General features: G+C 33.1%; 49 protein-coding genes and 1 pseudogene (2 of these 50 cut by a window edge). 29 read left to right on the top strand and 21 right to left on the bottom strand.

The genetic code is table 11. From position 1 onward, the window contains the following. Positions 1 to 498: the 5' portion of a LacI family DNA-binding transcriptional regulator gene (locus tag G7A72_RS15910; protein WP_165153378.1), read on the bottom strand. 543 nt of this gene lie to the left of the window's left edge; only the first 498 of its 1,041 coding nucleotides appear in the window; its start codon is at positions 496 to 498; its stop codon lies off the left edge, out of view. Positions 499 to 810: 312 nt separating this feature from the next. On the opposite strand from G7A72_RS15910, the gene G7A72_RS15905 reads away from it, so the two are divergent. Genes G7A72_RS15905 through G7A72_RS15885 form a run of 5 tightly spaced genes read left to right on the top strand, consistent with a single transcriptional unit; the run spans position 811 to position 6,482 of the window. Further along, positions 811 to 1,911: a galactokinase family protein gene (locus tag G7A72_RS15905; RefSeq protein ID WP_165153376.1), complete on the top strand. Its 1,101-nt coding sequence runs from the start codon at positions 811 to 813 to the stop codon at positions 1,909 to 1,911. A gap of 2 nt (positions 1,912 to 1,913) precedes the next feature. Continuing rightward, the gene (locus G7A72_RS15900; protein ID WP_165153374.1) at positions 1,914 to 2,789 is read left to right on the top strand and encodes a sugar phosphate nucleotidyltransferase; all 876 of its coding nucleotides are present in this window, start codon (positions 1,914 to 1,916) and stop codon (positions 2,787 to 2,789) included. Between the two features lie 18 nt (positions 2,790 to 2,807). After that, positions 2,808 to 4,190, top strand: coding sequence for a sugar MFS transporter (locus G7A72_RS15895; RefSeq protein ID WP_241258538.1), 1,383 nt, complete (start codon positions 2,808 to 2,810; stop codon positions 4,188 to 4,190). Positions 4,191 to 4,232: 42 nt separating this feature from the next. After that, positions 4,233 to 6,161 carry a glucosamine-6-phosphate deaminase gene (gene nagB, locus G7A72_RS15890; protein WP_165153372.1) on the top strand — a complete coding sequence of 643 codons (1,929 nt, stop codon included), beginning with the start codon at positions 4,233 to 4,235 and terminating at the stop codon, positions 6,159 to 6,161. A 15-nt stretch (positions 6,162 to 6,176) separates the two neighbouring features. Further along, positions 6,177 to 6,482, top strand: coding sequence for a hypothetical protein (locus tag G7A72_RS15885; RefSeq protein ID WP_165153370.1), 306 nt, complete (start codon positions 6,177 to 6,179; stop codon positions 6,480 to 6,482). A 1,047-nt stretch (positions 6,483 to 7,529) separates the two neighbouring features. Here the strand turns inward: G7A72_RS15885 and G7A72_RS15880 are convergent. The 5 genes from G7A72_RS15880 to G7A72_RS15860 form a co-directional block, all read right to left on the bottom strand. Further along, positions 7,530 to 8,831, bottom strand: a complete 1,302-nt coding sequence (locus G7A72_RS15880) for a TolC family protein (RefSeq protein WP_165153368.1) — start codon at positions 8,829 to 8,831, stop codon at positions 7,530 to 7,532. Further along, entirely contained in the window at positions 8,824 to 11,241 is a 2,418-nt protein-coding gene (locus tag G7A72_RS15875; RefSeq protein ID WP_165153366.1) for an ABC transporter permease, read from the bottom strand. The genes G7A72_RS15880 and G7A72_RS15875 overlap by 8 nt, the downstream gene beginning before the upstream one ends. 2 nt (positions 11,242 to 11,243) lie before the next feature. Then, positions 11,244 to 13,673, bottom strand: a complete 2,430-nt coding sequence (locus G7A72_RS15870; protein WP_165153364.1) for an ABC transporter permease — start codon at positions 13,671 to 13,673, stop codon at positions 11,244 to 11,246. Between the two features lie 120 nt (positions 13,674 to 13,793). Next, a complete protein-coding gene (locus G7A72_RS15865; protein ID WP_165153362.1) occupies positions 13,794 to 14,495 on the bottom strand; it encodes an ABC transporter ATP-binding protein in 702 nt (233 codons plus the stop codon). A gap of 91 nt (positions 14,496 to 14,586) precedes the next feature. After that, a complete protein-coding gene (locus G7A72_RS15860) occupies positions 14,587 to 15,825 on the bottom strand; it encodes an efflux RND transporter periplasmic adaptor subunit (protein WP_165153360.1) in 1,239 nt (412 codons plus the stop codon). 181 nt (positions 15,826 to 16,006) lie between these two features. Here G7A72_RS15860 and G7A72_RS15855 point away from each other — a divergent pair, with 181 nt between their 5' ends. Then, on the top strand, positions 16,007 to 17,350 hold the full coding sequence (locus G7A72_RS15855) for a sigma-54 dependent transcriptional regulator (protein ID WP_165153358.1): 1,344 nt from the start codon (positions 16,007 to 16,009) through the stop codon (positions 17,348 to 17,350). Position 17,351: 1 nt separating this feature from the next. After that, complete coding sequence (locus G7A72_RS15850) at positions 17,352 to 18,686, top strand: PAS domain-containing sensor histidine kinase (protein WP_165153356.1); 1,335 nt, start codon at positions 17,352 to 17,354, stop codon at positions 18,684 to 18,686. A 553-nt stretch (positions 18,687 to 19,239) separates the two neighbouring features. Here the strand turns inward: G7A72_RS15850 and G7A72_RS15845 are convergent. The 3 genes from G7A72_RS15845 to G7A72_RS15835 are packed head-to-tail and all read right to left on the bottom strand — an operon-like array spanning position 19,240 to position 22,221. Then, a complete protein-coding gene (locus tag G7A72_RS15845; protein WP_165153354.1) occupies positions 19,240 to 19,956 on the bottom strand; it encodes a LytTR family DNA-binding domain-containing protein in 717 nt (238 codons plus the stop codon). Between the two features lie 35 nt (positions 19,957 to 19,991). Further along, positions 19,992 to 21,164, bottom strand: a complete 1,173-nt coding sequence (locus tag G7A72_RS15840; RefSeq protein ID WP_165153352.1) for an alpha/beta fold hydrolase — start codon at positions 21,162 to 21,164, stop codon at positions 19,992 to 19,994. 4 nt (positions 21,165 to 21,168) lie between these two features. Further along, a complete protein-coding gene (locus G7A72_RS15835; protein ID WP_165153350.1) occupies positions 21,169 to 22,221 on the bottom strand; it encodes a sensor histidine kinase in 1,053 nt (350 codons plus the stop codon). Positions 22,222 to 22,510: 289 nt separating this feature from the next. Between G7A72_RS15835 and G7A72_RS15830 the strand changes: the two genes are divergently transcribed. The 4 genes from G7A72_RS15830 (at position 22,511) to G7A72_RS15815 (ending at position 28,798) form a co-directional block, all read left to right on the top strand. Further along, positions 22,511 to 23,593, top strand: a complete 1,083-nt coding sequence (locus tag G7A72_RS15830; RefSeq protein WP_165153348.1) for a hypothetical protein — start codon at positions 22,511 to 22,513, stop codon at positions 23,591 to 23,593. A 660-nt stretch (positions 23,594 to 24,253) separates the two neighbouring features. Next, positions 24,254 to 26,419 (top strand): TonB-dependent receptor plug domain-containing protein, encoded by a 2,166-nt coding sequence (locus G7A72_RS15825; protein WP_165153346.1) that lies wholly within the window; start codon positions 24,254 to 24,256, stop codon positions 26,417 to 26,419. A gap of 676 nt (positions 26,420 to 27,095) precedes the next feature. Beyond that, positions 27,096 to 27,659, top strand: a complete 564-nt coding sequence (locus G7A72_RS15820) for a helix-turn-helix domain-containing protein (RefSeq protein WP_241258537.1) — start codon at positions 27,096 to 27,098, stop codon at positions 27,657 to 27,659. After that, entirely contained in the window at positions 27,656 to 28,798 is a 1,143-nt protein-coding gene (locus tag G7A72_RS15815; protein WP_165153344.1) for a site-specific integrase, read from the top strand. Before G7A72_RS15820 ends, G7A72_RS15815 begins: the two co-directional genes overlap by 4 nt. A gap of 153 nt (positions 28,799 to 28,951) precedes the next feature. Here G7A72_RS15815 and G7A72_RS15810 read toward each other — a convergent pair whose 3' ends face one another. From G7A72_RS15810 to istA, 4 genes are all read right to left on the bottom strand, one after another. Continuing rightward, the gene (locus G7A72_RS15810) at positions 28,952 to 31,789 is read right to left on the bottom strand and encodes a type I restriction endonuclease subunit R (RefSeq protein ID WP_165153342.1); all 2,838 of its coding nucleotides are present in this window, start codon (positions 31,787 to 31,789) and stop codon (positions 28,952 to 28,954) included. 40 nt (positions 31,790 to 31,829) lie between these two features. Then, positions 31,830 to 32,963, bottom strand: coding sequence for a Fic family protein (locus G7A72_RS15805; protein ID WP_165153340.1), 1,134 nt, complete (start codon positions 32,961 to 32,963; stop codon positions 31,830 to 31,832). 187 nt (positions 32,964 to 33,150) lie between these two features. Then, positions 33,151 to 33,888 carry an IS21-like element helper ATPase IstB gene (gene istB, locus G7A72_RS15800; protein ID WP_113667236.1) on the bottom strand — a complete coding sequence of 246 codons (738 nt, stop codon included), beginning with the start codon at positions 33,886 to 33,888 and terminating at the stop codon, positions 33,151 to 33,153. 17 nt (positions 33,889 to 33,905) lie between these two features. Further along, positions 33,906 to 35,453 carry an IS21 family transposase gene (gene istA, locus G7A72_RS15795; RefSeq protein WP_165151421.1) on the bottom strand — a complete coding sequence of 516 codons (1,548 nt, stop codon included), beginning with the start codon at positions 35,451 to 35,453 and terminating at the stop codon, positions 33,906 to 33,908. 60 nt (positions 35,454 to 35,513) lie between these two features. Between istA and G7A72_RS15790 the strand changes: the two genes are divergently transcribed. Next, positions 35,514 to 35,753, top strand: coding sequence for a hypothetical protein (locus G7A72_RS15790; RefSeq protein ID WP_165153338.1), 240 nt, complete (start codon positions 35,514 to 35,516; stop codon positions 35,751 to 35,753). Between the two features lie 5 nt (positions 35,754 to 35,758). Continuing rightward, positions 35,759 to 36,484 carry a superoxide dismutase gene (locus G7A72_RS15785; protein WP_165153336.1) on the top strand — a complete coding sequence of 242 codons (726 nt, stop codon included), beginning with the start codon at positions 35,759 to 35,761 and terminating at the stop codon, positions 36,482 to 36,484. A 691-nt stretch (positions 36,485 to 37,175) separates the two neighbouring features. Here the strand turns inward: G7A72_RS15785 and G7A72_RS16650 are convergent. Together G7A72_RS16650 and G7A72_RS16645 are read right to left on the bottom strand one after the other, a co-directional pair. Then, on the bottom strand, positions 37,176 to 37,565 hold the full coding sequence (locus G7A72_RS16650; protein ID WP_241258536.1) for a hypothetical protein: 390 nt from the start codon (positions 37,563 to 37,565) through the stop codon (positions 37,176 to 37,178). 85 nt (positions 37,566 to 37,650) lie between these two features. Beyond that, a pseudogene (locus tag G7A72_RS16645) lies at positions 37,651 to 38,139 on the bottom strand (transposase); the annotation flags it as partial. A 386-nt stretch (positions 38,140 to 38,525) separates the two neighbouring features. On the opposite strand from G7A72_RS16645, the gene G7A72_RS15775 reads away from it, so the two are divergent. From G7A72_RS15775 to G7A72_RS15715, 16 genes are all read left to right on the top strand, one after another. Next, positions 38,526 to 38,942: a hypothetical protein gene (locus G7A72_RS15775; RefSeq protein WP_165153334.1), complete on the top strand. Its 417-nt coding sequence runs from the start codon at positions 38,526 to 38,528 to the stop codon at positions 38,940 to 38,942. A gap of 1,025 nt (positions 38,943 to 39,967) precedes the next feature. Beyond that, on the top strand, positions 39,968 to 40,336 hold the full coding sequence (locus tag G7A72_RS15770) for a hypothetical protein (RefSeq protein WP_165153332.1): 369 nt from the start codon (positions 39,968 to 39,970) through the stop codon (positions 40,334 to 40,336). Between the two features lie 277 nt (positions 40,337 to 40,613). Then, positions 40,614 to 40,847: a heavy-metal-associated domain-containing protein gene (locus G7A72_RS16795; protein ID WP_371807553.1), complete on the top strand. Its 234-nt coding sequence runs from the start codon at positions 40,614 to 40,616 to the stop codon at positions 40,845 to 40,847. 77 nt (positions 40,848 to 40,924) lie between these two features. Then, positions 40,925 to 41,365 (top strand): DUF3347 domain-containing protein, encoded by a 441-nt coding sequence (locus tag G7A72_RS16790; RefSeq protein WP_371807552.1) that lies wholly within the window; start codon positions 40,925 to 40,927, stop codon positions 41,363 to 41,365. A 19-nt stretch (positions 41,366 to 41,384) separates the two neighbouring features. Next, on the top strand, positions 41,385 to 42,272 hold the full coding sequence (locus G7A72_RS15760) for a YncE family protein (protein ID WP_241258534.1): 888 nt from the start codon (positions 41,385 to 41,387) through the stop codon (positions 42,270 to 42,272). Positions 42,273 to 42,304: 32 nt separating this feature from the next. Beyond that, positions 42,305 to 42,436, top strand: a complete 132-nt coding sequence (locus tag G7A72_RS16710; protein WP_256371157.1) for a hypothetical protein — start codon at positions 42,305 to 42,307, stop codon at positions 42,434 to 42,436. 42 nt (positions 42,437 to 42,478) lie between these two features. After that, positions 42,479 to 43,213, top strand: a complete 735-nt coding sequence (locus tag G7A72_RS15755) for a DUF3347 domain-containing protein (protein WP_165153330.1) — start codon at positions 42,479 to 42,481, stop codon at positions 43,211 to 43,213. A gap of 1 nt (position 43,214) precedes the next feature. Continuing rightward, positions 43,215 to 43,685, top strand: a complete 471-nt coding sequence (locus tag G7A72_RS15750; RefSeq protein ID WP_165153328.1) for a heme-binding domain-containing protein — start codon at positions 43,215 to 43,217, stop codon at positions 43,683 to 43,685. Positions 43,686 to 43,690: 5 nt separating this feature from the next. Further along, positions 43,691 to 44,989, top strand: coding sequence for an efflux RND transporter permease subunit (locus tag G7A72_RS15745; protein WP_165153326.1), 1,299 nt, complete (start codon positions 43,691 to 43,693; stop codon positions 44,987 to 44,989). Continuing rightward, the gene (locus G7A72_RS15740) at positions 44,986 to 46,923 is read left to right on the top strand and encodes an efflux RND transporter permease subunit (protein WP_165153324.1); all 1,938 of its coding nucleotides are present in this window, start codon (positions 44,986 to 44,988) and stop codon (positions 46,921 to 46,923) included. The genes G7A72_RS15745 and G7A72_RS15740 overlap by 4 nt, the downstream gene beginning before the upstream one ends. After that, positions 46,910 to 48,163 (top strand): TolC family protein, encoded by a 1,254-nt coding sequence (locus G7A72_RS15735; RefSeq protein WP_165153322.1) that lies wholly within the window; start codon positions 46,910 to 46,912, stop codon positions 48,161 to 48,163. Before G7A72_RS15740 ends, G7A72_RS15735 begins: the two co-directional genes overlap by 14 nt. Positions 48,164 to 48,165: 2 nt before the next feature. Next, a complete protein-coding gene (locus G7A72_RS15730) occupies positions 48,166 to 49,413 on the top strand; it encodes an efflux RND transporter periplasmic adaptor subunit (RefSeq protein ID WP_165153320.1) in 1,248 nt (415 codons plus the stop codon). Between the two features lie 2 nt (positions 49,414 to 49,415). Then, positions 49,416 to 50,630 (top strand): efflux RND transporter periplasmic adaptor subunit, encoded by a 1,215-nt coding sequence (locus G7A72_RS15725; RefSeq protein WP_165153318.1) that lies wholly within the window; start codon positions 49,416 to 49,418, stop codon positions 50,628 to 50,630. 61 nt (positions 50,631 to 50,691) lie between these two features. Continuing rightward, entirely contained in the window at positions 50,692 to 50,910 is a 219-nt protein-coding gene (locus tag G7A72_RS16640; protein ID WP_241258533.1) for a hypothetical protein, read from the top strand. Positions 50,911 to 50,921: 11 nt separating this feature from the next. After that, on the top strand, positions 50,922 to 51,401 hold the full coding sequence (locus G7A72_RS16635) for a hypothetical protein (protein ID WP_241258532.1): 480 nt from the start codon (positions 50,922 to 50,924) through the stop codon (positions 51,399 to 51,401). 257 nt (positions 51,402 to 51,658) lie between these two features. Continuing rightward, a complete protein-coding gene (locus G7A72_RS15715; protein WP_165153812.1) occupies positions 51,659 to 51,964 on the top strand; it encodes an ATP-binding protein in 306 nt (101 codons plus the stop codon). A gap of 607 nt (positions 51,965 to 52,571) precedes the next feature. On the opposite strand, the gene G7A72_RS15710 is transcribed toward G7A72_RS15715, so the two are convergent. From G7A72_RS15710 to G7A72_RS15685, 6 genes are all read right to left on the bottom strand, one after another. After that, positions 52,572 to 52,817 (bottom strand): DUF6755 family protein, encoded by a 246-nt coding sequence (locus tag G7A72_RS15710; RefSeq protein WP_165153316.1) that lies wholly within the window; start codon positions 52,815 to 52,817, stop codon positions 52,572 to 52,574. Positions 52,818 to 52,845: 28 nt separating this feature from the next. Continuing rightward, positions 52,846 to 53,358, bottom strand: coding sequence for a Rieske (2Fe-2S) protein (locus G7A72_RS15705; RefSeq protein WP_165153314.1), 513 nt, complete (start codon positions 53,356 to 53,358; stop codon positions 52,846 to 52,848). Positions 53,359 to 53,368: 10 nt separating this feature from the next. Beyond that, positions 53,369 to 53,938, bottom strand: coding sequence for a 4Fe-4S dicluster domain-containing protein (locus G7A72_RS15700; protein WP_165153312.1), 570 nt, complete (start codon positions 53,936 to 53,938; stop codon positions 53,369 to 53,371). A 17-nt stretch (positions 53,939 to 53,955) separates the two neighbouring features. Next, the gene (locus tag G7A72_RS15695) at positions 53,956 to 56,172 is read right to left on the bottom strand and encodes a molybdopterin oxidoreductase family protein (protein WP_165153310.1); all 2,217 of its coding nucleotides are present in this window, start codon (positions 56,170 to 56,172) and stop codon (positions 53,956 to 53,958) included. Between the two features lie 78 nt (positions 56,173 to 56,250). Continuing rightward, the gene (locus G7A72_RS15690) at positions 56,251 to 57,300 is read right to left on the bottom strand and encodes an MFS transporter (RefSeq protein ID WP_165153308.1); all 1,050 of its coding nucleotides are present in this window, start codon (positions 57,298 to 57,300) and stop codon (positions 56,251 to 56,253) included. A 118-nt stretch (positions 57,301 to 57,418) separates the two neighbouring features. Next, positions 57,419 to 57,671 carry the final stretch of a magnesium transporter MgtE N-terminal domain-containing protein gene (locus G7A72_RS15685; protein ID WP_165153306.1) on the bottom strand. The gene runs 1,340 nt beyond the window's last position, so 253 of the gene's 1,593 nt are visible here — the last part of the coding sequence; its start codon lies off the right edge, out of view; its stop codon occupies positions 57,419 to 57,421.

The raw sequence follows: 57,671 nt of genomic DNA, 5'->3' as shown, positions 1-57,671 counted from the left end.
AAAACTTTTCACATAACTGGATTCGACTTGGTTATTGAACGTATTCACAATGATGTTTAACGAATTGTATTCTTCGATAACATCTACAGTTTCTTTATGGAATAAAGGCGCTAACAAAACTGCATCAGGAGATAACCCTAAAACTGTTTCATTAGTTTTTAAAAAAGATTTCTTTTTTTCTGGATTAAAATAGAAAGTTTCAATTGCCAAATTGTACGCTTTGAATTCTTTGATCGCATCATCAATGCCATTCAGGCAAGGAAGCCAATATGGATCAATTTCAGGATCAGGAAGTACAACACAAATACGATAAATCTTATTGTTTTTCAAATTTCTGGCAATAAGGTTTGGCTCGTAGTCAATTACTTTTAAAACTTCGTTAATTTTGTCCAAAGCCGCTGGAGAGACTTTACCTCTTTTGTGCAAAACTCTGTCAACAGTTCCTTTCGAAACACCGGCTAATTTAGCAATATCTTTTATTGTGTATTTTTTATCCATAATGAGCAAATATATAAAAACTTTGGTTTTATAATTTTTTGTAAGACTTAATTAACAAAGGAGTGACTAATTATTCGTTTGACATTTTTTCATTGTGATTAATAATCTTTTTATGAACCTTCATTTTATTCAATTTAAAGATGTGCTCGAAAACATATATCAAGTGTGTTCGAGCACATTTATTGTTTTTTTCTTGTTTTATTAGAATTTAATGAATAGTTTCGTAAAGTCAAAAGCAAATAAACAGTTAGAAACTACAAATAAAATTAGTTGTAAATTATATCATTACAGCGTTTTAAAACCTTTGAAAAAGTGAAAAAAATTATATCATTAGCTCCTGGAAGAACCTGTCTCTTTGGAGATCATCAAGACTATTTAGGTTTACCCGTCATAGCATGTGCAATCAATCGAAATATAAAATTAACTGCAGTTCAAAATGACACTTCAGTTTTCAGAATAAAAATGGAGGATATTAATGAAATTAGGGTCATCGATATTCACGCTACTTTTTCGGAATTAACGCCTCGCGATTATTTTGCCTCTTCCCTACGAGTTTTGAGAAGACAGGGTTGCATTCCAACTGTAGGATACGATATTAATATAAAAGGAGATATCCCTATCAATTCCGGAACCTCAAGCTCATCCGCTTTACTATTGGCTTGGATTAACTTTTTGATTACTGCTTTTGGAGTTGATGCTGAAGTTACACCAGAATTTATTGCAAAAATGGGGTATGCTTCTGAAGTTTTAGAGCACGGAGAACCAGGCGGAATGATGGATCATTACAGCATCGGAGTGGGCAATATTGTATACATCAATACTAAAGATCCCTTTTCATATACCATCATTGGAACGGAACTAAAAGGCTTAATAACAGGTGTTTCTGGAGTACCCAAAGAAACAATTGGTTTGATTGGAGAATTAAAAGGAAATGCCTTAATAGCTATTGCTATAATTAAACAAAATTTTGAATATTTTGATTTAAATACATCTAAAATAGAAGAATTGGATAAATATCACAATTACTTACCAGATCGATTAGTTCCTTATTTTGAAGCTGCCATCAAGAATTACCATTATACAAAAGAGGCTTTAAAAGAATTTGAAAAACCAGCTCCAGACTTAAAAAAGATAGGTGCTTTAATGAATCAACATCACGCTGTTTTAAGAGATTTATTAAAAATAACAGTCCCTAAAATTGACGCAATGATCAATGCCGCATTGAAAGCTGGAGCTTACGGGGCAAAGATAGTAGGTTCAGGTGGCGGAGGAAGTATTGTAGCACTGGCTGAACCGGGAAATGAAGCTCCTGTAGTGGCAGCAATGCTGGCAGCAGGTGCAATAGAAGCCTACACAGTAACCGTTGATCCTGGCGTGAGAATACTAGAAAACAGTAAAATTTTAAAGAATTAAGTATGCATGACAATCTAATTATTTTAGCCGGTGGCGCTTCTTCCAGAATGAAAAAACAAGTTTCATTAGATAATTTGAGCGAAGAAGAAATCGCGCAAGCGAATGAAAGAAGTAAAGGATTAATTGGCGTTGGACCAAACGGAAGACCATTGTTGGATTACCTTTTGTTAAATGCTAAAAAAGCAGGGTATAAAAACATCTATATTATTATTGGGGAACAAGGAGACTTATTCAAAGAGTTTTACGGAAGTGAAAACCGCAACAATGATTTTCATGGGTTAACAATTTCCTTTGCAACGCAATACATTCATGAAGGAAGAATAAAGCCATTTGGTACAGCTGATGCTTTATTTCAAGCAGTGGAGCAATATCCTGAATTGAATTCTCAAGAGTATACGGTTTGCAATAGCGATAATTTATATTCTACCGAAGTCTTATATGCACTTAGGGAAACTACTAGTCCAAATGCATTTATCAGTTATAATCGGGATTCAATGGAATTTCCATTGGAACGCATTTCTCGCTTTGCAATTGCTAAGCTCAGTGAAAAAAATCAGTTATTAGATATTCTTGAAAAACCAACTGCAGAGGTTTTAGAAAGCTATAAAGACACCGAAGGAAAATTGAGAGTGAGCATGAACGCTTTTAAATTCAACGGAGCGCTTATATATCCGTATTTAAAAAACTGTCCAGTTCATCCAGAAAGAGATGAAAAAGAATTGCCAACAGTACTTTTGAATGCACTAAAAGAGCATCCAGATACCACATTAGGAATTCCGTTCTCTGAACATGTTCCAGATTTAACAGCAAAAGAAGACATCGCAGAGGTAAAAGCCTATTTAAAAAAACACTATCCAGTACTCAACTGGGAATTGTAAAACCGATAAACAATTAATATGTCACAAAGTAAAAGCACTATAAATAATAAGCCCGGGAATACATTAATTCCGATGGTAATTTTAACCTCATTATTTTTCATTTTAGGATTCGTAACTTGGTTGAATGGTCCCCTAATTCCGTTTTTTGAATTAGCGTGTGAATTGTCTCAATCTCAGGCTTATTTTGTGGCTTTTGCCTTTTACATTGCGTATTTTGTAATGGCTATTCCTTCCTCTTGGGTCATAGAAAAAGTAGGTTATAAAAACGGCGTTTCGGTAGGATTAGTGGTAATTGCTTTTGGAGCATTTATGTTTTACCCTGCAGCCGAAGCACGCACTTTCCTCCTATTCCTGTTAGCTTTATTTGTTATGGGGACTGGTTTGGCAATTTTGCAAACGGCAGCAAATCCGTATGTAGTTGTTATTGGTCCCAGAGAAAGTGCTGCAGCACGAATTAGTGTATTAGGGATTGCCAATAAATTAGCAGGATTTATTGCACCGCTGGTGTTGACAGCTTTGGTGCTGTCAAACATGCAAGAGTACACGGCCGATAAAATTGCCGTACTGGATTTCGCCACTAAATCTGCCGTATTAGATTCCCTTGCGCTACAATTACAAACTCCTTATTTATATATGGGAGCTATTATTCTTGTCTTGGCCACTTTAGTCAAACTATCTCCGTTACCGGAAATTGATCTGGATGAAGATGGAAAAGTATTAAATCAAAGCGTTTTTAAACAGATTGTAAATGCTTTTAAATATCCTCAATTAGTTTTAGGTGTAATCACCTTGATGTTATACTTGGCTGCCGAGGTTTTAGCGGGAGATTCAATTGGTGGTTTCGGAAAACAATTAGGCGTTTATGGTGAAAATGGTAATTTTTATTTAAAACTAACTTCATTTACCATGACTGCAATGGTAATAGGATATATTTTAGGGATTACGTTAATCCCAAAATATGTTTCGCAGGTGACGGCACTAAAAGCTTCCGGGATTCTGGGATTAATTTTAGTGTTAATAATTGTTACGATTTCCCCTACTATAATGATTCAATTACCTGGCATACCAGCTTTGCCTCTGGTTATTATTTTAGTCGCACTATTAGGACTTGCCAATGCACTTTGTTGGCCTGCAATATGGCCGATGGCACTTCAGGATTTGGGCGGATATACTAAAATAGCCAGTGCAATATTGATTATGGGTATCATTGGAGGTGCAATTTTTCCATTGCTTTATGGTTATTTGGCAGAAACTATCAACTTGGCAAATGAAGTCAATGGTGTTGCAGAAACAGCAAAAAGTGGGAATCAAATTGCGTATTTAATGTTATTGCCAACTTACATAATGATTATATTTTATGCTTTTAAAGGGCACAAATACCGAAGCTGGTCCAGAAGATAATACCTATTAAGTGAGAAATAATTTTTTTAAAAATAACTGACAATGTTAAAAAGTAGTATAGATAAGGCGACAGGTTTCGAAAAAAGATTCGAAAATATTGACACCGTAGTTTTTGAAAATTCAACTGTGGCATCTAAGGCGGTAGCGCAACAAATAGCAACGCTTATCAAGTCAAAACAAGAGAATCAGGAATTCTGCATATTAGGTTTGGCAACAGGGTCTTCGCCAAAAGGATTGTATACTGAATTAGTTCGCCTGCACAAAGAAGAAGGACTGAGTTTCAAAAATGTAATTACATTCAACTTAGACGAATATTACCCAATGGAACCAGATTCTATAAACAGTTACGTTCGATTTATGAAAGAATTACTATTGGATCAAGTGGATATCCTACCCGAAAATTATCATATTCCGGACGGAACGTTATCCAAAGAAGAAATTGCTGATTATTGTACTAATTATGAAGCCAAAATAGAAGCTTTGGGTGGCATTGATTTACAGATTTTAGGAATTGGCGGAAACGGTCATATTGGGTTCAATGAATCCGGTTCTTTACAGAATTCAAAAACAAGATTGGTGGCATTAGATCACATTACCAGAGTGGCGGCAAGTGGTGATTTTTCTGGATTGAGCAATACACCCAGAACAGCAATCACGCTTGGAGTTAAAAAAATAATGGAAGCCAAACAAGTGATCCTAATGGCTTGGGGCGAAGGAAAATCGAAAATTATTAAAGCTTCTGTAGAAGGAACGGTAACCAATCAAATTCCTGCATCCTTTTTGCAAGAGCATAATGATGCCGTTTTTATTTTAGATAAAGAAGCTTCTTCAAAACTAACACGAATTAATACGCCTTGGTTAGTGGAGAAAATTGTTTGGACGGATCGATTAACCAGAAAAGCAGTATTAGGGTTGGCACTTGATTTAAAGAAACCTATTTTGATGCTAACGGATGCAGATTATATTGAGAACGGAATGAGTGATTTACTGGCTGATTCAGGTCCAGCGTACGACATCAACATCAAAATATTCAATAAATTACAAAATACAATTACCGGATGGCCGGGAGGAAAACCAAATGCGGAGGATTGCAATAGACCCGAAAGAGCGGAACCAGCAAGAAAAAAAGTGCTGATTTTTAGTCCGCATCCGGATGATGATATTATCAGTATGGGAGGAACTTTTATGCGATTGCAACAACAAGGGCATGAAGTGCATGTGGCCTACCAAACTTCGGGAAATATTGCTGTTGCTGATGATGAGGCACTACGATTTGCCAGATTTGTTTGTGACTACAATGAAAAATTTGGAATAAAAAGTAGTGAAGCAGAGGATATTTATAAAAAATCGATAGCATTTCTTAAAAATAAAAAAGCGAGTGAAATAGACATTCCTGAAGTGCGCTATTTGAAAGGGTTGATTCGAAAAGGAGAAGCGCGATCCACTAGTAATTTCGTTGGTTTGTCAGATGAGCAAATTCACTTTATGGAACTGCCTTTCTATGAAACAGGAACGATTGAGAAAAAACCTTTGGGAGAAATAGACATACAGCTGACAATCAATCTTATCGACAAAATACAACCGCATCAAATATATGCCGCAGGTGATTTAGCTGATCCGCATGGAACGCATAAAGTATGTTTGGATGCCATTTTTGAAGCCGTAAGACGATTGAAAACAATAGATTTCATGAAAGATTGCTGGGTTTGGTTGTATAGAGGCGCTTGGCAGGAATGGGGAATCGACGAAATTGAAATGGCTGTACCCATGAGTCCAGATCAGGTATTAGATAAAAGGCACGGGATTTTCAAGCACCAATCTCAAAAAGACGGCGTAGTATTCCAAGGGTCTGATGCAAGAGAATTTTGGCAAAGAGCGGAGGATAGAAATGGTGAAACAGCAGAGCTATATGTACAATTAGGATTGTCAAATTATGCTGCAATGGAGGCTTTTGTCAGATGGAAATATTAAATAAAAAATTTAAAAATGAATTTTTCTTTTGAAAAACCAAATCATACTTTCATCAGATATGAAACCATCGAAAATATTGAAATCTATAATCAATTTCTCAATTGGTTAAAAGGTGAATTTGATCTGTATCTAATGGAAGAATCGGATAGTTTGAAAGTGTATTTTCCCAATGGATTATTTTCGGTTACACTTTTTTCAGATAATGAAAAAGATTTAGTTATTGAAATCAAAATCATAGGCAAAACTGTGAAAACAGCTAATCAAATGGTTCTTAGAATTGACACTCTTTATAATCATCTGCACAAGGTTTTTTATAAATAACTTAAAGTGATGAATTTAAAAGTACTAAATAATTATTTTGGGCTAACTATTCATAATAAATTAAATTATTCTATTGTTTACAATAAATTCATGTTTTTGTTTGCTCTATTAAATATTTAAATAGACCTAACAAAAAGCATAAAATCTAAAAAAAACTGATTTGAAAATCTTCCAGTCAAAAACGTAATAATATCAAATCAAGGATTTTCATTTTAATTTTTTTTTTTTTTAAAATTTACATCGTTTGAAACTATTCATAAAAATAATCAATAAAGTCCTTAATCTTTTCAAGATTACTCTCTAAAAAAAGCCATCAATATTTGATGGTTTTTTCACTTTCAATACTATCATCATATTACTGTAATAAACTCAAAAGCAGCGTTTCTTTTTTAAGTTTGACAACCCTTTTTTCTTTCATCTTCCAGCAAGACTATATTTTGAATTTCTATTTCTTAGTTTCCCCTTTGTTTACGTAATATTTACTTAGTTACTTTCTTAGTCGTTTACCATAGAGTTTCCTGATTGTGTTGTCTGATATTTTTGGCTCCTTTCTTTCAGATTTTCTTTTATGGTAATTCTATCCAGTCCTGATCTAACAATGGTAGAATATGGGTTATAAAATTTTTAGATTGGTTTGTTAATTTTATAAAAGATAAAATTTCCACACTAGATTTTGGTGTTTTGAAATAAATAAAATGTTGATTACTTGATAATTTACCTCCACATTCACCTCTTTTAATTAAAATCCTAAAAAAGCTCAATGTACATAAAGTTTTGACATGCTAACTGAATATAATTAGTTACTGTAGATACAGTGTTAAAAGTAAAAATTAATATTTTCGTTAGCTTTATAAAATTGATTATAGCTGACCCAAAAGCTTCCAATCATCGAAAAAATGGTTCGAAAATTGTCTCGGAAGGGTCGCAAGAATAACTGATAGCATTGAGATCCATACGGAACTGTTTACGAACCATTTCATGCAGGATTTGAAGAAGTTATCGTTACTATTTTAGATTATAAATTCTTTTAAATATTATTCTTTATTTTTACAACTGATTCTTTTTTAACAAATTTATTTTCAAGTCAATGTATTGTAATTGAAGATTATTTTTCAACACTTCAAAATCAGCTGAAAGTGACTGATTTTTCACTGAGGAATATAAAATAGCTTCCACTTTACCGTTTATAAATTTAGCTTCCGTAGTAGCTAAGGAAGCTTTGGCAAACTTTTGCTTCTCCATCAATTTATGCTGAAGTTGCGAATAATTCCTTTTATTTTGTTCTTCCAATACAACTTGTTTGTCTAACAGTTGTTTTTCCTGTTCTACGACTAGTTTAGCCTTATCACCTACTATTTTTGATGCACTGATTTTTTTATTATTCCTAAAACCATTGAAAATTGGAACGCTCAATTGCATACCAACTTGTTGGCTTTTATTATCTTCTAATTGATTGAAAAAAGAATCTGTGTTGGCATTTGCTTGTTTTATATTTTTATAATAAAAAGTAGAATATCCATAATACGCTGACAGTATCGGATAATTGACGGCTCTTTCTAAACGGATCAACTGCAAACTGTTTTGATAATTGAGCTCGGCAAGTTTAATTTTAGGATTATACAGCTCATTATCAAAATCTTTATCAGCCTCATTTAAATAAGGTTCTAATACTATTTCATCTGTCACCACATCCACAATATTCATCAACTGGAATAATTGTATTTTTTTAATAGCATACAAGTGTTCGGTTTCCAGATTTCGGTTTTCTTCCTCCGAAAAGCTTAATTGCATATCATACAAATCACTTTGGGGTTTATTCCCAATGGTAACTTCTTTAGTTACCCTGTCCAGATTGAATGAAGCTTGCTTGAGTTGTTCTTTTTGAATTTTCAATAATTCCTGTGCGTAAAGTACTTGATAATAGCTTTCCAAAATCTGCAATTTATATTCATTTTCTACTACTTCTTTTTCGGCCTTAGCTTGCTCAATATTGATTTTTTCTTTTTGAGCATTAGCAAAAGCACTGAAATCTATCATATTTGTTCTTGCATTCAGGTATAAATTATCATTTTGAATATTGGAACTTACTCTTCCATTAGTCGAAGGATCAATGGTGGATCCAAAATTATAGCCTTGTTCACCATATAAATTAATAGTGGGTAACATTCGATTCAAAACTGAGTTTTGGGACTTTTCTGTTTTTTTTATTTCAAGTTGTCTGATTTTTATTTCGATATTATTTTGTAAAGCTGTTTCCATGCATTTAGTAAGCGTCCAAGAATTTTCCTGAGCACTTCCTAAAGCAAAAATTAAAAAAAAGACTACCGTAAAAATTGAATTCTTATTCATATTTTAAATATTTTAAAACATCTGTTTTTGTTGCTTGAAAGGCTTTTGAAAGTACTATCACAAGCGTTAGAAGTAACAAAATGATGAACCCAAACACAAATGGAAATACCGTCATGTCAATCCTAAAGGCAAAATTCTCAAGCCACATATTCAATAAATAATAGGTGGGAAACAAAGCAATTAAAAACCCAATGACACAATACAAAACATACTGTTTAGAGAGTTCTTTCAATAATAAATTGGTTTCTGCTCCAAGCGTTTTTCTGATTGCAATTTCTTTCATGCGTCTTTGTATCGAATAGGAAGCCAAAGCGAACAGCCCGAAAAGCGCAATACCAATTACCACTATATTTAACAATGAAAAAAGATTCTTTTGTTTGACATACGATTCATACGTTCTTGCATATTGTTTATCGACAAAATCATATTTAAAAGGATACTCAGTATCCATTTTTGTCCATAATTTTTCGATATCGGTAATTGTATTTTCAATATTATCCGATTTTAGTTTTACGAAAACCTTATTGATATTTTGAGCAATATCTACCGTTTTAAGATGATAGAAATACATCCCTGACACCTCTACTTCAGGACTTAATAAATTAAAATCTTTTACAACTCCTATGATTTTTAATTTTCGTTCTTTGATAATTAGTTCTTTTCCTATAGGCTCTTTCATGTTCATCAACTTTTGTGCTGTTTCATTAATCACCACAGAAGTAATAGTATCCGAAGCATGTTTCTGATCAAGAGACCTTCCTTTAACTACTTCTATTTTCATCATTTCGAATATACCAAAATCAACTGCAATTGTTCGTGCTTTAAAAAGTTCATCATTGTACAATACACCTCCTAATGAATCATCTGAACCATCAAATGAAATCAATCCTGTAGAAGCTTGTTCTACACCTTTTATTTTAGCCAGCTCTTGTTTTATTGTACTGTATTTGTTGTAGATATTTTGCCCTACGTTTTCCACTTCATAATCGGAATCCGGAAAATTCAAATTAATTTCAATCACTTGATCTCCTTTAAAACCTAAATCTTTATTGGTTAGATAATCGATTTGCTGATACACAATATAAGAACCAACAATAAAGAAAGTAGCCACTGTAAACTGGAAAATCAACATTCCGTTACGCAACCAGATTCCGTTTTTACTTCTTCCAAAATTGCCTTTGAGAACTTTTAAAGTTTCGAAATTAGCAACGTAAACGGCTGGAAGTATTCCTGCTACCAAAACTGTAATACAGAAAATCAGAATTAATTGCAGATAAAACTGACTACCAATTATTCGTAAACTCTTATTTAAAAAATCATTATAATACGGCAAAGTCAACTCAACAATGACTAATGCTAATAAAATCGAAAATAAACTTATTAGAGCAGTTTCAAAAATAAATTGGAAAACAATAGTACTTTTTGAAGCCCCCACAACTTTACGAACACCGACTTCTTTAGCACGTTTAACCGCATTCGCTGTAGCCAAATTGATATAATTTACAATCGAAAGAATGAGAATTAAAACAGATAACCCAACCATAATCAACAAAAACTGATAATTTCCTCTCCCTTCTGGATATCCATCTGTAATAGAATGTAATCTCGCTTTTGAAAGTGGCTCTATAACTACATTAAAATGACCCATTTTCTTAGCCATTTCTTCTAAAGTAAAACCTTCTTCCTTGGCAATTCTCCGAACAAAATCTTGGTTGTAAGTTTTCTCTAAACTCTTTCGAGTATTCTCAATTTTTGATGGATCTTTAATTTTAAGAAGTAACTTGAATATAAAAGGTCCTGTCGTATTTTCACTTTTGAACTGCGGCATTTTATTCATTATAACATCTGGAGCAATTGAAGAGTTCCCTGGAATATGATACAAAGCGCGCACTATAAACATTTGATCCAAACATGTTATTTGTTTACCAATCGGATTTTGGTTACCAAAAACTCGTTTAGCAATCACATCTGAAATAGCAACACTTGAATCATCTTTTAATACCGAAACCACATCTCCCTTAATAATTTCAAATGGAAAAAGAGAAAAGAAATCAGGCTCAACATTAATAATTTTATCAACTATTTCTTTCTTCCCTTTGTAGATAATTTTATCCTTTTGATACCAGCTGTCAGAATAAACTACCTTTTCTACATTAGTATCTTTATCTAAAATAGGTTTTAGGAATAAAGCACAATCTGAAAAAACTGGCATTCCTGTTAACTGTACTAAAACCTGATACACATTGTCTTTTTCGGGATTCCAAGCATCATAACTTTGTTCTTCATTCCAATACAGTAATGCGAAAATTAATCCTGAAATTCCAATGGCCAATCCAAAAATGTTTAGAAATGAAAACAGTTTATTTTGCTTTAAATGATATAGAAATATATTTATCCAGTTTTTTAGCATGGCTATTCGTATTTTAAATATTTCAAAACATCTACTCTTGTGGCTTGATAAGCTCTTGAAAGCACTACCAGTAAGGTTAATGATAATAAGACCATAAATCCGATTAGAAATGGATAGATAGAAATATCAATTCTATAGGCAAAGTTCTCTAACCATTTATTTAGTAAATAATATGCTGGAAAGACCGCAATCAAAAATCCTATAACACAATAAATAATGTACTGTTTGGATAATTCTTTGAGTAAAACATTAGTTTCTGCGCCGAGTGTTTTTCTAACGGTAATTTCTTTCATGCGTCTTTCGATAGAAAACGATGCTAGGCAGAATAAACCAAAAAGTGCAATTAGGATTACCACAATATTGAGTATTGTGAACAGGTTTTTTTGCTTCACATAGCTGCTATACGATCTTTTGTAATCTTTATCTACAAAATCGTATGCAAACGGATAATCCGGATCTACTTTTTTTAGCCAAAAATTTTCCAGATCAGCTAGTGTTTGATCCATAGTTTTTACCTCTGCATCGATGTAAATGTTGTTTAGCGAACCAATCAGCCAAGGAATCGTTTTGAAATGAAAAAATGTCATAGGCGGTATAGCTTCACTCGGATTACTCATGTTAAAATCTTTGACCACCCCAACAATAGTAATTTCTTTGCCATCCCATTTAACTTTTTTGCCAATTGGGTTTTTCTCTTTTAATAATTTCATTGCCGTTTCATTAATCAACATCGTACTCATGGTGTCTTGAGCAAGTTTTGGATTAAAGTACCTTCCATTTGCTATTTTAATTTGCATCATTTCGAGCATTCCAAAATCAATTGGAATATTATTTCCGTCAACACTTAAATCTTTATAATAGTAGGTTGTTGTTAGAGGAGCATTTGTTCCAAAAACAAAACCTCCAGCAGTTACTTTTTTTACCCCTTTTATGTACAATAATTCATTTTTAATTCGATTATATCGGTCAAATCTATAGTTATCATTGATTTCTTTTTTTTCTCCATAAACATTTCGATAGGAAATATTTAAAATTTGATTGGCCTTGAAACCTAAATCCTTTTTATTCATATGGTCTATTTGCTGATCAACAATATAGGATCCGATAATGAAAAAAGTTGCAACAGCAAATTGAAAAATCAACATTCCGTTACGCAACCATACGCCACTTTTACTTCTTCCAAAATTGCCTTTCAATACCTTTAATGTTTCAAAATTAGAAACGTAAACTGCTGGTAGAACCCCTGCCATACAAACAATAAGAAGGAAAATTGCAAATAACTGCACATAAAATTGACTTCCTTGAATCGTGATTGTTTTTCCTAAAAATTCATTGTAATAAGGTAGTGAAAGCTCAATGATAACAAGAGAAAGTAAAATGGAAACTATCACTAAAATAGTGGTTTCAAAAATAAATTGCTGAATTACATTAGCTTTTGAAGCTCCAACTATCTTACGAACACCAACCTCTTTAGCTCTTTTTATGGCAGTTGCAGTTGCGGAATTTACATAATTTACTATCGAAAGAACTAAGATTAAAGTAGATAATCCCACCATAATGAGTAAAAACTGAAAATTGCCTTTTTCTTCTATCAGACCAGTCGTTATGGTGTGTAAACGTATATCAGATAAGGGCTCTAAATGCGGTTTTACTTCTCCATATTTTTCGATAAACTGAGCAGGAGTTATTCCTTTATCCTTTGCGTAACGAGAAGTCATATTATCGTAATAAAGTTTTTTCAGATTTTTGATAATTCCTGTTGTAGGACTGTTTTTTCTAACTTTAATAAATAGTACAACTTGAAAATTACCCCATTGTTCTATAGATTTTCTAATATGTTCATCCATGAAATTAACTACAGCAGAAGGATTATAAGAGGATTTGTGATCTAATTTATAAACACCCCTTACAACTAATTTTTTTGATTGAAAAATAATTTCTTTTCCTAAAGCAGTCTCTTTTCCAAAAAGCTTAAAAGCTAAATCTTGAGATAAACTAATACTATTTTCATCTGGTAATGCCGTTTTTGGATTGCCGTTTACAAATTCATAAGGGAAAAATTCAAAGAAATTCTTTTGAGCAATTACTACTTTATCCGATTGAATTTTCTTGTTTTTAAAGCGAATGATTTCGTTATTATACAACCCGCTTAAATTACAAAATGATTCTATTTCTGGACTTCTCTCTTTTATAGCCTGCCCAATCGGAGCGGAACTAGCAGCCCAAAAAGTTTCTACATCCATTTGATTGACCACCAAATAAATGTTGTCTTTATTTGGATTCCAAGCATCATAACTATGTTCGTCATTCCAATATAAAATGGCGAATATCACTCCTGCAATTCCAATGCTCAAACCTAAAACGTTGAGAAACGAAAACAGTTTGTTTTGCCTTAAATGATAAAGGAATATTTTAAGCCAGTTGAGTATCATAACTTTTTTGATTGATTTAATTTTGATTTGATTGATGAAAAATTCAAGATGTTTACAAAAGTATTTTGCATAGCATCTCAAAAATGATTGTGGCAATTGATATGAGGATGGTCATCATTTTTATACTTTAAAAACATCAACATTTCTTTGATTTGTTTTTTCTGAAATGACAACTCCATCTTTCATAAGAATGGTTTTTTGGGAAAAAGAAGCATCATAATCAGAGTGAGTCACCATAAGGATTGTGGCACCGTTGGCATGTAAATCAGTTAAAAGTTCCATTACTTCATTTCCGTTTTTACTGTCTAGATTTCCTGTTGGCTCATCGGCAAGAATGATTTTTGGGTCGTTAATCAAGGCTCTTGCCACAGCCACACGCTGTTGCTGTCCTCCGGAAAGTTGCTGCGGATAATGTTTCAATCGGTGGGAAATCCCTAGTTTATCAGCGATTGCTTCTACTTTTTTCTTTCTGTCAGAGGATGGAACTTTATTGTAAATCAGCGGTAATTCAATATTATCATAAACCGACAATTCGTCTATCAAGTTGAAATTCTGAAAAATAAAGCCAATATTTTCTTTTCTAGCTTTCGATTTTTCTTTCTCTTTCAGCCCAATCATTTCCTGGTTCAGTAATTGATAACTTCCGCTCGAAGCGCTATCAAGTAATCCGATAATATTCAATAAAGTGGACTTCCCGCTTCCCGATGGTCCCATAATCGAAACAAAATCACCTTGATTAATGGTTAATGAAATTTCGCTTAATGCCATGGTCTCCACTTCTTCGGTTCTAAATACTCTTGAAAGATTTTTAATTTGAATCATACTATTATTCGTTTTTTGATTGATGATATTTGTTTATTTCTCTTTATTCTTTATTCTTTACTCTTGCTTCTTTCCTCTAAGCTCTTTTTCTTTATTCTAAATTCAAAATCTCGACTTCTTTGTAATCTTTATAGGAAGACGTGATCACTTTTTCACCCGCTTTTAAACCGCTGAGAACTTCATAATACAAAGGGTTTTCTCGCCCCAATTTGATTGCTTTTCGCTCTGCTTTGTTGCCATTGACAACAAAAATCCATTTTCCGCTAGTTTCTTCGTTAAAGCTTCCTTTAGAAAGTACTACCGTCTTGGTTTTTTCTGACAGATTTAATTTCACTCCAAAACTCAATCCTTGTTTTAAATCTAATTTTTCAGAGGAAACAAAATCCAATTCTACTTGAAACCTACCATTTTTAATTTCAGGAATCACTTTGGTTATTTGAACTTCGATGGATTTGTTTTCAAAATCTACTGTTCCTTTTTGTTGCTCTGCAACTTTATCCAAATAAAATTCATCGATGTCGGCCATCAATTTATAGCCTTTCCTGTCATCAATAGAACCAATACTTGTATTTTGCACATAGGTTTTCCCGAGTATAGGTTCAAAGGAAGAAAGTCTTCCAGAAATGGGTGCTGTGATTAGGAAATTCTTTTTATTCATTCTCAAAATATCCAAACTTTTATTCATAAAACCAATAGATTGATTCAATTGTCCTATCTGGACTTGATTTGCTAATTTTTCTTTTTTGACACTTTTTTTGATGATGTTCATTCGCTCTTTTTGAAAACGATAATTTTCTTGGGTCTTTTCCCATTCATTTTTTGAAAGTATTTCTTTGTCAAAAAGTTTGTGGTTCAATTCAAATAGGTTTTTGGCATCAAGATAATCGTGTTCTATTCCGATCAAGTCTTTTTCTAAATTCAATTCCTGATTTCTTAAATCGAGTTTGGCTTTGTTCAAATTATTGATTTGTTCGATAATCGCTGTTTCCTGCTGCATGTACGCCAATTCTGCATTAGGATTATACAAGCGCACTAACGGCTGTCCTTTAACGACCATATCGCCGTTTTCAACAAATATTTCCTGAACGGCTCCACCTTCAATGATATTAACTAACATTGAATTTAAAGGAACGGCTTTTGCCTGAAAAGACATAAAATCTTCGAAAAAATTATTTTCTACGGTCTTAATCGTAATTTCAACTTTTTTTACGTTCAAACTTCTTTTTTTAGTCACAGAAGTAAAGACAAAATACCCGAGGAGTAAGATAATTGGCAAAACGATTAAAAGATACTTATTTTTGTTAGTTTTACGTACGATTTTGGTGTCCATTGTTTATTATTTGTATAGTCTATTAGGATAATCGTACCATAAAATTAAAAACTGTAATAATCTTATTATTAGGTTTTTAATTTCAATAAAATTTACACAATGTCCATAATTGAACACTATTTGTCCAAAACCGAACAATAATTCCATTTTCTGAATAAAAAAATACAGATATTCCGTTAGAATGAAAAAGACCAACGCCTCCATATTAGTCATAGACGACCAAGAAGATATTCTTTTTGCTTCAAAAATGCTACTTAAAAAGCATTTTGAAAATATTTATACGCTCACTAACCCTAAAAATGTGGTTGAATTATTAGCAAAAAACACAATAGATGTGGTTTTACTCGACATGAACTACAGAATTGGGTTTGAGGATGGTAAAGAAGGGTTGTATTTACTAAGAGAAATAAAAACGCTTTCGCCAAAGACTGTAGTCATTTTGATGACCGCTTTTGGTAAAGTAGAAACGGCTGTTGAAGGATTAAAAGCTGGTGCTTTTGATTATATTTTGAAGCCTTGGGAAAATGAAAAATTACTTAGCGTTGTAAAACAAGCTGTCGATAAAAGCCGGAAAGAGCAAAAGAAATCAAATAATATCGAGATTGTAGACGAATTTTTTGTTGGTAATTCAGAGGTTATAAAAAAAGCTTATTCTCTGGCCGATAAAGTGGCTAAAACCGATGCCAATGTTTTAATCCTTGGCGAGAATGGTACGGGTAAGTATGTTTTGTCACATCATATTTATTGCCAATCGGAGCGGAAAAATAATCCTTTTATTCATGTTGATTTGGGTTCTTTGAATTCCAATATTTTTGAAAGCGAATTATTCGGCTATGCCAAAGGCGCTTTTACAGATGCTAAAATCGATACTCCAGGACGTTTTGAGATGGCTCAAAACGGGACTATTTTTTTGGATGAAATAGGAAACGTCCCATTGCATTTACAATCTAAACTCTTGCAGATAATTCAAACCAAAATGGTAACCCGATTAGGAGAATCGAGAGCGAGACCATTGAATGTACGCATTATTACAGCCACCAACCTGAATTTGAAGAAAGAAGTTGTAGATAAAAACTTCAGGGAAGATTTGTATTATCGCATTAATACCATGGAAATCGTGTTGCCTCCATTGCGAGAACGAGACGAAGATAAAATCCCTTTGGCACACTATCTCTTGCAAAAAATGGTGGTTAAATACGGACGGGATGAAATTAATTTTGACGAAAAAGCATTGGAACAAATCGAAAAACATGCTTGGAACGGAAACATCCGGGAAATGGAAAACAGAATAGAACGCGCCGTGATTCTATGCGAGAACAATCATATTACTGTTTCCGATTTGGATTTGGGACAAATAACCACTTACGAAGAAAACCAAGACGATATTCAACTTTCGGCTGTCGAAAAAACAGCCATCGAGAAAATATTGTTCAAGAACAACAACAATATCAGTAAAACCGCTGAGGAATTGGGATTGTCCAGAGGCGCATTATACCGACGTTTAGAAAAATATAACATCAACTAATATGTTTAAATTCTTGAAAATCTACCAACTCCTTTTTCTTAGATTAATTTTTATTCTTTCCGTTGCTGGAATTTCCATATTTATTTTTCAAAAAGGATTACTTTTTTCAGCACTTTTTGGGCTTCTTGTACTTTTTCTTCTCTTAGTCGAAATGTATTTCTATATTAAAAAAGCCTTTTTGATTTATGATAGAACGATCACCTCTATTTTACAAAATGATTTTACATCGGATTTTTCCAAACATAAATCGTATCAAAATTATTCTAGTTTGTTCAAGCTGTATGAAAGGCTAAAAAATAAAGAAAACGAGCAGGTTTCAAAAGATATAGTGTATCGTTCTATTCTAAATACTATTGAAACGGGAATTATTATTCTGCAAAAGGAAGAAAATGAATGGAATATTTTTTTGATGAATGACTATTTTTCTAAACATTTTGATGTACCTAAAGTCTCCAAATGGAAGTATCTAAAAAATCATTTGTCTTCCTTATGTGAAATTATTGAACAGCAGGATTTTCAAGAAATTAAAACGTCATTAGAAATACGTGTTAATAAACAAGACACGCAAACTTTTGTGATGCAGACTTCGAGGAGTGAAATTTTCAACCAAGATTATTTCATCGTTTTACTGGATTCAATTCAGAGTGTAATAGAGAAGAAAGAGAAAGAGGCATGGGTCAATCTAATGAAGGTGATTTCTCATGAGCTTTTGAATTCGATTACTCCTATTCGGTCACTTTCACAGAATTTACAGGAATTGGTACAGCAGGAAACTATTTCGGCAGAAGATTTAGATGATATGAAAAGCAGTGTTAGCACAATGTTGAGACGAAGCGACCATTTGCAACAATTTGTAGAAAGTTATCGCAAACTAGCTATGCTACCATCTCCAAAAAAAGAAAAAATAGAATTATCAAAATGGATTGAAAACAGTTTTCAAATCATGTTACCCATTTGTAAGCAGGAGCAAATAGAAGTTCACAACACGATTGCTTTCGACAGTAGGCTAGATATTGACCCACAACAAATGGAGCAAGTATTGATTAATCTTTTGACGAATTGCATTTATGCTTTGTCAAATGCAGAAAAAAAACAGATTATTATATCGGCAGAAGTCAAAGAAAAGAGAATTTTTATCATGATTACCGATACCGGAAAAGGCATCGAAAAAGAAATAGAAAGCAAAATATTCTTGCCCTTTTTCACCACTCGCAAAGAAGGTGCCGGAATTGGCTTGACTTTGTCCAAAAGCATTGTAGAGGCTCACGGTGGTTATTTGGCATATAAAAATGATGATGGAAAAACCGCTTTTGTGATTTGTCTGGTTGATAATTAATTCTTAATTAAGAATTAATTATCAACCAGACAAAAAATAAGTAGAGGTAAAAAACTATTATTGTTATTGGATTATGCCTTAGAACCTTACGCAGTTCGAACCTGCCATTGTTAGTAATCAATGGTGTTGAGAGATTTTATAAAATATCTGTCAATTTTTCGAACCAAAAAAAAACCTTCAAAATCAAATGACTTTGGAGGTTTGTAAATTATGGTATTCCTTGCGAACCTGTTTACGAACCATTTTATACAAGACTTGAAAAAGCTTTCTTCAAAAAATAATTAAAAATAGAAAAAGTCTCATTGGTTGGAGTCATGTTCCCGGTACAAAATAAATGTTTCGCACAAATGCTAATGTTTTATTTTTTGCAAAACTAAAGGGACTCTAAAAAGTCACTCTATGACTTGTTTTATTAGTGGGAATCCTTTAAGAAGTTTTCGATTTCAAATTAGATTGGTTTGAAAAAGCACAAAGTCGGTGACATTTACTTGGCGCAGATAATTATAAATTCCAATTTTTTTTGTTGAAAAGGACAGTACCATTTTTTTAAGCTCTAACTCCTTATATTACTTAAAATCATACTATTTAAATAATTCAGCCAGTTCTCCTTATAACTATTTCCAATCGGAATTTCTAAATGGTTTATTTCAATTTCATTTTTAGAATACGCATTCAGTTTCTTTGTATGAATAATAAAAGAACGATGAACGCGAACAAAATCAGTATTCAGCAATTTCTCAAAAACCGAAATATTTTGTTTAATATGATGCAGTTTTTCATTTTCAAGATGAATCGTAATGTAATCTTTCAGGCTTTCGATGTATAAAATTTCATCAAAAACAATTTTAATGTTTTTATTACCGCTCGCGACAAAAATATGATTGTCAGTTATTGGAGTAAATTCTTTTTTTGAACTTTGTAATTGCCTGAATTTTTCAATCGAAACAAAAAAGCGATCAAAAGTAATGGGCTTCAAAAGATAATCAATCACATTGAGTTCGTATCCTTCAATGGCGTATTCTCTGTAAGCGGTGGTGAAAATTACTTTTGGCGGATTTTTTAGTTTTTTCAAAAAATCATTTCCTTTAAGTAAGGGCATTTCTATGTCTAAAAAAATCAAATCGACATCGTATGTTTCCAGATAAGTATAGGCCTGCAAAGCATTCTCAAAAGAATCGACTAACTCAAAACTTTCGAAATTAGCTAAATGAGAAGCAATTAATTCTCTCGCTAATGGTTCGTCATCGACAATAATGCATTTGTGTTTCATTCAAGGAAGAATAAATGGTTACGAAATCTAGAAATCTAATTTACCAGTTTTGGATTGTCTTTTGTTATTCTTGCTAAAACTTCTTTTCCATTTTCATTTTCAGGATTTAGCTCGATCGATTTTTTATACATTTTTATAGCTTCTTCCTTCTGATTTATTTTCAGTAAAGCCTCGCCATAACTATCATAAGCATTTGCACTTCCTGAATTTATTGTCAAATTCAATCTAAAAACTTCAGCTGCTTTTTGATAATCATTTTTGGCTAATAATTGATAACCCCAAGTGTTTAAATCTTCTTCCGAATTATTGAATGCCAAATCTGCTGCCTTTTCTTCGTTATTGGCAGTAATCACATATTGTAAAGCACGCTCTTGAATATCAGCTTTTTGTTTAGAAGTATTCGCATATATTTTTGCAATGGTTGTGATTACCAAAGACGGATTTCCCATCCAAATTCCGTGGCCGCAATCATTTGCAGTAATTCCAGTTACATTCGAATTATTGGCAGTATATTTTTTGTGGCATTCTTTCCAGCGCTCGATTTCTTCAGGCGTTTTTAAGAAAGGAATTCCGTTAACAAAATCTACAATTGGAATATTTTGAGGAATTGTAACATTCCTCATTATTTTTACAGTTTCAGCAATAGTCGCCGACATAAAGTAAGTTCCTCTATTATTTATTTTCCATTGCGGAATAAGTTTTTCCTGTTTTAATAATTCTTTTTCGATAACTCCATCTTCAAAATAATTGTGATTCACATCGATTAGAACAACACCTTTCACTAATTTAGGATGTCTTGACGCATAAAGTTTCGAAAGATAACCGCCGTAAGAATGAGAAACCAAGATGATTTCTTTGTCGTAGCCCAACTTTTTCAATCCAATTTCTAAATCTTCGATACTGCTTATTATGCCGTGTTTCGATTCGTCCTTTTGCAATGTATCGATAGTACTTTTACCAAAACCGGCACGGTCGTAAGTAATAAGAGTTGCATTGGTAATTTCAGAAGTTTTGTCTAAAATCGAATTCCAAACCGATCCGTCATTTCCTCCACCTGAATCAAAAAGTATTGGAACGCCTTTTCCTTTTACAATCTTAAAATGTAGTTTGTGATTTCCAACATCGACCAAAGTATCTATGGTTTTTGATTGTGCATTTGCGGCAATAAAAAACCATAATAAAGAGATATTCAATAAAAGTTTTTTCATAGAATTAAAGCGTAAGAGAGAGTATAACGGTATATTTAGTTAGTGTTTCTTCAATTTCCAATTGATGTTTTTTGGGATACAATAAATCAAGTTGTTTTTGAACATTTATTAATCCAATTTTTGATTTTTCTGAAATTTTCGAAAACTCATTTTTAGGTTTTGTGTTTTCAATACTAAAAATGATTTGTTGTTTTTTGCTTTCAAAATGCAGCCGAATTACTGCTTTTTCCGTTTCATTAACTACACCGTGTTTAAAAGCATTTTCGATAAACGTCAGTGCAATTAAAGGAGAAATTTTGTTGTTTTCCTGAATGTCTTTGGTAAACAAAATATCCAATCTGTTTTCGCTGTAGCGGAGTTTTTCCAGCGCAATATAATTTTCAATTAAAGCAATTTCCTTTTCAATCGAAACATAATCTTCGTTGCAGCGATATAAAACGAAATCCAGAATTTCAGATAATTTGGCAATAACTTCGGGCGCTTTATTATCTTTTTTTAAGGTTAAAGTGTATAAATTATTTAAGGTGTTAAATAAAAAATGAGGATTTAATTGATTCTTCAAAACCTTTAGTTCCATTGATTTTTTCTCTTCTTCCAATTTTAAAAGACGCTGCTGTTTGCGGTTAAAACTTATAAAACCTAAAATAATTACCGGATAAGTAATAAAAGAAAACTCTCTTATAATCAGTCTGCCCGAAGTCAGTCTTTCCGGAATTGTCATTTTATGACCAAGCCAGTCAGCAAAAAAATCAGGAAACTTTGATTCCAGATAATAAAATTTTAAAATCATTAAAAAAGCAAAAACAAAATAAATCCATCCAATTGAAGCCGCAATAAAAAGTAAATATCTTTTCTTATTTAAGGTTTCCGGAATGATGAAATAAATCAGACCGTAGCCAGCCGCCGCCTGCGCGATAACTTTAAAGAAATAAACGAAAAGGAAAGTATACGATTCTTCGTTATCAGATTTATTAGAAAAATAAAAAAGTAAAAAGAAAACCCAGTAGAAAAAATGAAGTGCGATTCTTTTTAAATCAAGCTTTTTGAGAAAATTCATAGCATATTTTTAATTGCGGGCAAGATAATAAAATATAGAAGCAAGAATTATTAATTGCCATAGATAGTGGTTTTTTGCTTTTAAAAACTGTATTTCAGCATACGAATCTGCTTTTTCTATGTTTTTCGTTATTTGAATGCTAAAACTGCCTTTTTATCTGCTTAAGCAAATAGGAATTCATTATGAAATTACATTCGCCAAAAAATATTTATGATCAAATTTATTCTTTTGCTAGTGGTATTTCTTTGTAATGCGCTAAAATAAAAACCTTTAAATTTTAAAAAACCGAATGAAAAGTAGAATTAAAAATGCCATTAAAATTCTAATTTTAATGAGCGCAGTAAATGTATTTTCGCAAGAAAGTAAACAGGAAATTAAATACGATACGACGTCAAAATTAATCAAACCCACTTTGTTTGCTAATTTGGGCGAGACTTGTCAAACTCCAGACGGAATGGCATTAGATAAAAGTGAAAATTTATTTCTATCGATTACCAATCCGATTACATTTGATAAATACGGAAGTAAAATTATAACTTTTGATAAAAACGACAAACCTATAATTTGGTTTGATAAATTGCCATTGCACCCCATTACTAAAAAAGTGCATCCGATGGGAATTGAATTTGGGCCAGACGGAAATTTATATGTGATGGACAACCAAATGTTTGCAGGTAAAGAGAATTTTTCAAGATTAATTAGGATTAATGTCAAAGCTGGAAAACCTATAGATGCTGAAGTTGTGGTGGAAGGTTTTAATTTTGGTGAAGCGGTAAGATGGTCAAAAAATCGAGTTTATATTACCGATGCATTGTTCGAAAATAGAAGAGAAAGCGGAATTTATAGTTTTTCGTTAGATGAAGTGAACAGAAAAAACATTGTTTTGAATTCATCAAACAAAGAAAAATTTCTGGTTGCCAGTTTTACACTCAAATCAACAGTTACAAAAAGAACGATAGGAATTGACGGAATGGCTTTTGATAAAAAAGGCGATTTGTACGCTGGAAATTTTGGAGATGGCGTTATTACTAAAATTGAATTTTTTAAAGATGGAAAAGTAAAATCTAAAAAAGTTGTTTTTGATTCGGAACAGCTAAAATGTTGTGATGGATTTTATTATGATAAGAAACGAAATTCTATTTTTATTGCCAATTATGACAACAACAGCGTACATCAATTGAATTTAAATACCAATATGATTTCTCTACTTTGGGAAAATGGAGACGAAAATGGAGCAGACGGACAATTGGACAATCCATGTGAAACAATTATTTATAAAGGAAAATTATTAGTCGTGAATTATGATACTTTTGAAGGAGAAAAGAATTCTAAAATAGATACTTTTCATACAATTTCAAGTTTTGAATTGTAAGATTGTGAGTGCGAATGTCTCATGTTTTGAACCTTAGAAAGTTCGAATCATAAAACCTTTTAAAATATGGAAGTTGAAGTACTCTAGGTAAATTTGAAAGTGTTTTTCGAACCAAAAAAACCTCCAAAATCAAATGACTTTGGAGGTTTGTAATTTTTGGTGGTCCATACGGGACTGTTTACGAACCATTTTTTGCAGGATTTGAAGAAACTTTTACTGAAATAAGTTAATGATAAATTTTATATCTAAGTTTGTTGAGTGAAAATATTCTTAACAATATTATCTTTTATTGTCCTGTTTCTTTCAACAGTACCATGCAATGCATTTGCTAAACATTCGGAATGTGTAGTTGAGAAAGACTGCGGAAATGATTCTCTTGACTGTGTTATGGATTGTAATGGAAAATGCTCTCCTTTTTATTCTTGCGGTAGCTGCGTAGGATTTACCATAAGTTTGAACTCTATATTTTGTACTGAGAAAATAGATTTTATTCCAGATGAAGTATCAAAAACACTATCGTACCATCAAATTGTTGATTCTTATTTCCTTTGTAAAATTTGGCAGCCCCCTAAAGTTTCTTAATAATTGTAAAATCATTTTTTACTTGCATAATTATTAGTATGCAAGCTTTTTGTATTTATTAATATTAAGAAATCACAAATGTTTAAGTATATTTTATTGATTGTGGCAATAGCATTTATTGGCACTGTACAAGCACAGAATAAAATCAAAATTCATCTTAAGGATGCAGCAACAAATGAACTAATAAAAGGTGCATCAGCAAAGATTGAAGAAACTAATTCAGTTTTCATTTCTGATACTGATGGAAACATTCTTATTGAGAATCTTCAGAATGGAGATTATACATTGTCCATATCTATGGAAGGTTACACTCCAAAAAAGACATTTTTTAAAGCACCTAATTCTATCTTTATAGAGATCACATTGGAAAGCGAAGCTGAAGAAATGGAGGAGATCATTGTTACTTCAACCAGAGGAACAAGAACAATTAGCAATACTCCAACCAGGGTTGAATTTATTGCGGGGGAAGAACTTGAAGAAAAAGCAAATATGAAACCAGGCGATATTCGTATGATGCTTAACGAAAGTACAGGAATTCAAACCCAGCAAACCTCAGCAACTTCTGGCAACTCTTCTATCAGGATTCAGGGACTGGATGGACGATACACTCAAATCTTAAAGGATGGTTTACCAATCTATTCAGGCGCTTCAAGCGGATTGGGATTACTTCAGACTCCCCCACTAGATTTAAAACAAGTTGAAATAATTAAAGGTTCTGCCTCTACACTATATGGAGGCGGAGCTATTGCTGGCTTAGTCAATCTTGTTTCTAAAACACCAACTGAGGAAAGAGAATTACGATTTTTAATTAATGGAACCTCTGCTCTCGGCTTCGATATAAATGGCTTTTATTCGCAGCAGTTTAAAAAAATTGGATTGACTGTTTTTGCTTCTCATAATAGAAATGCGCCATATGATCCCGCAAATATAGGTCTTACTGCTATTCCAAAGTTTGAACGTTTTAATTTTAATCCAAAACTGTTTGTCAATTTTAATGAAAAGACTAAACTTAATTTTGGCATCAATACTGTTTTTGAAAATCGCATCGGCGGAAACATTGATTATATCAAAGATGAAAGTAAATATCAAGGCAGTTATTTCGAAAGAAATAAAACACAGAGAATAAGCACACAATTTGCGCTAACACATAAATTCAATGAGAAAGAATCGGTAACTATCAAAAACAGTTTCAATAATTTCAGTCGTGTCATAACAATTCCGGATTACATTTTTGACGGTTTACAAAACAGTACTTTTTCTGAAATCACCTATTCAAAAAACGGTGATCTTGCAGAATGGATTGCTGGTGGAAATTTATATACTGAAAACTTTAATGAAAAAAGTCAAACTGCTTTTCCGCTAAGGAATTATTACCAGATTACGTACGGTGCGTTTATTCAGAATATAGTGAAAGTTAAAAACTGGTTAGATATTGAAACCGGCCTTCGAGGCGACTATGTAGTGGATTATGGATTTTCTTTTTTACCGAAACTTTCAGCTTTATTCAAAGTAAATTCTAAACTTACTTCTCGAATTGGTGGTGGATTAGGCTATAAAACGCCGACTATTTTTACGGAAGAAAGTGAGCGCATCCAATATCGAAATGTAATGCCAATCAATAGTGATTTCAATAAACTTGAAAAAAGTTACGGTGTTAACTTTGACATAAACTATAAAACTAAAATTACCCAAGATGTTTCATTATCATTAAATCAATTATTCTTTTACACAAATGTTGATAATCCGCTGATATTAAATCCTCTCCCTAATGACGTCTATCAGTTTGTAAACATTAATGGCTATTTAGACACAAAAGGAACCGAAACTAATGTAAAATTAGGATATAAAGATTTTAAATTATTTCTGGGTTATACTTACACGGATGCTTCTATTGATAATAAAGGACTAAAATCCGAAAATCCTTTGACAGCAAAACACAGATTGAATAATGTCTTGATGTATGAAGTCGAAGAAAAATGGAAAGCTGGTTTAGAGGCTTATTATTATAGTTCTCAAAAACTAAGTGATGAGACAATTGGAAAAGATTACTGGATATTTGGCTTTATGGTTGAAAAACTTTGGGAGAACATTTCAGTTTATGCCAATTTTGAAAATTTTACAGATACTAGACAAACAAAATTCGGAAGCATATACACAGGAACTATTTCAAATCCTGTTTTCAAAGATATATATGCTCCATTGGATGGATTTGTTGTTAATGCCGGAATTAAAATTAGAATTTAAATTCTTCGCAAGCATACCCTAAAGGTGTTCGAATCATAAATCTTAGTAAAAGTGATCGATTGCAGTCAGTACATAAAAATGAACGCAATTTTTAAACCCAAAAAAAACCTTCAAAATCAAATGACTTTGGAGGTTTGTAAAAATTGGTGGGCGATGAGGGGTTCGAACCATTGTGCCTATCAAATTGAAAATTTCTTAAATAGCCATTAAAAAAATATTACAAATGAATACAAAATTTTATACTTTTGCAATAACCACTGGATTAATGTGTTCTTAAAAATTTAGTACCTCAAAGTCAACAAAAACATATTTTATATGAAATTTGATAAAGTTTTGTTTGTTGTTATTGACTCGTTATTTTGTTCAGATTTGTACCTTATTTGTACCTCAAGATCTGTAAACCCCAGTAAAAACGGGGCTGCTAATTTCTGTATCGGAAAATAGGTCTCACAAAACATCACAAAATAAAACAAAGAATCCCAGTTAAAATGTCATAAAACGGCATTTTAACTGGGATTCTTCTTTCTGTTTATTTAGCTTTATTTGCAGATAGTTTGTTCCTTTTTGTACCATTATTGTACCACGAAAATAATTTTCCTTGTTGGATTTTTTTTTGGCGAAATTATGACACACAGAGAGACACATAGACACAATGGGACACAAAATTAGTCACATTATGAGTTCTAACATTGAGGTTATCAGAATTTGTGAGCACTGCAAAAAACAGTTCACAGCCAGAACAACGCGCACACGGTATTGTTCGCACATTTGCAACAGCCGTGGTTATAAATCACTGGTACGCAAAGGAAAAGTAGAAAAAAGCAATAATGAGATCGTTCAGCTTTTAAACACAGATTTGGAAAAAATAAAGCCTCTTGAGTTTTTAAAAATTACTCAGGCAACCCTTCTTTTTGGAATCAGCAGAAGTACGCTTTACAGGTTAGTTAACAATGGACAACTGGACATTGCAAAGTTTGGCAAACGAACTGTTATCCGCAGATGCGATCTTGAAGCTTTTTTTGCAATTTGTATACAGGATGTAACCTTGAAAACTGGACAGCAATTTCCTGGTTTTGACAATTGCTATACTATAACGGAAATTCAACAGAAGTATAATATTTCTTCAGGAGCGCTCTATCTATTGATTCAACGGCAGGGTATAGTAAAATATTCCGTTGGAAAATTCACCTGTGTATCCAAACAGGATATTGATATAATTTTTAATGCTGCGGGAAGATGAAAAATATAAATGTTACGCTAAGAAAAAGGACGCTGCCAAGTGGTAAGATTACACTATATCTTGATTTTTTCCCTCCGATATACAATCGTAAGACTCATAAACTTTACCGTAGGGAGTATTTAAGTTTATACCTCGTTCCTAAACCAAAAAGTGCTATTGAAAAAGCTTTGAATTCCGAGAACTTGTACAAAGCCGAGATCATTCGTGGCAACAGGTTTAATGAAGTAAATAAGGAGCAGATCTATACTCCATTTGAGCTTGAGCGCATTCATCTCAAGGAGGTTGGTGAAAAATCATTTCTGCAGTATCTCAAGCTTGTTGCAGAGCATAAAACGGGTAATAACGGTGATATCTGGACTTATGCCATTATCCACTTTGAAAATTTTATTAAGAATGAGGATATACTGATACAGGATATCGATGTGACTGTTATAGAAGATTTTAGGGAGTATCTCTTAAAAGCAAAATGTATCAGGAAAAAGGGTAAGTTTTTAGCTCAGAATACAGCTTTAACTTATTTCAATAAGATCAAAGCTACTCTTCGAAAAGCATACAAAAAAGGATTGCTGCAGAGCGATGTCAATGCTGCAATTGAAAGTATAAAGGAACAAGAGTCTCAAAGGAATTTTCTAACCATGGAAGAAGCTGTAAGGCTATTTAAAACCCCTTGTAAAAAGGAAATTGTCAAACGTGTCAGTCTTTTTTCTCTGCTCACAGGCATGCGCTATTCCGATATATCAAAACTTACATGGGAAGAAGTACAATACAGTAAAAGTGAAGGATATTACATAAGATTTAAGCAGCAAAAAACTGATAGACCAGTGACCCTCCCTATATCCCAGGAAGCATTCGAGTTTTTAGGCGAAAAAGTGGATCAATATAAGAGAGTCTTTTATGATTTAAAAAAATGGGATGTTGACCGGTTGCTGCCTATATGGGTTAACGACGCATCAATTGAGAAACATATTACATTTCACTGCTTTCGTCATACGTATGCAACATTGCAGATGGCAGCAGGTACCGACATTTTTACAGTTTCGAAAATGCTGGGGCACAAAAATATAAAGACCACTCAGATATATACAAAAATCATCGACGAGAAAAAAAGAGAAACAACTAATAAAATTTCATTTAAATAAGATTTTTTTAATACTGGTTCAGAAAGGATAAATGAATTCTTAGCTTTTACTTTAAAGTGGCTTTGAAAGCCACTTTAAAGTCGAAGGCAAGTGGTTTATATTGCAGATTTTTTATAAAAACGGACAAAATGTTTTACAAAATCAAATTAAATATTAATCATTAAAAAACGTGTCGATAAAAGTTAGAAATTTATTTAGAATAGTATCTCCAACTTTTGATCTTTGTAATATAGAGGGTTGATTTTCTAATACTTCCACTACTTCTTGTTTGGTGGGGATTCTTTGGGTGAATAAATAATCTTCTGTTAGTTTTTTTAGCTTGTCCGCATTTATCTTTTCATCTTGTACAAATTGATTGAAGGCTTTTTGCTGTTCTTCGATCATAAATGCTGCATAACCTTCCTCTATTGAAGCATCTTCAAGTAATGGCAAGTTTTCTTCAATGAAACGTTCTATCAATTCGCGTTTGCTGCGCAGTTTGACATCTCCTGCAACGATATCTAGTATTTCTTTTTGTCTGCGTTCTTTTTCCTCTGGGTTTGTTGCTTTTAACTTGGCTAATAATCCTAAAATATAGGTTACTGTAATATCATCACGATGTATCAATTCTAGTTCAAAATCGACTTCGTTAAGTATGGAGGTTTTTTCTTTTTTACCTTTATCAGATAACTCCAAGTATTTCGATTTATAGTTATCAAATTCTTGTTCTCCTAAAACAATATCGTCAAAAGTAAAATCTACAAATGATGAAATTATGTTTTTTAACCGGATAATTTCACGAAACGCTTTTACAAATTCTAGCTCTTCGTCTTCGGTATATAAATCATCAACTGATTCAAAAGTTGGAGTAATTGCTGTTAAATTATCGTACGCTTCATTAATTTCTTTAACGTAGGTTTCGTATGGTTTTAAGATGATAATTTCTTTAGCCTTTTTATCTGAAAATAAGGCAATGGCATCATCAGTGGCTTTTTTAAGATTCCTAAATACGACAATATTTCCTTGTGATTTTTTATCACCAAGAATTCTATTAGTTCTGGAATATGCCTGAATTAAACCATGGTACTTTAAATTCTTATCTACAAATAGGGTATTCAATGATTTACTATCAAATCCTGTTAGGAACATATTAACCACAAATAAAATATCTACCTGTTTGGTACGTACTCGTTGTGCTATGTCTTTGTAATAATTGTAAAAGGATTGACTGTCTTTTGTAGTCCAATTGGTTTTAAAGGTTTTGTTGTAATTTTCTATATAACTTTCTAGCTTATCTCTTTTATGATAGGCATTATAAACCTCTTCCTTTTCTGCTACCTCATTAAAATCTTTACTATCATAATCGTCTGTATCGCTAATCATTTCATCATTGGCACCGAAACTAAAAATTGTAGCCATCTTTAAATCATGTTTACCCTCTTCTTTTAATTTAAGGAATAGATCATAATATTTAATCAGCATGTCTACGCTACTCACGCAAAACATAGCCGTAAACGTTTTGTTTTGCGTTTTAATGGGATGTTGCTGAATGATATAATTGGTAATCTTTTCAATGCGGTCTTTGCTTTGTAATAATTCTTGGGTATCAATTGCTTCTACTTCAATGTCAATTTCATTTTGCGAATTCTCACGCTCTTTATACTTCCCTACATACTCCACAGAGAAACGCAATACATTGTCATCTTTTATCGCATCGGTAATAACGTAACTATGCAATTGCTCACCAAATAAGCTTGCCGTGGTTTGGTTTTGCTTGTTTTTAGACGAGGCATTTTCTGCAAAAATAGGTGTACCGGTAAACCCAAACATTTGATAATTTTCAAAATATTGGGTAATCTTTTTATGCGTGTCTCCAAATTGAGAGCGGTGGCATTCATCAAAAATAAAAACAATTTTTTTGTCTTTTAGATTGTCCATTGTTTTAAGATGGTGTTCTCTCGTAATAGCATTGTACAATTTCTGAATTGTCGTGACAATTAATTTGCTATTGCTGTCTTTGAACTGTCGTACTAAATTGGCCGTGTTATTGGTTGGGTCAATACAATCAGGTTTGAAGGCATTGAATTCTTTAGCCGTTTGGTAATCTAAATCTTGTCTGTCTACACAAAAAACTACTTTATCTACCTTGGGTAATTGTGATAAAATTTGACTGGCTTTGAACGAAGTTAATGTTTTACCTGAGCCTGTAGTGTGCCATATATAACCATTGTGATTACTGTTTTTTACCTTGTCAATAATACGTTCTACGGCATTAAATTGATACGGACGCAATACCATCAACATTTTATCAGAATCATGCAATACGGTGTATTTCGTGATCATTTTAGACAAATGACATTTCTCTAAAAAGGTATTGGCAAAATCCTCTAATTTAGAAATACGTTTGTTGTTTTCGTCTGTCCAATAAAATGTTTGTTTGTAATCGGGTTTTTTGTTTCCGAAATTGCTGAAGTATTTAGTATTTACGCCGGTACTAATTACAAATAATTGCACATAATTAAACAGTCCAGTATTGGCTGAGAAAGAGTGTTTTTGATAACGATTGATTTGATTGTAGGCTTCTTTTAATTCTAAGCCTGTCTTTTTCAATTCGATTTGTACTAGGGGCAAACCATTAATTAAAATGGTTACGTCATAACGGTTTTTATACGTTCCTTCAACCGTGATTTGATTGGTAACTTGGTACTCATTCCTGCACCAAGAATCCATATTTAAGAATTCCACATAAACCAATTCGTTATTATCATTTTTGAAAGCAAACTTATCCCGAAGTAATAAAGCTTTTTCAAAAACATTGTTAGACTTGGTTAGGTGGTTAAGTATTTGCTTAAAATCCGAATCAGAAAACACTTTATTGTTGTGTTTTTCTAATTGCTTTTTAAGATTGACTAGTAAATCATTTTCATCTTTAATAGTTACTTTATCGTATCCATTTGAAGCTAATTGGTTGACTAGATTTTGCTCTAAAATTAATTCGGATTGTGATGTCATGTTATATTAATAGTTCGAGATTCTTTACAAATCTCGAAGTTTATTTAATTTTATATTTGGTTAATAATACTAAGAATTTTTCAGAACGCACAAAGTTTTGTTTCACTTTATTGACTTGAATTATATCTAAAAAGTCAAGATTTACGAGACCTAACAAATCAGTTCGTGCTGTAAAATTTGATATTAAAAATCTATTCTCTACTTCTTTTACAGTAAAAATACTTTCTGGTTCATCGTATAGTATTTTTAATAATTGCGCTTGACGTTCATTAACATTCGGAATTCTAACAAAACTTGCAATTTGTAAATTTTCTTTTTGTTTCAGTTGAATATATTCTTTTAATGCTTCGAACGATTTGTCCATCACCTTTAAATGATAGGTCATAAAGTAAGTCAAATCATTAGCATCTGCTTCGGTATATAAATAGGCTTTCTCGTACTGATTTTTAGTATCCTGAATAATCTTTGAAATAGATAAATACTCTGTAAGCCAATATCCTTTTTTTAATAAATACCAGTAAAACAAGGCACGCGCCGTTCTACCATTTCCATCTGTAAAAGGGTGAATGTAACCAATCATAAAATGAATAGTAGTTGCTTTAAGGATAGGGTGCATAAAAGTTTCTTTACTATCAGCATTAAAAAAGTCACATAAGTCTTTAATTAATATTTCCAGTTCTTTATGGCTAGGAGGTGTATGCACGACTTCGCCATCAATATGATTGACAACTTGTACATCATCAGATATTCTAAATGCGCCTTCCTCTTTTTTATCGTCTAATGTATCACAAGCAATTAGTCCGTGAACGTATAACAATTTTTCAGGGGTTAAATCGTCATTGCGATTTTGTGTGATGTGTTTGATTGTAACATAATTATTTACAATCATTTGTTCTGACTTGGTCTTTGGTTTTACTTCTTTACGAAGCATTTCTTTAGCTTTTTTACGGGTAGTATTGGCTCCTTCTATCTGGCTACTAGAGATAGCTTCTTCCATAATAGCACTTACCAAATATCTAGTTTTATCAGCATCTGGAACAACATTATTTGCTCCCATATAACCACCAATATTCATATCAAAATAGTGAAGTATTTTTTGAATATAATCAGTAGTCACATAATTAAATTGATAACTACCAAAAGAGATATTTTTGTAATTTACCGCTCTTGCCATTTTTACGGCAGACCAAAGTTGTATAGGTGCAAATTCCAGTGATATTGACCACCCAATTCCAATTTAAAGTGAGCACCTGATTCCAATTCAAAATGACCACCTAATTCCGGAGCAAAATGACCACCCCATTTTTCATTAAAAACTACTCTTTTTCATCTGTTAATTAGTATTCAAATATACTTAAATATTAGCCTTTGTTTATCCCTCTTTTTTTTCTCATGGATTCTCCATGTAATTCGAGTCGATGAGATTGATGAATCAGTCTATCCAAAATGGCATCAGCTATGGTTTTTTCTCCAATGATGTCATACCAGCCTTGCACTGGGATTTGTGAGGTTACAATAATAGAACCGTTATTATGCCTGTCTTCAATGATCTCTAAAAGGGTAATTCGGTTACTGCTATCCAAAGCTTGGAGTCCAAAATCGTCTAATATAATAACATCTTGCCGTTCTATTTTGGCCAATTCTCTCAGGTAAGAACCATCTGCTTTGGCCATTTTTAATTTAGCAAACAGCTTCGAAGTATTAAAATAACTTACTTTAAAACCTTGGATACAGGCTTGATAACCCAATGCTGTGCCTAAATAACTTTTGCCTACACCAGTGCTTCCCGTTATTAAAATGTTTTCATTTTTTTCGACAAATTCACATTCTGCCAGACGCAGTATGGTATTTCGATCCAGATTACGGGTTTGGTCAAAATTGATACTTTCAATATTTGATTTGTAATGGAATCGGGCGTTGGTGATACTGCGGGCAATACGCCGATTGTGCCTTTCATCCCATTCGGCATCAATAAGCATCGATACAAACTGATCGAGCGTGTAATGGTCTGTTTTTCCGCTTTCAATGGCTGTTTTAAAAGCATTGTGCATGCCGTAAAGCTTCATTTGTTTCATTTTTGTTACTGTGGATTCATTCATGATTACTGTGTTTTAATTTAATTATAATACTGTTTTCCTCTTATGTTAGCGTGAATTGGAAGTTCCTGCTCAGGTTCTTGTTCAAATTCGATATGATCTAAGTTGTTTTCTAAAATATTTTGAATGGTCTTAAAATTGTAAATTTTAAAATCAAGTGCCCGCTTACAGGCATTTATTAATCGCTCTTTCCCTACCTTTTTCTCGAAGTTTAATATTCCCAAACAACTTTTATAAGCCTGTTCAGGATGGTTTCTACTTTCAATTATTTGCATAATATATTCTGCTACTGACTCGTCAATACTACTGGCCCAATCAATGAAGCGGGCAGCACTCCACTGAGCTACAAATTGATGCGTGCTAGCCATATGTTCCGGGATTGTGGTATAGATATAAGGTTTGTAATTCCTTGGATGGATGGCTATTCGATTGTATTTGTGATAGATCTCTACCGTTGATTTGGTATACAATAGTTTCGCTTTTTTCTTGACATATTGATACGGAACGCTATAGTAATTTTTGTCCTGACTTAATTGAACATGCCCATTTTGCATTACTGTTGCAAAGGATTGGTATTTGATTTCAAAACGTTCTTGTGGTAATGGACTTAGTTTTTGTTGCTCATCTTCTAAAAATAATTCTATCCGAGAGTACGGACGTCCTGTGAGTTTTCGACTGTTATGAGCATCCAATAAATCCCATATTTGCTGGTTTAATTCTTCCAGAGAAAAGAATTTAGTTTCTTTTAGATTTACATAAATCCTTCGATACAAGATCTTAACAGCTCCTTCAACCAATGATTTGTCTCGGGGTTTATAAGCCCTAGCAGGCAAGATTGTAGTTTGGTAATGTTCGGCTAAATCAGCTAAGGTTTCATTAATTGTGGGTTCAAAACGACTGCTTTTTATTACTGCAGATTTTAAATTATCGGGAACAATTGCCGCAGGAGTACCTTCAAAAAAACGCATAGCATTTTCTACCGAAGTAACAAAATCTTCTTTTTGTTGGCTCATGGAAGCTTCGGCATAGGTGTATTGACTGGCTCCTAATATGGCTACAAAAAATTGTACTTCTTTAATTTCTCCCGTGTCTTTATCAATGATGGAGAGTGTTTTTCCAGCATAATCCACATACATTTTATCACCCGCTTTGTGATTCATGTGCATCACTGGATTGACTCGTTTGCTCCATGTTTTATAATGATGTCCAAATTGCGAGCTTCGGTAACCATTAGGATTTAGGGCAATATATTGCTCCCACATGTGCTGTATGGTAACGCCAACTTTTTTTAGTTCGCGTTCCATTTTAGGAAAAAAATCATAAAGAATCTGCAGTTTGGGACTGATTGATTCCACGGTAGTGTGTGAAAACAAAAGTTCTAACTCAGCATCTGTTTTTTCGTTAATTACTTCAAAACTTAATCCTAGCACTTCAAATAAAGAAATATACTTCTTTACTGTATTTCTAGAAAGAGATAAGTACTTACTTATGAATAACTTACTTTTCCCGTTACAGTAGAATTTAATTGCTTTTCTAATTTTACTCATGTCTGTTATTTTGTTTGCCATAATCCGTATTTTTTTAACGAATGTATGGTGCTAACAACATGAAAAAGTTAGTAGTTTTTAATGTCCAATTTTAGCCCAAAATCAGGTGGTCAATTTGGACTGGAAAATGGTGGTCAGTTTGCTCCGAAACTGGTGGTCAATTTGAACTGGAATAGGGTGGTCAATTTGACTGGTTTTTCCAATCTGAATACTCAATTTAAAGAAATAGCATCAAACTTAAATCAACAAGATTTAAAAACATTAACAAAAAACAGAAATAGTATCAAGCAAAATCCGTGTAACTTTACAATCAAAAATTAACAAAAATGAACAGAAAAGATTTTTTAAAAAGTGGATTAATTTTAGGCGGAACAACTTTGTTACCAATAAATTCTGTTTTTAGTCAAAGCTTAATCGAGAATAAAACTGACTTATTAGTTGACAAAGACGGAAATTTTTTCCAACAACCTTTGCTTTATACTGAAAGTTTTTTAGAACCGTTTATGGATGCAGAAACTTTGCATTTGCATTATACTTTTCATCACGGCGGAGCGGTAAAAGGTGCAAACAAAGATTTGCAAATGATAAAAAAATCGTTAGACGAAAACAATCTTGAAACGGTTGATTACTGGACAAAAAAGTTATCTTATCATCTTTCATCTCATATTTTACATTCAATATTTTGGACAAACTTAACCAATAAAGCAAATTTACCAAAAGGCGATTTATTGAAAAGAATTGAAAAAGATTTCGGGAGTTATGACAAACTAAAAATATATTTAGCCAAAACTTCAAAAGACGTTGACGGAAATGGTTGGGGAATTTTGGGTTATCAACCTTACACAGATAAATTGACAATTCTGCAATGTGAAAATCACGAAAAACTAACACAATGGGGCGTAATTCCATTGCTTGTAATTGACGTTTGGGAACACGCATATTATCTAAAATTCCGAAACAAAAGAACTGATTTTGTGGATAATTTATTTAGTATAATAAATTGGGATAACGCATCCGAAAGATTAGAAAACGCATTGAAAATGATGAAATAGAAAGCAGAAAAGTAAAACCGCCCAAAACGCCAGCCACCAACACACGCTACAAGCAAGCTGGGCATTTGGCTTAATTTGAAGATGGTTTTGTATCTGAAAATTAGTGATTAACCGAAAGTTTAGGCTTTCTTAATCCCAGCCTGTGTGTAGCGCGGGGACGTCAGGCTGTGAAAAAACCTATTTTACTTTCAAAAACTTCAGATAATTCTACTCAAGAATTCAAATATAAGGCATTTAACGGGTCGTTATTTTTAGGCTGCAATTTTAGTTTGATAGAAATAGTGTTCTAAATTCGGCTTTAAATAACTCGTTTTTAGCAAAAACAAGACTTTTGCCTTGTAGGGTGAGTTCCATTTTTTGAGTTTGGCAATCAAATCGGGAACGCCTAGGATATTGATACTGCGTTTGATGTTATACACCAGCATAATCAGGCTGTGTTCTCCGTTTACTTTTTCTAATCCCTTTAGTTGGTATGGTTATAGCCCCATTGTCGTTTGATGGTGCCAAAAATATGTTCGTTGATTTACTCAATTTTTTATTGTTTTTTTTATTTGTTTTCGTGATTTCCGCTACGCTTCAATTCCTGTCGTTTACGGTAGAGCTGTTGGTTCTCATGGTAGCGCTTGTTGTTTTCTTCTACGGCATCGGCATATTGGCTTCCGTCGATTTCTCTGCCTGCAACTCTATTAGTTCATAAATGTTTTACGGGACATTCTTTGCATTTTGGGGTTTGGTATTTTTTAAAATTATAACTATCTCTTTCTGTAGTTTTCTTATGCCAACTGCCCGTAGTTTTTAGCATTTCGCCTTGTAGGCAGGTATAGGTATCGTTGTCTTGATTGTATTGAAATTGGGCTACCAAATAATCCTTGGTCGTATCGTTTTCGTTACTTTTTCCTTGTTCAGGCTGTGCTACAATGGTAATTATGTTGGCTTGTTTGCAGATTTCTATTTGTTTGCCATTATGGTAGCCTTTATCGACCAATGCAGTATAGGCTTCGATACCCAGATTCTCTTTGGCTTCTATGGCAATAGCTGACAAGGCGCTGCAATCGTTCTTGTTGATGGTATGTGTGGCCACAACAAGATTATATTTAGCATCGACTGCGGCTTGAACATTAAACGAAATCTCAACTACTTGTCCTTGAACTAGTAATGCTCTGGCATCACTGTCGGTAGTGCTTATTTACTTCGTCCGTTCGCTCCTTCGAGCTCGGGTGAGGCTGGCCACTTTCTTTTAATTTTTCTTCCAGTTGCTCATAACGCAATTTGTTTCCTTTCAATCGGTCTAACTTTTGTTGGATATTTTGGATTATAGCTGGGTTATCTTTGGTATCATTTTCTTCCAGAGCGTTTAGGCATTCTTGGGTTTTAGTTTCAATATAAGCTAAGTGCTTGTCGATTTTCTTTTGATTGAAATTGGCTTTCTTGCTATTGTGGGCTCGGCTTTTGGTACCATCGATAGCAATGGTTTCGCATCCTATCAAATCAGCATCTTTCAAGAAGGAAACAAAGAGTTTGAATAGTTTTTTCAGGGCAATGGGATTGTCTTTTCTAAAATCTGAGATGCTGTGGTAATTAGGACGAATGTCTTCTAAAAGCCATTGCATTTCCATGTTTCTGAAACATTCCTTTTCCAGATCTCGACCACTTCTGGCTCCGTTGAGTTAACCGTATAAGTAGATCTTTAGAAAAACTTTACTATTGAAACTCGGGCGACCTTCGGTCTTGAGCGTTTTTACAGCAAAATCGAGTTTAGAGAGGTCAATATATTCGACAAAGGCATCTATAAATCGCACCTGATTATCGGGACTTATAGTGTCTTCTAAACTTCAAAAACCCATTTGTTGACGTGAAATACCTGTGATATGTTATCATTCTTAAAAATACGAAAAATCTTCTTTTTATACAAGTATTTTGTTATATTTGATGATAATACAACAGAGGTTTTTTACAGACTGACGTTAGCAGACATTTAGTTGAAAAAAGAAAAAGTACATCAATTTATTTAAAATAATAAGAATTAAAACTTACATTTAATATGCAAAGAGCAACAATAATTTTAATAGTTTTATTAATATTTAATAACTGTTTTTCTCAAACCTTCAAAAATCATGAGATAAAAAGATTGAAGACTTTTGAAATAAATACGGAATCAATTGAACTAAATAATTCAGTGAACTACTTAGATTTAAATACTATTTTAGAAAAGGAACAAAAAAGAAAAATTAATAAAACATTAGCAATAGTCTTAACTTCACTTTCTGCATTAACAATGACATATGGAGCAAAAATAATTACAAGTTCTAAGGATGATAAAGAAGGTCTTGGGGGGGCTATTGGAATTATGATTATGACGGCTGGTGTTGTCGAATTAGGAGTTTCAATTCCTCTTTTCAAATCATCGAACAAGAGAAAAAAAGAAAGGGATAATTTAATTGAGTTATATAAAAAATAGAATAATTAAAACGAAAGCTGTCCAAAAGCTCGGAAATTGGATGAAATAAACATTCTTAATAAACAACCGATCTGCCAACACTTGCTCACAAGAGATTTGGGCAATTGGATTAATGGAAAGTTGGTTAAGTATTTGGGTTGTTTGGCAAATCCGAAAATAGGGCATAATTTAGTCCCAAACCTCTTGTAGCAAGGGAAAGTTAAGCGAGATAACGTCGCAGAAAAAGAAGAACAAATTGAAAAGTAACACAAAAATGTATAAATAACTTTAATACGATAAAAATGAAAATAACATTCTCTGTTTTAGCTTTTGTAAGTTTATTAATTTGCCTTTTTTCTTGTGAAAAAGATGATTCAATAAATAATGATTTTTACCAAACTAATTTTAGAGTTGGTTTATGGATTAACTCTTAAAAAAATGATACTTTAGAATTTGTTAATAGCACGAAACTTATAAGAAAAGGAAGTGTTTATAAATATGAAGAATACTTATACCGAATTGAGGGTGATAATCTTTTAATTAGTGATATAAATTCTAAAGTCGAAACACAACATCCGATTTTGAAAACTACTGGAGACAATGTTACTTTACAAAATATGTATCCAGCTGCTGGTTTGACTAATATTTCAGGAGCTTTTATTAAAAATAATAAAAATTAAGGACATAAAATAACCTGAATTGATTAGAAATTAAAAGAAATATAGTTGTTGATTATGAAACCAGTTAATTGATAATGCACCCCAACTGAAGAACTGAGAATTCATCGCTTCATTTAACCAACGGAAAGAATTTGATAAAATTATCGATGGATTTGAAGAGCCATATATCTCCCATGTGCTAACATAAAAAGTTAGTGAATTCAAATTTATAATTTTGGATTATGATAAGTCCTTATCTATTTGCTTCCGTAATAATACTTTTGATGAAAATGTAAAACAAAATAGTAATGATATTTTTTTTACAAGACCTTAGCGAGAATAAAGATTATTTATATAACTTTGGTACATATTAGATCTTAGATACAAATGAAAAAGTTTCACATTTTATTAATCGTTGTACTTGGCTTCTTGTTGATGCCAACGGTAACCTTTGCGTGTGAAAATAATTCAGAAAAACAATCTTGTAAAAAAGAAATATCTTCTAAAACAGATAAAAAAGATTGTTGCGAAGGCGATAGTCATTCGAAGAATAGAAATAATAAAGGGTGCGGAGGAAAATGCAGCCATTCTAAGTGTGGTTGCGCTTCTTCTTGCAACTCATTCGTTTCTATTAATGAACTGAAATTTAATAAAGATATTTTTAATTTCTTTTCAGAAAAACAAAATTTTTACAATTACGAAACCTCCATTTCTTCTGGTTTCAATTCTTTATGGCTCATACCTAAAATAGGCTAAATTTCAAATTTGATAGCCATAATTGCATCAAATTGAAAGCAATTATTGCTTTACAACCATTTATTTTACAGCTAAAACCATTATTTAAATCATAGGCAATATTATGTCTTGATTCCAAAATATTGTTTGCAGCTAATTCAACTAAAAATATTTATATAATGAAATCAATAAAAATATTATTGATGGCAATCACTCTATCGCTATCAGTCGTAGTCGCTAACGTGCAAATTATAAACGCTAAAACCGAAACCGTAAAAATCAATGGTAATTGTGGTATGTGCAAAAAACTATTGAAACGGCTGCAAACATTGGTAAAGTTGCCAAAGTAAATTGGGACACGAACACCAAAACCGCTACACTTACCTACGATACAAAGAAAACCAATCAGGATGAAATCTTAAAACGTATTGCACTTGCAGGTTATGATAGTGAAAAATTTCTTGCCCCAGATGATGTATATAACAATCTTCATGGCTGTTGTCAATATGATAGAGAGCAAAAGTTCCGGTAAGAGAGGAAACTAAAATTGTTGCTATTAATGAAAATCATGCGAATCACAATAATCAGCCAGAAACGACTACAACTGCAGTGCAAAATGAGAACCAATTAAAATCTGTTTTTGACAATTATTTTGTAGTAAAAAATGCAATGATTTATTCTGCTGGTAATGCTACTTCAATTGCTTCAAAGGAATTATTTACAGCAATCAAGAATGTTAAAATGGACAAACCAGAAATGGATGTTCATATGGTTTGGATGAAAGTAGTAAATAAAATCAAAGAAGATGCTGAACATATTGCAGATACCAAAGATAAAAAGAACCAACGCAATCACTTTACGACATTATCAAAAGATATTTACACATTAATAAATGTTGCAAAGTATGAAGTGCCAGTTTACTTTCAATTCTGCCCAATGCATAATGGTGGAAAAGGTGCTAATTGGGTAAGTAAAGAAAATACAGTTAAAAATCCTTATTACGGTTCACAAATGTTGAGTTGTGGTAAAACAGTAGAGACAATAAAATAATTGAATTAAAACTTAAAAAATGAAGTATATATTTTATACCGCATCAATACTTAGAGTTATGCTTTTATCATCTTTTAATAAAGACGACAATATGGATATGACAAATCCAGCATCAAACGTAAATTATCCAGCAGCTTATGTTGTCACTGGCGAAGACGCAACAATTTCAGTAATCAAATTATCAACTAATGAAGTTACTGGAACTATTCCATTGATGGGAACCGGTAAAGATATGATAATGTGGCCACACCATATTTCTTCACATTCAAATCATCTTGCAATTGGAGTTCCGGGAATGGATTTAAGTGTTGGACATGCAGTGACAGGAACCATGTCGGGTAAACTTGTTGTTATTGATGCAACAACTGGTTCAATTGTCAAAAACATTGGTTTAACTGTAATGAACCACAATACTATTTATTCTCCAAATGGCACAGAAATTTGGGTGCCTCAAATGGATATGAAGGGAAAAGTATTGGTTTATGACGCTACAACTTATGCACTGAAAAGTACAATTACTGCAGGTATGATGCCAGCAGAATTAACTTTCTTTTCGGACGGGACTAAAGCCTATGTTGCTCATGGCGATGATGATAACGTTTCAGTAATTAATGTAGCATCAAAATCAGTAGTTGCAACGGTTACAGTTGGTAACAATCCTGTTGGTGCTTGGACTGCTAGCGATGATACAATGTATGTCGATAACGAGGATGGACAGTCTATTTCTGTAATTAGCGTAGCTACTAATGCAGTTGATCAAACCATTCCTTTAGGTTTTATGCCAGGTATTGCTTCGCACAACGGAATTAAAAGTGAATTATGGGTTTCAGGCCCCAATGGCCGGAAAGGTACATTACTGGACTTGGGATATTACAATTATGATGTGGATGCACGGCGGCGCTTTTAATACTGGTACTGGCTCACGCAATTTCTTTCACAATGGACGGAAACACTGCCTATGTAACCAACCAAATAGCCACTGCCGTTTCTATTACAAATGTTACCAATCATACCGTTACTAAAACAATTAATGTTGATAAAAAACCAAATGGTGTTGTAATAAAAATGTAAACTATAATATATCTAAAAATAACAATTTAAAAAAATAATAAAATGAAAAATCTAATCCTTTCAGCCATAGCAATGGCATTTATACTAGTTTCTTGTAACCAAAAAAATAAAGAAGCTGTAACAACTGATTCAGAAAAAACAGAAAGTACTTCACAATTGTATGCGTGTTCTATGCACCCCGAAGTAACAGGAAAAAAAGGAGAGAAATGTTCAAAATGTGGAATGGAATTAACCGAACCATTTGTACAAAATGGAGCATCTCATGATCATACTGATGGTAGTCATAGTCACGATGATGTAACAACAGTTGAAGTTAACAATGATGCTATATCAGGTACCCAAACAGCATTTTCTACCAATGAAATAATTTCTGACTATTTAAAACTAAAAAACGCACTCACAAAAGACGATACAAAAGGAGCAGCCAATGCGGGTAAAGCATTATATGCAACTCTCAATAAAATCAGTACCAATGCAATAGATCCAAAATTGAAAACAGAATATATTGATATTGCTGATGATGCCAAAGAACACTCAGAACACATTGGCGATAATGGTGGGAAAATTGACCACCAAAGAGAACATTTTGCGATGTTGAGTAAAGATGTGAATGATTTGATAAAAATATTTGGAGCAAAACAAAAACTATATCAAGAATTTTGTCCTATGTATAATGAAGGAAAAGGAGCTACTTGGATAAGTGAAAGCAAAGAAATAAAAAATCCTTACTACGGTTCAAAAATGCTGACCTGTGGTTCGATGAAAAAACAATTCTAAAATGAAAAAAATCATCAAGAAAATACTCTTAATTGGGTTTGTTCTTTTTTTGTTGATGCAGTTATATCAACCTGCTCGTAATGAAAGTTATGAGCAGGAATTAACTACAAATTTTACAAGAAGGTATGATGTTCCTAAAAATGTTGAAACTGTTTTACGGACATTTTGTTACGATTGTCACAGTAATAATACCAATTATCCGTTATATTCTTTCATTCAGCCAGTACGATTTTTTATGGAAGAACGCATTAAAGATGGTAAAAAGAATTTGAACTTTAATGAGTTTGGAAAGTACTCCAAGCGAAAACAGGAAAACAAATTAGAAGCTATCATCAAACAAATAGAATCTGATGAAATGCCCTTAGCGTCCTACAGGGTACTTCATAAAAATGCAATAATAACACCTGCTCAAAAAGAGGAAGTAATCAATTGGATAAATAAAACAAAAGATAGTCTTTCATTAGAAAACTAAACATTATGGTAGAAAAATTAATATCATTTTCACTAAAAAATAGATTTGTTGTTCTTCTCGTCTCAGCTTGCTTATTCGCTTGGGGTATTTATAGCGTACAACAAAACCCCATAGATGCCATTCCGGATTTGTCCGAGAATCAAGTTATTGTATTTACAGAATGGATGGGAAGAAGTCCACAGGTTATAGAAGCACAAGTAACCTATCCTTTGGTTTCAAACCTGCAAGGAATACCAAAAGTTAAAAATATTCGCGGTGCATCTATGTTTGGGATGAGTTTCGTATATATCATCTTTGAAGATAATGTAGATGTGTATTGGGCAAGAACTCGTGTGTTGGAACGATTGAATTATGCCCAAAGATTATTACCTCAAAATGTAGTACCCACATTAGGACCAGATGGTACTGGAGTTGGCCATGTTTTTTGGTATCATTTAAAGGCTAACGGTATGGACTTGGGAGAACAAAGAGCTTTACAAGATTGGTACGTGAAATTTGCATTACAAACTGTTCCCGGCGTGGCTGAAGTAGCATCATTTGGGGGTTTTGAAAAACAGTACCAATTAGTGTTAGATCCCTTAAAAATGCAATACTACAATGTGAGTATGATGGAAGTGATGAATGCAGTCAAAGCAAATAATAATGATGTTGGTGGTCGAAAATTTGAGATGAGTAATATGTCTTACATAGTAAGAGGTTTAGGGTACATAAAAAACATAAAAGATGTAGAAGACATTGCTGTTAAAAATTATAATTCCGTTCCAGTAAAAGTAAAAGATATTGGTTCGATACAAATGGGTGGAGATTTACGCTTGGGAATTTTTGACGAAAATGGAACAGGTGAAGTTGTAGGAGGAATTGTAGTCATGCGTTATGGTGAAAATGCAGATAAAGTTATAAAAGCAGTAAAGGAAAAAATGAAAGAAGTTGAAAAAGGATTGCCTGAAGGCGTTACTTTTAAAACGTCTTATGACCGAAGTGAATTGATAGAAAATGCAATCGCATCTGTTAAAGGTACTTTAATAGAAGAAATGATTGTTGTTTCAATTGTTATACTACTTTTTCTTTTTCATTGGAGAAGTGCTTTAATTATCTTAATACAACTACCTATATCTGTGGCTATTGGCTTTATTTTACTTGAAGCATTTGGTATATCATCTAATATCATGTCATTAACGGGTATTGCATTAGCTATAGGTGTTGTCGTCGATGACGGAATTGTAATGGTGGAAAATGCTTATAGGACAATTTCGGAGAAACAGGAAGAAATGGAGAGCAATCAAAATAATTCGGAAATAAAATGAAACATAAAATAAAAAATATATTCAAAAAAGAACGCGACCCCATATCTTCTGAAGAAAAGTTACAGCTTATAGAAAAGTCTTCAAAATTAGTTGGTCCAGGTGTCTTTTATTCAACACTCATTGTGATAGCTTCTTTTTTACCTGTGTTTCTTCTCACGGGTATGGAAGGTAAATTATTCAGCCCATTGGCTTGGACAAAATCGTTTATACTTATAGTAGATGCTTTTTTAGCCATTACCCTTACTCCTGTTCTAATTAGTTTTCTTCTTAAAGGCAAACTTCGTCCAGAAAATAAAAATCCAATTAACAAAAAACTGGAAAGCATCTATACTCCTATTTTAATTTTTTGTTTAAAATGGAGGAAAACAGTATTAGGTATTAATATAATTGCGCTCCTGATTGGCGTTTTAATGTTTACTCGTTTAGGAACAGAATTTATGCCTCCTTTAGATGAAGGTTCTGTTCTTTTTATGCCTGTAACATTACCCGATGTATCCAATTCTGAGGTGAAAAGAATTCTACAAGTGCAAGACAAATTGATAAAATCGATACCCGAAGTCGCTCATGTTTTAGGAAAAGCCGGACGCGCTACTACAGCAACCGACAACAGTCCAATAAGCATGATTGAAACGATTGTTTTACTAAAACCCCAACACGAATGGAGAGAAGACAAAACGAAAGCCGATATTGTTAATGAAATAAACAATAAACTTCAAATTCCAGGAGTTACAAATGGTTTTACTCAGCCCATCATTAATAGGATTAACATGCTTTCTACTGGTATTAGAACCGATGTAGGAATAAAGATTTACGGAGCAAGTTTAGACACTATCAATGTTTTATCTCAAAAAATAAAAAAAGCCCTTGAAGGTACTTCTGGCGTAAAAGATTTATATGCGGAACCGATTACTGGCGGAAAGTACATCGATATTGAGACAAAAAGAGAGGCCATAGGCAGATACGGACTTACAATAGATGATATAAACAATGTGGTGGAAGCTTCTATTGGTGGAATGAAACTAACCACAACCATTGAGGGAAGACAACGATTTTCTGTAAATGCAAGATATGCTCAAGAATACAGAAATAGTATTGAGGCGTTAAAAAAACTTCAAGTGCAAACAATGGAGTTTGGTCCTATTCCTTTAGAAGCCGTTGCTGATGTAAAAATAAGCGATGGCCCTCCAATGATAAATAGCGAAAATGCGATGCTACGAGGCAGTGTACTGTTTAATGTCCGAGAGCGTGATCTAGGAAGTACGGTAAAAGAAGCGCAGGAAAAACTGAATGCAATGATCACTAAAATGCCAAAAGGCTATTATGTGGAGTGGAGCGGACAGTGGGAAAACCAAATCAGAGCCAATAAAACATTGCGCCTGATTTTACCTATAGTTGTTATCATTATTTTCCTTATTCTATACTTCACCTATCATTCTATGAAAGAAGCATTGATTACAATGATAACCGTACCGTTTGCTTTGATTGGAGGGATTTTTATGGTCTATTTTTATGGAATAAATTTATCTGTAGCCGTTGCAGTTGGTTTTATAGCTCTATTTGGTATGGCAATCGAAACCGCTATGTTAATGACTATTTATTTGAATGAAGCAATGAATAAGATGGTAGAAAAACACGGGAACAGTGCAGCAACAATAACAGAAGCAATTTTGAAACAGTACATTATTGACGGTTCAGCCAAAAGGTTGAGACCAAAATTGATGACCGTTTCCGTTTCGTTATTTGGTTTAATCCCTATCCTTTGGGCAACAGGAACGGGTGCAGATGTGATGCTGCCAATTACGGTTCCGCTCATTGGGGGTACAATTACCTCTACAATTTATGTATTATTAGTAACCCCTATAGTTTTTGAGATGGTAAAACTTCGAGAATTAAAAACAAAAGGCAAAATAGAACTTATAGATGTTAAAGAATAACTGTTGTATCGCAATAAGCTGTTTGATTTTAATTACCGCTAATATGGCGGCGCAAACGCTTTCGTTGGATGCTGTTTTGACGAATATCAAAACAAATAATCCACAACTAAAAATGTATGATGCTGATAATCAAAGTATGGATGCAGCAGCAAAAGGAGCAAAAAGTTGGATGCCTCCGCAGGTGGAAACGGGTTTTTTTATGACACCTTACAATAGTAAATTATGGAAAGCCGATGAAATGGGGCTTGGTATGGGATCTTACATGGTTGGTGTTACACAAATGATACCGAATGCTAGAAAACTTAAGTCTGATTTCAATTACATGAATGCAATGTCATCTGTAGAAAAAGAAAATAAAGGGTATACGATTAATCAATTAAAAGCACTGGCAAAAACGAATTATTACCAATGGCTGGTATTAAATAAAAAAATAAAAATTGCAGATGATAATTTATTGCTCTTAGAATATATGATAAAAAGTATGGAAATACGCTATCAGTACAATATGGATAAATTGCCTACCTATTACAAAGCAAAATCGCAATACGGTACATTACAAAGTATGATTGTAATGTTACAAAACGATATTTACCAGAAGCGGATTATGCTAAATACCTTGATGGCTAGAGATAAAAACACTTTGTTTGAAATAGATGAAACCTACAAATTAAATGATTTTGATGCCATAAAAGCAGATACAACCTCACTTTCCCAAAACCGAAGTGATGTTAAAGCTATTGAAAAAACAATGGTATTAAATCAATTAAAAATTGAAACCGAAAAAGCAAAATTATTACCAGAATTTGGTGTAAAATATGACCATATGTTTGCTTTCGGAGAACAGCCAAAACAATTCTCTTTAATGGGAATGATTACTATTCCAATGCCTTGGTCAACAAAAATGAATAAAGCCAATATCAACAGTTTTAAAATCAAGAATGAAGGTCTCAACTGGCAAAAGCAAATGATTTTGAATGAAGCAGCAGGAATGATTTCGGGTATGAATACAGAATTGATAAACCTAAAAAAACAATATGATATTGCTGAAAAAAATATCATTCCTGCCTTAAAACGAAACTATGATACTGCAATATTGGCTTGGCAGAATAATACGGTAGATCTGTTTGTAGTATTGGATGCTTGGGAAGCATTAAATATGGCACAAATTGATGTTCTGGATAAATTACAAAATATTTTAAGTACACAAGTAGAAATTGAAAAACAGCTAGAAATCAAATAATTATGAATAAATATTTAAAATATAGTTTAATTTTAATCGTAATTTCTAGTATAGGATTTGCTGTCTATTTCTTTGTCATAAAATCAGGCAATCGTTCGGAGAATTCACATCAAACAGAAGTTTATACCTGTTCTATGCATCCCGAAATTATTAGAGATAAGCCAGGAAACTGTCCTATTTGCGGAATGACTTTGGTAAAAAAAATAACAGAAAGCCACGCTGAGGAAGACAATTCTATTGACAATCTTTTGAGACCTACCGATAATTTTATCGTTGGTAATTATCAAACTACGACAGCAAAAGACACCACTATTAGCAGTGTAGTAAACTTGCCCGGTCTGGTCGCTTACGACCCAAATTCTTCGGTAAATATCGCGGCAAGGATAAGTGGCAGAATAGAAAAAATGTACGTGAATTATAAATACCAAAAAGTCAGTAAAGGACAAAAGCTTTTTGATTTATACAGCCCTGAATTATTGACAGAACAACAAAATTTTATTTATTTAGTTTCCAATGATTCCGATAATACAGCAATTATTAAAGCCTCAAAGCAAAAATTATTGCTTTATGGAATGACTAAAAATCAGATAAATTCATTGTCTTACTCCAAAAAAGTAAATCCTTTACTTTCAATTTTCAGTCCAGCTTCTGGAATTATTCAAGGAACAGAAAAAATGAATACTACAACCAATTCGTCGATGCAAAGTGCAAATAACAATACCGAAATATTAAACATAAAGGAAGGTAACTACATAAAAAAGGGAGAAGTAGTTTTTAAATTAGTAAATACAGATAAAGTATGGGGTATATTTAATGTTAGTCAAGGGCACAATAGTCTAATCAAAACCAATCAAACTATCAAAATTGCTACAGAATTAGACAAAAATGAATTCATTGATGCACAAATAAATTTTATTGAAACTCAATTTAATCCAGCAGATAAATCCAATAGAATTAGAGTATACCTAAACAACAATAAACTGAAATTCCCCATAGGTCTGCGATTACAAGGAATTGTGAAAACAAACTCAATACAAGGGGTTTGGTTGCAAAAACAAGCATTAGTAAGTATTGGCAGCAAGAAAATAGTTTTTATAAAAAAGAATAATGGCTTTAAAGCAACTGCAATAAAAGCTGGAATTGAAATAGATGATTTTATTCAAATTATCAATGGAATTTCCGTTGAAGATACCCTTGCTAAAAATGCACAATATTTAATTGACAGCGAAAGCTTTATTAAAACCGAATAATTATGAAACCAATCAAAAGAATAGGCATGCTATCAATACTCCTTACCATATTTATAGCTTGCAATACTAAAAACAAAGAAGACCAAAGCGCACATAAAAATAAAGAAACTATTTTTTACACTTGTTCTATGGATCCTCAAGTAAAGGAAGATAAACCGGGAAAATGTCCCATTTGTCACATGGATTTAACTCCCATAAAAAGTAATGAGACTGCTGCAAATGAGATAGGCTTGAGTAAACAGCAGCTACAGTTGGGGAACATCTCCACGCAAACTATTGCAACAACTCAAAGCAGTTTAGAGCAAAATTATACAGGGGTTTTAACAATTAATCAAGAAAAAATTAACACTATTTCTGCCAGAGCAATGGGGAGAATTGAAAAATTATACTTCAAAACAGTGGGAGATTATGTTGCTAAAAACGAACCGGTATATCAATTGTACAGCGAAGATATTGCCATAGCCAAACAAGATTACTTCACAGCATACAAACAACTTACCATGCCGGGTGATTTTGGAAAAAATGCACGTACAATGCTTATTGCTGCCAAACAAAAATTAGTATTCTTTGGTTTATCCAATGCCCAAATTGAAACTATAAAATCGAGTAAAGAAATTTCTCCGTACACTATTTTCTATAGCACTAGCAGTGGAACTATCTCGGAGATAATAGCAACAGAAGGCAGCTATGCCATGGAGGGTGCTGGTATAATTAAATTGGCAAATTTAAATAGTCTTTGGCTCGAAACACAGGTCAATATAAATTATGCAAAAAGCATGCAACTTGGACAAAAAGCCACAGTTTCATTTACTGATTTTCCTGATAAAACTATAATTGCAAAAATCTCCTTCATCAATCCTGAAATAAATCCAGATACCAGACTGCTTTTAATTCGAATGGAAATACCTAATCAAAATTTACTGTTAAAACCCGGAATGCAGGCAATTGCAAGATTGACACAATCCAATATAAAAGGAGTATTTATACCTACTGACGCTATTATCAGGGAAGAAAATGCTTCCTACATCTGGATTGAAAAAAGACCAGGAGTATTTGAAAGCCTAATGGTGGAAACAGGAGCAGAAATTAATGGGATGATTGAAATTAAATCTGAAATGGATCCAACCAAAAAAGTGGTGATTACCGGAGCGTATGCCATAAATAGTGAATATAAATTCCGAAAAGGAAATGATCCTATGGCGGGAATGAAAATGTAATTAATAGTAATAATCATGAAAAGTATTAAAATAAAAATACAAGTTTATACCGTAGATAAAGATGACTGACTTCTCTCAAATCATCCAACAATATAAAACCGATACCGAAAGTGTTTTTAATTGTTGGTTTGTCGATAAAGACAAAAGTCTAAAAGCGTTTCGGACCATTCGCAGAGGAATTTTACAAGTCATTGACGATATCAAAAATAAGACTTTTCCAAATTATTTTAAAGGGAGTAGTTTAGAATTTGTGTTGAGTTGTATTGCAGAAAAAAACTAATTTTTATAAGTGTGGCACATCCTTTTTATTGGAAACCAAAATTGCGAATTCCTGATATTTATGAAAATCCAAACAATAAAATCGCATTCGGTCAATTCCTTGAAAACTGCATCAATGCCAAAACAGAAGAACAAGTTGTAAAAGAAATTGTAATATTGGATGAATTAAAAATAAAAGGTTTAGGTCCAGCGGTAGTTAGTATTTTATATTTTTTACACCCAACTTGGTTTCCGCCATTTAAGACAGCAATTTTAAACGGATTTAATTTTTTATTCAAAGACAAAAAGAGGCAAGGAAGTTGGACAGAATATTTAAAAATCAGAGAGAGATTAATAGAAACCAACAGCAAACATAAATCTAAATTATCAAATGATTTAGGAGCGATTGCAGGTTTATGTTTTGAAATTAGAACCCAAAAAATGCTAATTGGTAATGATGAGTTAATGAAATGGATTAAGTCCGGTCGAGTAAAAACGTATTTCGAAATCTAAAATGATATTGTAAAGAGGTCAAAAATCTAAAGTTAATACTAGATTTTTGACCTCTTTTCTTTTTGACCCTAATCTCTAAGTATTCTCATCATACAAGACTTAGTTTTTTTTATATTATTGATATAATCAATATTCAAAGTTTATAACTATTTTGTACAAACAACTCCCATGAGTTATCTTATCTTGACAAGGATACTTTTTTTGCGATAGTTTGCTTTAAATTTTACCATAATTGTACCACTGAAGTTTAAAACTCCATCAAAGTAAGTTATTTTAATACTTCGAAGCTATTTGCCAATTTAAAAATGGCCAAAGCAGATGGTTCTTACTTGCGAGAATTGTCCAAAATAGAATGCCAAGATGTTGCTAAATTAGACGATTTTGGACTCAAAGCTTTGTATAGCAGTCAACAAATTACCCTTTCAGAGATCATTGAAGATAGGCATTATAACGTTATTAATATTATAAGCTCACAAATACCAGTGCAATTTTGGTGTGACATAATTGGAGAAAAAAACATAGCTTATGTAATTTTGGATAGACTTATTCATCAATCTCAGTAAGTCGAATTACAGTGAGAATCGATGAATAAAAAGAGATAAACAAATGGTAATATTTAAATAAATCTAAATCGTAATTAAGAGATGAAAAATAGAAGTTATTAATAAAAAATGGGTGGTCATTTTCCCCCGGAAATAGGTGGTCATTTTGAATTGAATCAGGTGCTCTCTTTAAATTGGAATTTGGCGCTCAATATCATTAAAATTGCAAGAATTAGCAGCAAAATGAATTTAGGAAGATTCAATACGTTTTCTTTATTTAAAAAAAAACAAAGCATTGTCAAAAATAGGTAATCCTAAAAAAGAAAACCAACAATTAGAAAATATTTGAAGATTTCTTTTCATCAGTATCCCTTTTAAATAAATTACAAACCAGCTGGTTAGAATCTAGTTCATTGATATTGTTATAAGCATATTTCAAAAAGAATTGATTTGCATAAAATATAAAAGGAGACCAATTAAAAAAAGTAATCGCTTTTTATTACTCCTGAATCGGTATTTTAGGATTAGACAAGTTACCTTCTCATTAGCGATCGAAACAAAAAAACCGTCTAAAAATTACTTTTTGGACAGTTTTTTTTTATAATTTATATTGTCTACAATAGCAATACTATTTTCTATAATTCCCTTTTGGCAAATAATAAAGCCAACTGAAACCTATCAAAAATAAAATCAAGGAGGCAATAAATGCGGGGATGAGAATTTCTCTATTATTATCTAAAGCATTATTCAAAGAGGCATACAACAACCAAATCTGAATAGTCACATTTAAAATTAAAATGAATATCAGCGTTGATAGGATATTGTTTAATTTGTTTGGATTAGCTTTGTTTTGGCTTGTTCTAAAATTACTCATAACAATTGAATTTGATTATTCTTGGTTCTTAACTAAATACTTTATCTTCGGATGCTTTTACGTAAATATCATTGTCTTTGAAAAAAACATCTAGTTTAGGTAACGCTCTTGGCGGCGGACCTGCAATTACATCGCCAGTCATAGCATCAAACGAGCCTTCATGACAGGGGCAATGGATAATACCAGTTCCCGGTTTGTAAAAAACGGAGCACGAAAGATGTGTACATTTTTGTTCGTAAGCCTTGTACTCACCATTTTCAAGATGAATCAAAATGTAAGGAACAGTACTTCCTTCAATAACAAAACCTCTTGTCCCTCCTACCGGAACTTCGTCCTGCTTGCAAACAAAATGCTCACCAGCGACTTCTTCTTTAGGTAATAAATAAGCTTTAGCAGCCACTAAACCGCTACCAACCATTAATCCCCCAGAAACTAACGTTAAGAACTTTGCAAAATCACGACGACTGACCTGTGTGGCTTCTTGTTTTAAAATTGGAAAATCTTTTTTCCAGTTTTTATCTAAATTATCTTCTTTTGACATGGGTCTATTTTTAATAAATGATCAACTCAGTACTGCCTTTTGGCATCATGATATTCACTTTGGTATTTACAATTTCTTTTCCGAAAACAAAGGTATTCACGGGAGTACTATTCGGACGCATTTCTTCGATTTCTGCTTTTGTACCGTAGAATAGCGCACCACTTGGACAAACGGTGGCACACATTGGTTTTTTCCCAACGCTCGTTCTGTCATAACACATCGTACACTTCATCATCAAATCATATTCTTCAATTTTCTTTGGCACACCAAAAGGACAAGCAATCACACAATTTGAACAACCAATACATCTTTCGGTATTGGCGGTATGTACAATTCCAAATTCGTCTTTTGAGATCGCATCAGCAGGACAAACACTGGCACATACGGGATCATCACAATGCATACACACCTGAACAGTGGTCTGAACGGTTGAAGCACGATCCACATAATTGACATGAATCATAGATTCCTGACCGTTAGTTTCGCATTCGGCACAAGCCATCTCGCAAGCTTTACAACCTATGCAACGTTGCATATCTACAAAAAACTCTTCATTTGTATTGAAATTGGTATAGTTCATATTTTAGCTTTTATAGATTAAACACTGGCATAAGCCTTAGATTCTTTAGATGGCGGAGCTATTTCTCTCGTTGGTTCCAAATGACAGGCGCATACCTTATATTCCGGTATTTTTGATATCGGGTCTAATGTACCGGGTGTCAATAGGTTTGCTGATTTTTTTCCAGACCAATGGTAAGGAATAAAAACAGTATCTTCTCTTATGGTTTCTACTATATTGGCAGGAAAAATTCCTTCGCCTCTTCGAGTAGTAACCTTTATTAATTCTCTTTGTTGAATACCATATTGCGTGGCCAAAGTAGGATGAATCTCTAATAATGGCTCCGGAAACTGATCCACCAATTTACCAATTCTACGCGTTTGCGTTCCGCTTAAATACTGGGAAACGACACGACCCGTGGTTAAAATAACTGGGTAATCCGCATCGGTTACTTCACCTGGAAGTTTGTAAGGAGCTGGATTAAAATGGGCTTTACCATCAGGAGTTTTAAACTTTTTATCTTCCCATAAACGCGGAGTTCCAGGATGATCTTCTGTTGGACATGGCCAAAAAATCCCCATGTTATCTTCGATTCTTTTATAGGTAATTCCATTGTAATCCGCTGTTCCTCCCTTTGAAGCAACACGTAGTTCATTAAAAATTGCCTCGCTGGAATCGTAAGTAAATTTATCTTCTTCACCCAAACGTTTCGCCAATTCCAAGATAATGGAGGTATCTGTTCTAGCCTCTCCCGGAGGGGTTACTGCCTGACGAATGCGAATTACTCTGCCTTCTGCTGATGTAGTTGTTCCTTCTTCTTCTTCTTGCAAAGAACCCGCCAAAACAATATCGGCATGGCGTGCTGTTTCGTTTAGAAAAAAATCGATACAAACGTAAAACTCCAGTTTTTCTAGGGCTTGCCTAACGTAGTTGCTGTTTGGTAACGACACCAAAGGATTGAAACAAATAGACAATAGTCCCTTGATTTCGCCTCGATGAATCGCCTCAATAATTTCATAAGCCGTAAGTCCTTTTCCAGGCATATCCTTTTCGTCAATTCCCCAAACACTTGAAATATATTTCCGATGTTCCGGGTTTTCAATATCTCTATTTCCAGGTAACTGATCGCATTTATGACCGTGCTCTCTTCCTCCTTGACCATTTCCCTGACCTGTAATCGTTCCGTATCCGCAATATGGTTTACCAATTCGTCCGGTTGCCAAAACCAAATTAATACAACCCAAGACGTTATCTACTCCTTTGGAATGATGTTCAATTCCACGAGCATGAAGTAAGAAACTCGTTTTTGCTTTACCCCATAACTCAGCTGCTTCTTTTATTTTTTCTTTTTTAATACCAGTGATTTCTTCCGCCCATTCCAACGTGTAATCTTTCACGGCGTCCAGTGTTTCTTGAAAACCCGACGTGTAATTATCTATAAAATCATGGTCAAGCATGTCGTGATCCACTAAATATTTCAACATCGCTCCGTAAAGCGCAGAATCAGTTCCGGGTTTTACATCGAGATGAACATCAGCTGTTCTGGCAAGCGGAATCATTCTTGGATCGATTACAATTATTTTAGCACCACGATCTCTTGCTTTCCAAATCCAATGTGTCAATGTTGGGAAAGTTTCACTGATATTGGCTCCAGCCACAATAATCACTTCCGCATATTCTAAATCCGAATAATTATTAGACGCTCGATCTAATCCAAATGCCTTTTTGTTACCAGCACCAGCGCTTACCATACACAAACGACCGTTGTAATCCAAGTTTTTTGTTTTTACGGCTACACGGGCAAATTTTCCCATGAGGTAACTTTTTTCATTAGTCAATGAAACGCCCGAAAGTATCGAAAAAGCATCTTTCCCGTATTTTTCCTGAATGCGTTTAATTTCCGAAACCGTTTTATCCATGGCTTCATCCCAAGAAATAGACTCGAAACCTTTTCCTTCCACCCTTTTTATTGGTCCTAATAAACGGTCTGGATGGTTGTTTTGCAAATAACGTTGCACTCCTTTTGGACAAAGACGTCCTTCATTAAAAGGAAATTCCATCCAAGGTTCAAAACCAACCACTTTATTACTTTTAACTAATAACTGAATTCCGCATTGCATTCCACAAAAGCAACAATGGGTTTTGACCACATCATCCGGTTCGTCTCTACCATCAAAACCCTCTTTTGGACTATAATTAAGATGCGGACCAAAATCTTCAATTATTTTTTCTGCTGAAACAGGTAATTTTGCCATGTTTTTATATTTTCTATTCTTAGTTTTTTATGTTTTATCTGCTAACTGTTTGCTGATCATGAATACTGACCATTAGAATTATCCAAATAAATTTCCGCCAGCTAATCTTGCTTTCAAATGTGCTTGTGCTAAACGGGAACGCTTTCCTTCTGGACTCAAATCTAAATGAGATCCGCCGTCTTCCATGCTGAAATCAAAACCGAGTTCTTTTGTTACTTCCTTAAGATCATTAATGTGCATATTTGTAGCATACTCTTCTCCCGTATGTTTACAAACTGCCATTCCTTGTTTCATTCCCTGTTTTTTATAAATATGAGCACCAATCTGGGCAGGACGCTGAATAATATGAAAAAATTTCCCGAAAGGTATCCAGATCAAAAACATGATTACTGTCACGGCGTGAATTACCGCCAAGAAATCATAAGCAAACCCTTTCATGAATTGATACGAATAGGTTAACCCTAATCCTGTTGCAGATATTGCAATCAACAAAATAAGCGGTAATAAATCCCCTTCAAATGTCTGTGTGGCAATTAATCCTGGATTTGTCAATCGTCTTCTCAGATAATACAAAGAACCTAGAATAACCAAATAGGAAGACCAGTTTAAGGCATGAAAAGTCAGAAAAGCCATAATGGAATCTAGTTTAAATTCCATTACTTTAAACCCGAAAAAATGAGCTTCATACAGCGATATGCTATCAGGAGCCATCGTGAAATGAATCCACCCGAAGGTCAAAGGAATGGTAATTAAAAATGCAGAAGTACAACCTACCGCAATCATAAAATGGGCTACCCATCGGTATTTACCTCTTGGATAAATAAATTTTTGAAAGGCAATATTTTCAATGGTTTCTTTAGATGCAAACCAGAAATGAGAAAATACTTTTCCGGTAACCAAGTACGTTATCCCTCTCTTAAAATAAATCCATGTTGGAGGTCTTTGCAACCAAACAGAATATCTGTAAACGATACCAAAAAAAGCAAAAATAGTCCCGAACAAATAGGTAATTAATGCAGCATCAAAATTCTGTAAATTTCTAGAACCAAAAAACACTAATATAACAGAAAATATTGAAAACCCGGTGGCTATAAGTAAAGCTTTGATATTAAAAGTTCTATTTTTCATTTTTTAAAAATTTAATAAGTATGTATTTAAAAAGTTTCTTTAAGAAACTTATAAGAAAGGATAACCCTGCAATTTATAATTGAATTTTCCTCTTTTGAAACAAAAATGAATTAATAGACTAACTTGGTTTTTCACATCCAGTACGGTTGTAAAACCACCAATTGATTGCTGTCGCTAATGTAGTGAAAAGAATCAACCCAATGAAGAATTGATTAGCTCCACCGTTAGCAGTAATGTTATTTCCGATTAATTTTGAAAAAATAAATGGTCCAAATGCCGCGATTGCTGCCGTCCAACCAATTACTCCTGCCGCCTGACGTTGATTTTCGGCAAAAATGATAGGATATTGTCTAAAAGTACCCGCATTTCCA

The organism is Flavobacterium sp. Sr18, from assembly GCF_011064265.1.
GTDB lineage: Bacteria > Bacteroidota > Bacteroidia > Flavobacteriales > Flavobacteriaceae > Flavobacterium > Flavobacterium petrolei.
Note: the sequence above shows the minus strand (reverse complement) of the source record. Positions and strands in the feature narration are given on the sequence as shown.

Coding starts and splice junctions, on each gene's coding strand:
- G7A72_RS15900 (WP_165153374.1), top strand. CDS start 1,914: ATGCATGACAATCTAATTATTTTAGCCGGTGGCGCTTCTTCCAGAATG.
- G7A72_RS15895 (WP_241258538.1), top strand. CDS start 2,808: ATGTCACAAAGTAAAAGCACTATAAATAATAAGCCCGGGAATACATTA.
- nagB (WP_165153372.1), top strand. CDS start 4,233: ATGTTAAAAAGTAGTATAGATAAGGCGACAGGTTTCGAAAAAAGATTC.
- G7A72_RS15885 (WP_165153370.1), top strand. CDS start 6,177: ATGAATTTTTCTTTTGAAAAACCAAATCATACTTTCATCAGATATGAA.
- G7A72_RS15880 (WP_165153368.1), bottom strand. CDS start 8,831: ATGAATAAGAATTCAATTTTTACGGTAGTCTTTTTTTTAATTTTTGCT.
- G7A72_RS15875 (WP_165153366.1), bottom strand. CDS start 11,241: ATGCTAAAAAACTGGATAAATATATTTCTATATCATTTAAAGCAAAAT.
- G7A72_RS15870 (WP_165153364.1), bottom strand. CDS start 13,673: ATGATACTCAACTGGCTTAAAATATTCCTTTATCATTTAAGGCAAAAC.
- G7A72_RS15865 (WP_165153362.1), bottom strand. CDS start 14,495: ATGATTCAAATTAAAAATCTTTCAAGAGTATTTAGAACCGAAGAAGTG.
- G7A72_RS15860 (WP_165153360.1), bottom strand. CDS start 15,825: ATGGACACCAAAATCGTACGTAAAACTAACAAAAATAAGTATCTTTTA.
- G7A72_RS15855 (WP_165153358.1), top strand. CDS start 16,007: ATGAAAAAGACCAACGCCTCCATATTAGTCATAGACGACCAAGAAGAT.
- G7A72_RS15850 (WP_165153356.1), top strand. CDS start 17,352: ATGTTTAAATTCTTGAAAATCTACCAACTCCTTTTTCTTAGATTAATT.
- G7A72_RS15845 (WP_165153354.1), bottom strand. CDS start 19,956: ATGAAACACAAATGCATTATTGTCGATGACGAACCATTAGCGAGAGAA.
- G7A72_RS15840 (WP_165153352.1), bottom strand. CDS start 21,164: ATGAAAAAACTTTTATTGAATATCTCTTTATTATGGTTTTTTATTGCC.
- G7A72_RS15835 (WP_165153350.1), bottom strand. CDS start 22,221: ATGAATTTTCTCAAAAAGCTTGATTTAAAAAGAATCGCACTTCATTTT.
- G7A72_RS15830 (WP_165153348.1), top strand. CDS start 22,511: ATGAAAAGTAGAATTAAAAATGCCATTAAAATTCTAATTTTAATGAGC.
- G7A72_RS15825 (WP_165153346.1), top strand. CDS start 24,254: ATGTTTAAGTATATTTTATTGATTGTGGCAATAGCATTTATTGGCACT.
- G7A72_RS15820 (WP_241258537.1), top strand. CDS start 27,096: ATGAGTTCTAACATTGAGGTTATCAGAATTTGTGAGCACTGCAAAAAA.
- G7A72_RS15815 (WP_165153344.1), top strand. CDS start 27,656: ATGAAAAATATAAATGTTACGCTAAGAAAAAGGACGCTGCCAAGTGGT.
- G7A72_RS15810 (WP_165153342.1), bottom strand. CDS start 31,789: ATGACATCACAATCCGAATTAATTTTAGAGCAAAATCTAGTCAACCAA.
- G7A72_RS15805 (WP_165153340.1), bottom strand. CDS start 32,963: ATGGCAAGAGCGGTAAATTACAAAAATATCTCTTTTGGTAGTTATCAA.
- istB (WP_113667236.1), bottom strand. CDS start 33,888: ATGAATGAATCCACAGTAACAAAAATGAAACAAATGAAGCTTTACGGC.
- istA (WP_165151421.1), bottom strand. CDS start 35,453: ATGGCAAACAAAATAACAGACATGAGTAAAATTAGAAAAGCAATTAAA.
- G7A72_RS15790 (WP_165153338.1), top strand. CDS start 35,514: ATGTCCAATTTTAGCCCAAAATCAGGTGGTCAATTTGGACTGGAAAAT.
- G7A72_RS15785 (WP_165153336.1), top strand. CDS start 35,759: ATGAACAGAAAAGATTTTTTAAAAAGTGGATTAATTTTAGGCGGAACA.
- G7A72_RS15775 (WP_165153334.1), top strand. CDS start 38,526: ATGCAAAGAGCAACAATAATTTTAATAGTTTTATTAATATTTAATAAC.
- G7A72_RS15770 (WP_165153332.1), top strand. CDS start 39,968: ATGAAAAAGTTTCACATTTTATTAATCGTTGTACTTGGCTTCTTGTTG.
- G7A72_RS15760 (WP_241258534.1), top strand. CDS start 41,385: ATGAAGTATATATTTTATACCGCATCAATACTTAGAGTTATGCTTTTA.
- G7A72_RS16710 (WP_256371157.1), top strand. CDS start 42,305: ATGGACGGAAACACTGCCTATGTAACCAACCAAATAGCCACTGCCGTT.
- G7A72_RS15755 (WP_165153330.1), top strand. CDS start 42,479: ATGAAAAATCTAATCCTTTCAGCCATAGCAATGGCATTTATACTAGTT.
- G7A72_RS15750 (WP_165153328.1), top strand. CDS start 43,215: ATGAAAAAAATCATCAAGAAAATACTCTTAATTGGGTTTGTTCTTTTT.
- G7A72_RS15745 (WP_165153326.1), top strand. CDS start 43,691: ATGGTAGAAAAATTAATATCATTTTCACTAAAAAATAGATTTGTTGTT.
- G7A72_RS15740 (WP_165153324.1), top strand. CDS start 44,986: ATGAAACATAAAATAAAAAATATATTCAAAAAAGAACGCGACCCCATA.
- G7A72_RS15735 (WP_165153322.1), top strand. CDS start 46,910: ATGTTAAAGAATAACTGTTGTATCGCAATAAGCTGTTTGATTTTAATT.
- G7A72_RS15730 (WP_165153320.1), top strand. CDS start 48,166: ATGAATAAATATTTAAAATATAGTTTAATTTTAATCGTAATTTCTAGT.
- G7A72_RS15725 (WP_165153318.1), top strand. CDS start 49,416: ATGAAACCAATCAAAAGAATAGGCATGCTATCAATACTCCTTACCATA.
- G7A72_RS16640 (WP_241258533.1), top strand. CDS start 50,692: ATGACTGACTTCTCTCAAATCATCCAACAATATAAAACCGATACCGAA.
- G7A72_RS15710 (WP_165153316.1), bottom strand. CDS start 52,817: ATGAGTAATTTTAGAACAAGCCAAAACAAAGCTAATCCAAACAAATTA.
- G7A72_RS15705 (WP_165153314.1), bottom strand. CDS start 53,358: ATGTCAAAAGAAGATAATTTAGATAAAAACTGGAAAAAAGATTTTCCA.
- G7A72_RS15700 (WP_165153312.1), bottom strand. CDS start 53,938: ATGAACTATACCAATTTCAATACAAATGAAGAGTTTTTTGTAGATATG.
- G7A72_RS15695 (WP_165153310.1), bottom strand. CDS start 56,172: ATGGCAAAATTACCTGTTTCAGCAGAAAAAATAATTGAAGATTTTGGT.
- G7A72_RS15690 (WP_165153308.1), bottom strand. CDS start 57,300: ATGAAAAATAGAACTTTTAATATCAAAGCTTTACTTATAGCCACCGGG.